This is a genomic window from candidate division KSB1 bacterium (assembly GCA_022566355.1).
Classification (GTDB): domain Bacteria; phylum Zhuqueibacterota; class JdFR-76; order JdFR-76; family DREG01; genus JADFJB01.
On sequence record JADFJB010000025.1, the window covers coordinates 1 to 40,593 of the forward strand.

30 protein-coding genes are annotated in these 40,593 nt (G+C 41.6%); 9 read left to right on the top strand and 21 right to left on the bottom strand.

What is annotated here, in order from left to right:
• Nucleotides 1–407 precede the first annotated feature (407 nt).
• The gene (locus IIC38_06515) at nt 408–2,114 is read left to right on the top strand and encodes a D-aminoacylase (GenBank protein MCH8125597.1); all 1,707 of its coding nucleotides are present in this window, start codon (nt 408–410) and stop codon (nt 2,112–2,114) included.
• An 87-nt stretch (nt 2,115–2,201) separates the two neighbouring features.
• Here IIC38_06515 and IIC38_06520 read toward each other — a convergent pair whose 3' ends face one another.
• From IIC38_06520 to IIC38_06530, 3 genes are all read right to left on the bottom strand, one after another.
• The gene (locus tag IIC38_06520) at nt 2,202–4,310 is read right to left on the bottom strand and encodes a TonB-dependent receptor (protein MCH8125598.1); all 2,109 of its coding nucleotides are present in this window, start codon (nt 4,308–4,310) and stop codon (nt 2,202–2,204) included.
• 47 nt (nt 4,311–4,357) lie between these two features.
• Complete coding sequence (locus IIC38_06525) at nt 4,358–5,197, bottom strand: hypothetical protein (protein MCH8125599.1); 840 nt, start codon at nt 5,195–5,197, stop codon at nt 4,358–4,360.
• Nucleotides 5,198–5,324: 127 nt separating this feature from the next.
• On the bottom strand, nt 5,325–6,986 hold the full coding sequence (locus IIC38_06530; GenBank protein MCH8125600.1) for a T9SS type A sorting domain-containing protein: 1,662 nt from the start codon (nt 6,984–6,986) through the stop codon (nt 5,325–5,327).
• Between the two features lie 217 nt (nt 6,987–7,203).
• Here IIC38_06530 and IIC38_06535 point away from each other — a divergent pair, with 217 nt between their 5' ends.
• Nucleotides 7,204–8,463, top strand: a complete 1,260-nt coding sequence (locus IIC38_06535; GenBank protein MCH8125601.1) for a Glu/Leu/Phe/Val dehydrogenase — start codon at nt 7,204–7,206, stop codon at nt 8,461–8,463.
• 516 nt (nt 8,464–8,979) lie between these two features.
• Here the strand turns inward: IIC38_06535 and IIC38_06540 are convergent.
• From IIC38_06540 to IIC38_06555, 4 genes are all read right to left on the bottom strand, one after another.
• Entirely contained in the window at nt 8,980–10,557 is a 1,578-nt protein-coding gene (locus IIC38_06540; GenBank protein MCH8125602.1) for an NAD(P)/FAD-dependent oxidoreductase, read from the bottom strand.
• A 31-nt stretch (nt 10,558–10,588) separates the two neighbouring features.
• Nucleotides 10,589–12,169, bottom strand: coding sequence for an NAD(P)/FAD-dependent oxidoreductase (locus tag IIC38_06545; protein MCH8125603.1), 1,581 nt, complete (start codon nt 12,167–12,169; stop codon nt 10,589–10,591).
• Between the two features lie 4 nt (nt 12,170–12,173).
• Nucleotides 12,174–13,364 carry an aminomethyl transferase family protein gene (locus tag IIC38_06550; GenBank protein ID MCH8125604.1) on the bottom strand — a complete coding sequence of 397 codons (1,191 nt, stop codon included), beginning with the start codon at nt 13,362–13,364 and terminating at the stop codon, nt 12,174–12,176.
• Nucleotides 13,365–13,526: 162 nt separating this feature from the next.
• A complete protein-coding gene (locus IIC38_06555) occupies nt 13,527–13,973 on the bottom strand; it encodes a CBS domain-containing protein (protein ID MCH8125605.1) in 447 nt (148 codons plus the stop codon).
• 723 nt (nt 13,974–14,696) lie between these two features.
• Between IIC38_06555 and IIC38_06560 the strand changes: the two genes are divergently transcribed.
• Nucleotides 14,697–15,968, top strand: coding sequence for a LysM peptidoglycan-binding domain-containing M23 family metallopeptidase (locus IIC38_06560; protein ID MCH8125606.1), 1,272 nt, complete (start codon nt 14,697–14,699; stop codon nt 15,966–15,968).
• A 61-nt stretch (nt 15,969–16,029) separates the two neighbouring features.
• Here the strand turns inward: IIC38_06560 and IIC38_06565 are convergent, their stop codons facing one another.
• Entirely contained in the window at nt 16,030–16,605 is a 576-nt protein-coding gene (locus IIC38_06565; protein MCH8125607.1) for a YIP1 family protein, read from the bottom strand.
• Between the two features lie 429 nt (nt 16,606–17,034).
• Between IIC38_06565 and IIC38_06570 the strand changes: the two genes are divergently transcribed.
• The 5 genes from IIC38_06570 (at nt 17,035) to IIC38_06590 (ending at nt 24,062) form a co-directional block, all read left to right on the top strand.
• A complete protein-coding gene (locus IIC38_06570) occupies nt 17,035–17,664 on the top strand; it encodes a nucleoside recognition protein (protein MCH8125608.1) in 630 nt (209 codons plus the stop codon).
• Nucleotides 17,661–18,206, top strand: coding sequence for a spore maturation protein (locus tag IIC38_06575; GenBank protein MCH8125609.1), 546 nt, complete (start codon nt 17,661–17,663; stop codon nt 18,204–18,206). Before IIC38_06570 ends, IIC38_06575 begins: the two co-directional genes overlap by 4 nt.
• Before the next feature lie 709 nt (nt 18,207–18,915).
• Complete coding sequence (gene uvrA / locus IIC38_06580; protein ID MCH8125610.1) at nt 18,916–21,798, top strand: excinuclease ABC subunit UvrA; 2,883 nt, start codon at nt 18,916–18,918, stop codon at nt 21,796–21,798.
• A complete protein-coding gene (locus IIC38_06585) occupies nt 21,785–22,588 on the top strand; it encodes a hypothetical protein (protein MCH8125611.1) in 804 nt (267 codons plus the stop codon). The genes uvrA and IIC38_06585 overlap by 14 nt, the downstream gene beginning before the upstream one ends.
• Nucleotides 22,589–22,706: 118 nt before the next feature.
• Nucleotides 22,707–24,062 (top strand): OmpA family protein, encoded by a 1,356-nt coding sequence (locus IIC38_06590; GenBank protein ID MCH8125612.1) that lies wholly within the window; start codon nt 22,707–22,709, stop codon nt 24,060–24,062.
• Between the two features lie 10 nt (nt 24,063–24,072).
• Here the strand turns inward: IIC38_06590 and IIC38_06595 are convergent, their stop codons facing one another.
• From IIC38_06595 to IIC38_06645, 11 genes are all read right to left on the bottom strand, one after another.
• Nucleotides 24,073–25,242: an ABC transporter permease gene (locus IIC38_06595; protein MCH8125613.1), complete on the bottom strand. Its 1,170-nt coding sequence runs from the start codon at nt 25,240–25,242 to the stop codon at nt 24,073–24,075.
• Nucleotides 25,243–25,358: 116 nt separating this feature from the next.
• Nucleotides 25,359–26,051, bottom strand: a complete 693-nt coding sequence (locus tag IIC38_06600; GenBank protein ID MCH8125614.1) for an ABC transporter ATP-binding protein — start codon at nt 26,049–26,051, stop codon at nt 25,359–25,361.
• 46 nt (nt 26,052–26,097) lie between these two features.
• Nucleotides 26,098–27,381: an efflux RND transporter periplasmic adaptor subunit gene (locus IIC38_06605; GenBank protein ID MCH8125615.1), complete on the bottom strand. Its 1,284-nt coding sequence runs from the start codon at nt 27,379–27,381 to the stop codon at nt 26,098–26,100.
• A gap of 110 nt (nt 27,382–27,491) precedes the next feature.
• The gene (locus tag IIC38_06610) at nt 27,492–28,880 is read right to left on the bottom strand and encodes a TolC family protein (protein ID MCH8125616.1); all 1,389 of its coding nucleotides are present in this window, start codon (nt 28,878–28,880) and stop codon (nt 27,492–27,494) included.
• A gap of 25 nt (nt 28,881–28,905) precedes the next feature.
• On the bottom strand, nt 28,906–29,631 hold the full coding sequence (locus IIC38_06615; GenBank protein ID MCH8125617.1) for a YIP1 family protein: 726 nt from the start codon (nt 29,629–29,631) through the stop codon (nt 28,906–28,908).
• Nucleotides 29,632–29,842: 211 nt separating this feature from the next.
• Nucleotides 29,843–31,285, bottom strand: coding sequence for an HD domain-containing protein (locus IIC38_06620; protein MCH8125618.1), 1,443 nt, complete (start codon nt 31,283–31,285; stop codon nt 29,843–29,845).
• Between the two features lie 147 nt (nt 31,286–31,432).
• Nucleotides 31,433–32,362, bottom strand: coding sequence for a DUF2845 domain-containing protein (locus IIC38_06625; GenBank protein ID MCH8125619.1), 930 nt, complete (start codon nt 32,360–32,362; stop codon nt 31,433–31,435).
• A 28-nt stretch (nt 32,363–32,390) separates the two neighbouring features.
• Nucleotides 32,391–32,798 (bottom strand): hypothetical protein, encoded by a 408-nt coding sequence (locus IIC38_06630; protein ID MCH8125620.1) that lies wholly within the window; start codon nt 32,796–32,798, stop codon nt 32,391–32,393.
• Between the two features lie 54 nt (nt 32,799–32,852).
• Nucleotides 32,853–34,295 (bottom strand): PQQ-binding-like beta-propeller repeat protein, encoded by a 1,443-nt coding sequence (locus tag IIC38_06635; protein MCH8125621.1) that lies wholly within the window; start codon nt 34,293–34,295, stop codon nt 32,853–32,855.
• A 514-nt stretch (nt 34,296–34,809) separates the two neighbouring features.
• Complete coding sequence (locus IIC38_06640; GenBank protein MCH8125622.1) at nt 34,810–35,757, bottom strand: hypothetical protein; 948 nt, start codon at nt 35,755–35,757, stop codon at nt 34,810–34,812.
• Nucleotides 35,758–35,879: 122 nt separating this feature from the next.
• Entirely contained in the window at nt 35,880–37,922 is a 2,043-nt protein-coding gene (locus IIC38_06645) for a M1 family metallopeptidase (protein ID MCH8125623.1), read from the bottom strand.
• A gap of 463 nt (nt 37,923–38,385) precedes the next feature.
• Between IIC38_06645 and pdxH the strand changes: the two genes are divergently transcribed.
• A complete protein-coding gene (gene pdxH, locus IIC38_06650; protein ID MCH8125624.1) occupies nt 38,386–39,024 on the top strand; it encodes a pyridoxamine 5'-phosphate oxidase in 639 nt (212 codons plus the stop codon).
• Nucleotides 39,025–39,856: 832 nt separating this feature from the next.
• Here pdxH and IIC38_06655 read toward each other — a convergent pair.
• Both IIC38_06655 and IIC38_06660 read right to left on the bottom strand, forming a co-directional pair.
• Nucleotides 39,857–40,069 carry a hypothetical protein gene (locus IIC38_06655; protein ID MCH8125625.1) on the bottom strand — a complete coding sequence of 71 codons (213 nt, stop codon included), beginning with the start codon at nt 40,067–40,069 and terminating at the stop codon, nt 39,857–39,859.
• 11 nt (nt 40,070–40,080) lie between these two features.
• Nucleotides 40,081–40,593 (bottom strand): APC family permease (locus IIC38_06660; GenBank protein ID MCH8125626.1); only part of this gene is annotated, 513 nt, incomplete at its 5' end.

A 40,593-nucleotide genomic window follows, 5' to 3' on the forward strand; every position in this document is an offset into this window, starting at 1 on the left:
ACAAGGAGGGGAAATTCCTCCCCTTGATAAGGGGAGGTTAGGAGGGGTAATTGAGATAAACAAATTACTACAGCTTATAGCTCCGTTTAAAAATACGTCACCTAATTTATGAAACAGACCACTAAGTGGAATGATTGCAAAATAACGTGTCAAATTCTGATCATAAAACCCAGGGACAAGCTTGAGCCGGAATCTAATCGTTTCAAGCAGGTAGATTCCCGCTAAACTTGTGCCGTACGTTTTTAACGGGTAAGCATGCGGGAATGACAGAATGGGTGCTTTTCGTTCAGACACTAATTAATGACAAAGTGACTTAGAATTCTTCTTCCATCGTTAATATTTTTTCATCCTATTCGCAGCCAAAGTGACATTGACTTTAGCTAATCATTTTATTTCTTTAAATTATAATGAATATTCAAAACAATACTTCCCGCCGTGAGTTTATCAAAAAATCCGGTATGGGTATTGGTGGTTTGACAATAGGATTTGGTTTTTTCCACATCGGGGGATGTAACTCAAAAAAAGAATTCGATACTATTATCAAAGACGCTTTTGTTTTTGATGGATTAGGGAATCCTTCGATCGAAATGGATATCGGCATCAAGAATGGCAAGATTTCGGCAATGGGACAATTGTCAGGACGAAGCGCTGCAACTCTTCTGTCTGCAAGCGGTTATGCCCTGGCTCCCGGGTTTATCGATATTCATTCTCATACGGATAACGAATTACTCATCGATCCCAAAGCTCAAAGCAAAATTCGGCAAGGCGTTACCACGGAAATGGTAGGTCAAGATGGCAGTTCAGTGGCGCCGTTAAAAGAGGAGGATCGGCAGAAACAACATGAAAGGTCCATATCTGATTATGGTGTTCCCATCACCTGGACCGATTTTAACGGCTTTTACAAGCAATTGCAGCAAGGCGGAACAGCAGTAAACTGGATGACAATGTTGGGCCAGGGTACCCTGCGTGGTTATGTCGTTGGTTTGAATGACAGACCCGCTACTGAAGATGAAGTTAAAGAGATGCGGCGGATCGCCCTGGAATGCATCGATCAGGGTATCTGGGGTATCTCATCCGGGTTGGAATACACACCAGGAAGCTTCGCTAACGCAGATGAAATCGCCCGGGTTTGTGCGGTGTTCAAAAAAAAGGCGCCTTTGTATGCCACACACATGCGCAACGAAGACGATGAAGTCGAAGAGGCTTTGCAGGAAGCCATAACCATTGCCAGGTCCGCCGGAACCGGATTGCAGGTCTCTCATCTAAAAGCACAGGGTCAGCGGAATTGGCATCGGGCAGACAAAATACTGCAGATGCTGGAAGATGCCCGAAATTCCGGCATGAGAATCGCAGCGGATCGCTACCCCTATGAAGCTTACAGCACAGGTTTATCTTCGTTGTTTCCGTTGTGGAGCAGGGAGGGCGGTACAAAAAAATTTCTCGAACGCTTGCAGGATGAGGAACAATTCAAAAAAATTCGGGTGGATATACAGAATAAAATCGACCGGCTTGGAAATTGGCAAGCGGTGATGATCAGCAGTGTGCAATTGGAAAAGAATCTTTGGATGCTGGGCAAACGCATGACCGAGATCGCGCAAAAGATGGGTGAAAACATCTTCGAATGCACGCGAGATTTAATAGTAGAAGAAGAAAATCGTGTTGGAATGTGTGGATTTGGCATGAGTGAAGAGAACACACAAAAGATCCTTAAACATCCTTTGGTTGCAATCGCTTCCGATGGCAGCGCCAGATCGATCGAAGGTCCTTTGAGCTCCGGACATCCACATCCGAGGAATTTTGGTGCTTTCCCGAGAATTCTCGGCAAATACGCACGCGACGAAAAGCTTTTCCCTCTTGAAGAAGCCATTCGTAAAATGACTTCGTTTCCCGCTTCAATGTTAGGAATAATAGATCGCGGTTTTCTGAAAGTAGGCGCCTTTGCTGATTTAGTCATTTTCGATCCGGACACTGTCGCAGACCAGGCGACATTCGAAAATCCTAAGCAATATCCAATCGGCATTCCTTATGTAATGGTGAATGGCGAGTTTGTGATTTTTGAGGGAGAGCATACAGGGAGGTTACCGGGGAGAGTGTTGGTGAAAAATAGAGTCTAAACTACTGATTCACCGGATTTTAAGATTACGCTGATTTTATTATTTGGGAATCAGAAAATAAAAGGCCTTTTTTTGATTATTTACATATCACAACTCAAGCTGAAATCCCAACCTCACATTCCGAATCGGTTCTAAAAAGCGCTCACGGGTTGTATAATTGTAGTTGAACAGGTTATGAATCCCGCCGGTAAAGCGAATGAAATCCCATTGATAATTCATTTTCATATTCCATAGACGCATGGGAACACGATCATCCAGGGGAAAGACCTGTACCCGGTCGGATCGACTCATGTATTGGTACTCGAGCTGAACATCGAAATTACCCCACTTAAATGAAGGGATGAACTTCAGGATTTTCCGCGGCCGATAGAATAAATATTTTCCTGTTGTCAAATCTTCATGGTCCATGATGGTTGCACTTGCATCTAAACCAATGTGGTTATTCCAAAATGACAGTTTACTGGATAGTTCTATACCTTGGATCCGCGGCCTGGCGATATTCAGAAACTGCACCGAGTTTGAGGTAATATCGATTGTTGGCTCGATCAAATCCCAATAATCATTTTGAAAAACTGCAATATCACCAACCCAAGTATTGGTTAGATGGAAGCGGCTGCCAAGTTCAAATGACCAGGCACGCTCTGACTTTAGTTCCGGGTTGGGGAGCAATTCGAAACCGGCATAACTCAGATTGAGAAAACGCTCAATAATGGCCGGTGGCCTGAATCCTTTACCAGCTGAAGCGCGCAACGACCAGTCGGGATTGACCAAATAATTAAGTCCAATCCTTGGTGAAAATGTTTTTTCGGCCGGACGATCGTCGAGTTGATAATAATCATAGCGGAAGCCTGAAGTAACAGTCAGTGCGGTGATTGGTATGAATTCGTGTTGAATGTAAGGTCCTATGGTGTAAGCTTCGTGTTTTCCGATATGGATGATATGTGCTTTATCCGCTTTGTATTCCAACCCCGCCGTAATCGTGTGGTTCTTCGACGGGATCCAAATTCCCGACCATTCCATTCCGGGTCCAATCGCCGGGAAGAATTCGTCCGGTTTGTCGAATTTATTACCCAGTAATAATTCATTCAGGGAAAATCGAATTTTGCTGGAGAGTTTTGCTGAGTGGGTATGTTGAAAGATTACATAAAACTGCCCCTGGTTAATTTTAGCCAGTTCTGTCGCGGCATCTTCATTTGGTGTCAATAAAACGTTTGCTTGATCTTTCCACATGATAAATTCACCGCGGCGATCACGCATTAGCGAACCATAAATTGTTAGATTGGAATTCGAATTAAATGCATAGTGGATTTTCGCCGAGCCGATCACACGATGGTGGTATCCGTTTTCTTTGTAGCCGGTATTTTCATCTCGCCTTAGTGAGACCTGCAAGCCAATTTTCCCGAATTGCTTCGAATAGCTGATATCCTGCCTGTTAAAGTGCCGGGTGCGGTCCGTCCATCGCCATTCTTTATGATAGGGATCATCATAAATTCCTGCCGACGTTTGAATGATTAGTTTTCCTTTTTGACTTGGTTTTTTCGTAATGATATTAATGACGCCGCCCAGGGCATTAGCGCCATAAAGAAACGATCCTGCGCCTTTAATCACTTCGATGTGATCAACATCGATTAAGGGAATTAAATCCCAATTGATTTCACCGGTATCGCTGGCGTTGATGGGAATGCCGTCTATCAGTGCCAGGATTCGGGTGCCGGCGCCATACATAAAACCGGATGAATTGCGAATATTGACCTGGTTGCCAATGAAGACGGTTCCAGGCACATAGGTTAACGCATCATTAATCGAGTAAATCGCTTTTTGTGCGATTTCCCTGGCTGTAATCACACCAACACTCACAGGTGCTAGAAGGAGATCCTGTTCCTTTTTGCTCGCGATGACAACCACCGGGTTCATTTCCAGGATATCTTCTTGTAATACAAATTCTACAGAAATGACCTGATCCTGTTCTACTTCAATGGCACTCTGTCCACTTTGAAAACCAATGAACGAAGCCTTCAAACTCCAGACGCCCGCAGGAACATTAAAAATCGTAAACAATCCTTTGCCATCTGTTGTCACTCCTAGTGTACTGTTTTCGATAAAAACATTCACTGAGGCTAATGGTTTTCCATCCTTATTGGAGATCACTTTACCCTGGATGGTACCTTGGGCAAAAGCAAAGGTGGTAGCCAGCATTAAAAAACAGCAAGAGAAAACGATTGTTTTTAGATTTAATTTTTCCATCAAAATTCTATGGTGTTAAAATTGATATTCATATCAATATTGCGAAGCGTATCTCCTTTGGCGACAGTAATTGTTCCAGGCAAATCCGGGGAACCCGGATCTGCATAAAAACCCAGGTAACGGAGGTCGGTGAACGGTTTATTCTTTGCTTTCCAAAATAACCCGATGTATTTATAAACACCGGCGCCAATGGGTAAATTGTAATTGTAAGATGAAACGAAAATCGGGATGCCAATTTTTGCTGATGAGACGCTTAGAAGCGAAAAAATGTTGTTTGGATTTGGCGGTTCTTTAAAGGCGCCTATTCCGGTAATTTCCGTCTCTTCAGGCCAGTCGCCTTCATAAAAAATCGTTCCTGTAACCAGGGCTTCCCGAATAACGAGTTTGAAATCAGCATAAAGATCGATTGGTTCAACGGTTGGCTTTTCCTTTGTCACTTCAATGGGAGTCGGCAGCAAATCCAAACCTTCACGGTAATAACCCAGGATATCGGAAAGATTCCAGGGAGCCGATTTACCCTTCCAAACAACGCCAAGAATATTGTATGTGCCAAATGGAACAACCAGCTCGTAATGGATGGTATCCCCTTCCCATTTGGGCAAGGGACCGGTTGTTATTAATTCCGTAAATTCAGTCGGTGGAAAAGATTTGGCCACAGCAACTCGAATTTCATCGGTTTTGTTGAGCACATCGTTAGTACGGTTTTGAAATATGATCTTGCCTTTGATCCTCCCTTGTAAGGGATTTAGGCCGTGATCGACACTGCACTGAATATTTAGCACAAAGGACACGAAGAGGAAAATAAAAATTGAAAAATAGGTTTTCCGGGATTGTGTCAATTTATCTCCTTCGTGTTAATAACGGGATTTCGGTTTAGATTTTGAAAAAGAAACTCTCGTTATAAGTAAACAGTTCCTGATAAGCTTTATCAAATTCAAAAAATGGTTTTAGATTTTGAAAGAAAACTCACCGCAAAAGGAGTATCTTTTGAGTCTGCCTGGAAGATTGTCCCTGGGCCACAATCCAATATAAACCTGTTGGAAGACTAATTTCAGTGAGTTGCCGAAGATCCCAATCTATTTGGTGCTTGCCGATAGAAAGAGACTTGGATTCCTTTTGTGCGATGATCTGTCCTAAGGCATTCACCAATGATAGAGTTATTTCATCTCTTTCGATCAAACTGAATTGCAGCGTTAGCGCGGTGCTGTCCCGCAATAAATAAGGATTGGGGTAGACCTTCAATAAAAAAAACCGAACCGGAATAGGCTCATTTGTTACATCGGTTGTTTGGGTTTCATAAACGGTTTGTGTAAGCTGAAGTGGATTTTGTTCCCAGGCAAAAAGTTGCTCAGCTTGCATTCTGGTTTGATTTGCGGGCAGAAAATATGAAGTTGAAAATAAATCGAATGAACCAGAAGTAATAGACCCCCGAGCCATAAAACCTGCATCTCCATAAGAAACGCCATCCCCGCTATCATCAGTTTCGTCAGCACTGCCGCCATTTTTATCATCGTGGTAATAGAGAAGCTGTTCATCACCTAAAGCAGGAACAAAGATATTCGTAAAAATGCTACCCGGATTACCGGTTGCCATATTCCAGTTAAATCCAGGCACAGAAAGAGATAAATCAACGTTACTATCCACATTGCCGTCAATGGTTAATGTATTGGATGCATTCAAAAAAGTCATACCGGTAGCATGGATATTATGATCGAATGAAACGCGGATTGAATTTAACTGTCCGTTTAAATCGGATAAAATACTGAAATCCAGGTTTTCTAATTTGATCACCATTGAATAGGGGAAAAATTGCATTCTGAATCCAAAAATCCCTGGCAAGGGAATATTGCCAAATCCTCCTAATGGGATTTGCAATGTGATGAAAAGATCGCGAATGACGCGAACCGGTCCGTCCAAATACCTGGGATTTTCGAAACCTGAACTATCAAATTTCACAATCCCGGATTCCTCATCAAGATTAATGGGAATATTTCCAAACCCAGCAAGATTGACTTGGCCGGCGATATGTATTTTAAGTCGATCCAGAAAATCCAGGTTGTCTCCGCCATTATCCTGGGTGATCTGCAAATCCTCAGGCAAGCCGTTGTCTTGGTTGAATCCCATTTCAAAAAACCGTGAGACGATTCTGTCATTGGTCTGGTCAGGCGATACGAAATCCTGGATTGAGAGTGAAAGGGGATCCAATACTAAAACTAAATATATCACCCCTTTTTCTTCATTACTATTTGTTAATGGATCTTCCATCTCGATTTTATAACGTCCGGCTATCGTCGTATTATTTAAATTTGGCCAGCTGGAATCCGGCGCTTCATCCGCTAAATCTTTTGCTAAAAAAACCAATTCATCCGGCTCCGAGAGAATACCTGAATGAAACCCAAAATAAGATCCGTCTGTGATTTGATCAATTTGAAACGGAATACCATGCCAACTGTTTGAAGCGCTTTTGTAATTCATTAGTACCAGGTTGTCAATGGGTATCCCGATCATTTCAACAAAATGGTTTCCGGTTAGAATTACCGGTTGGTATTTGCGTTCAAGGCCGAAAACTGAACTAGCCAAAAGAGCGCTGCAGAAAAACGAAAGAGACCTTAAAAGCAATCTACCCACCAGGGTTCTCCAATCAATACTCATTAGTTTTTTGAAAATTGAACTTAAAAAAAAGTATCATGAATTCAGCCTTAAATCCAATAATTCAAAGGTATAATATATTATAATTACAACACAAATCGTAGTATGTTGAATTTTCTTGAACCTGGGTTCAAAGGATATAGATTCATTATGTAGTCAATAAAAAGTAGGGTCTCTTTACGAAAGGATAAAGAAAATGTCAAGTGGAGAAACTTTAAATCCCTTTGCAATTGCTCAAAAACAACTAGATGAAGCAGCAGAAAGATTGGGGTTGGACAAGGGCACGCAAGAATTTTTACGATGGCCGATGAGAGAATTCAAAGTAACATTGCCGGTAAGGATGGATGATGGCACTGTTAAGGTATTTCATGGATATAGGGTACAATATAACAATTCAAGAGGACCAACGAAAGGTGGTTTACGCTGGCATCCTGACGAGACGATTGATACGGTTCGTGCACTCGCTGCGTGGATGACCTGGAAAACAGCCGTTGTGGATATTCCTCTTGGCGGCGCTAAAGGCGGAGTGACTTGTAATCCTAAAGAAATGTCGGAAACGGAAAAAGAAAAACTTGCCAGGGCTTACATTCGCCAGGTTGGCCGGATCCTAGGCGTTACCAAAGACGTTCCGGCGCCGGATGTATATACCACACCTCAGATCATGGCATGGATGATGGATGAGTATGAAACCATCGAAAAAGAGAATCACCCTGGTGTGATTACCGGCAAACCGATTTCGGTGGGCGGCTCCCAGGGCCGTATGGATGCAACTGCTCGCGGCGGAGTATATATCGTTAGAGAAGCCAGTAAGATTAAAGGTATCGATCCGGCAAAGGCGAAATACGCTGTTCAAGGTTTTGGCAATGCCGGTCAATTTGCCGCAACACTGCATAAAGAAATTCTTGGCGGCGGGAAATTGGTCGCGGTTTCGGATTCAACCGGCGGTGTCTTTAATCCCGAGGGCTTCGATCCTCAGGAAATGGTTGACTATAAGTTAAACAATGGCAAAGTATCCGGATTCCCAGGTTCCGAGCCTATTTCAAATGATGACCTCCTTGAGTTGAATGTCGATATTCTCTATCCAGCGGCACTGGAAAACGTAATCACTTCTGCAAACGCGGAACGCATTAAAGCAAAAATTACTTGCGAACTTGCAAATGGACCAACAACCCCGGAAGCGGATGAAATTCTCTTTAAAAATGACGTATTTGTCTTGCCTGATTTACTAGCAAACGCTGGCGGTGTTACTGTTTCTTATTTTGAGCAGGTTCAAAACAGCTATAATTTTTATTGGGAACTGGAAGACATCCACAAGATGTTGGATACCAAAATAACCAAAGCCTTTAATGCTGTATACGACATGTATAAAAAGCACAAAGTCAATATGCGAGTTGCCGCTTATATGGTTGCTGTTTCAAGGGTAGCTGAAGCTTGCAAGGTGAGAGGGTGGGTTTAGTAAACGTGAGACGGCAAACGGCAAACGGCAAACGGCAAACGGCAAACGTGAAAAATATAAATATTAAATCCAAAGAAAAATGTGGAAGTTCATTAAATGTCTGAACCATGATTAACCTGATCTATTCATAAATTTTTGTCACTTATTTATAAAACTGTCATTCCCGTCCCGCCTGCTGGGCGGGATTATCGGGAATCTTGTTACATTTCTTTATTGAGTTAAACAGACTGCTCGAGGAGGAGTTGTACTCCGCCGCGAAATAGGAATTAACGAATTCATTAAATGGAAACTTTTCAAAAGGAGGATCCTGAATAGCGATTTAATGAAGCTTAAACTTTGCATATCGTTTAGTTATCGCGTATCGAAAAGATGCTCGACTCCCAAAATATCCAAATGCAGCTATCTATTTATAAAAGCTGTTTCTCCGATTCACCCCATCTCCCTTTCACCGTTTCTGTTTCTTCACGTTTTGATGTTTCACCCTTCAACTCTATCTCAGGATGATACATCCTTTAGTTATTTATCCTTAAGAACTTCCCTGGCAGCGTTAAACCCGGGAATTCCAGTAACGCCACCACCGGGATGAGTCCCGGATCCGCATAAGTAAAGGTTTTTTATCGGGGTGCGGTATTGGCCGAAACCGGCAACCGGCCGCATAAAGAGCAGTTGATCCAGTCCCATTTGACCGTGGTAAATACTGCCTTCCGTTAAGCCGTACTCAGTTTCCAAATCTAGCGGAGTGATCATTTGTTTGTGTAAAATGATGTCTTTTAATTTGGGGGCATATTCGGAGATGACTTCGATGATTCTGTCGGTGAGTTTATCGCCCATTTCAGCCCAATTGGTTTCCCTGAGATTATAAGGCGCATACTGCATCGTGATGGACATAATATGTTTACTCTCCGGAGCCAGGGATGAATCCAATACAGTTGGAATTACAATATCTAAAACCGGGTTGTGGGAAAAACTTCCGTACTTGGCATCATCGTAACCTTTTTCCAGGTATTCCAGACTGGGATTTAACAAGATATGTCCACGAAGATATTCCGGGTTGTCCTCCATCCCTTTGAATTGGGGTAAGTCATTCAGGGCAAGATTTAGTTTTGCGGTTGAACCGCGAAAACGGATATTGCGAACTTTTCTGACAAACTGCGGGCCAAAATTCGGCGCCCCAACCAAATTTATGAAGGTTCGATAGGGATCTGCACTCGAAACTATTTTTTTCGACCGAACTTCGATTCCATCCGATAGAACGATTCCATGCGCCTGACTATCATCCGTTAAGATAACCTCAACCTCTGCGTCGGTTCGTATTTCCACTCCATACGATTCGGCAGCTTTAGCCAGCGCCGAGGATAATATCCCGATACCGCCGCGAACGAATTTGTTGGGCTGCAGGCAGCCATTTTGTGTTTGCAGCCAGTGATACAACATCATAAAAGAAGTGCCGGATGCCTGTGGTCCTTGCATGCTTCCTTTTACTGCGGAACTGGCAAGCGCTCCCTTTAGTGCATCGCTTTCGAACCATTCATCCAGAAACTGCTGCGCCGTCATGGGAAGAACGCGCAGGAATTCCATCATTTCAGATTTTCCCAGGCGTTTTAAGCGCAGAGAAGTTTTTAGCCACGGCAGCAGTTCCGTAAAGCTACTATTGACTACATCCGGAGGCGTCATGAAATTGATACCATTTAGAATCCGGGTAAATTTTGAAATGAGTTCGATGAATCCCGGGAATTTCTCAGCATCCTTTTTGGAAAAATTAGCGATTTCGGTGAGGCTCCTTTCGATCTCATGCCAGAGTACCAGGTGTGCGCCATTTTTTTGTAAAGAGATCAAATTGATGGGTGTTTCAATAAACTCAAATCCAAAGCGCTTTAAATCTAAATCCTCAATGATTTTAGGGTGAAACAAACCGGCATCGACAGCGCCGGTATTTACTTTAAACCCTGGCCAAACCTCCTCTGTTGCTGCAGAGCCGCCTAAAGTATAACGTCGTTCCACGACCAGCACTTTTTGTCCCGCTTTTGCCAGGGTGGCCGCAGCTACCAGGCCATTGTGTCCGCCGCCGATTATAATTACATCATAATTACTCATTAACTAGTCTGCACTAAATTCACAAGGTATCCTATTTCATATCCTTCAAGATGATTTCCGCTGCAAGCTTGCCCGGCGCCCCGGTAATACCACCGCCTGGGTGCGTTCCGGAACCGCACTGGTAATAATTTTTTATGGGTGTTTTATACTGGGCCAATCCATGAGCAGGACGTAAGAAAAAAAGCTGGGACAGTGAAAGTTCACCGGCAAATATGTTTCCCTGGGACAGCCCAATAATTTGCTCGATATCCCAGGGTGTTATTACCTGGCGATGTAAGATGATTTTTCTTAAATTGGGCATATATTCGGAAAGTGTATTCACAACGGCATCGCCAAAATCTTCTCTTTTTTCTTGCCAGGTTCCTTCGGCAAGTTGGTAGGGTGCATATTGAACGAAGCAAGACATCACATGTTTTCCAGGAGGCGCCATACCGGGATCGATCATCGAGGGAATGATTATGTCGATATAAGGCTTCTTCGAAAAATTGCCGTATTTTGCATCGTCGTAAGCGCGTTCAAGATAATCGACACTTGGACTGATGGAGATGGCTCCTTTGAGGTGCAAGCCGTTTCCCGGCATACAGGATAAATCAGGCAAAGCATCCAGCGCCAAATTGACCTTTCCTGATGAACCGCGGTATGTAAATTTTCGGATTGAAGCAGCCATGTCGTCCGGTAAATAGGAGGAGTCGATCAATTTCAAGAATGTCCGGTTTGGATCGAGACTGGATACAACTACACCCGCAGAAAATTCGTCGCCATTTCTTAAAATGACACCTTTTGCATTTCCGCTTTTAATAACGACTTCGGCTACCTCTGCTTCGGTATGAATTTCCACCCCGAACGCTTGAGCAGAGCTTGCAATGGCCTCCGCGATACTACCCGTACCACCTTTTGCAAAACCCCACGCCCTGAAATTGCCATCGATCTCGCCCATGTAGTGATGGAGAAGCACATAAGCGGTTCCGGGCGATCTAGGCCCAAGGAATGTTCCAATAATTCCACTTGCCGCCATTGTAGCGATCAACGCATCGGTTTCGAACCATTCTTCCAGGAAATCCGCAGAGCTCATGGTCATTAATTTAACAAGTGTGTAAAAATGTTCTTCGCTTAGATTCAGAAAATGTTTGCCGAAACGAAGTAAGCCCATTAAATCAACTGGTTTTAGCGACGTCGGATCCGGTGGTGTAATTCCTAAAATAAATTTAACTGCTTTAGCCATAAAATACATGGCACGACTGTAATCATCATAAGCTTCGGCGTCCCGCTTTGAAAATCGTGCAATATCCCGCATGGTGCGAAAATGATCGGCATCTCGATAGATATAGTCGCCATTGGGCAGAGGCGTTAGCGTGCTTTCCAGGGGTAGAATTGTCAATCCATGTTCCGGAAGTTTTAAATCCCGGATAATCTCCGGCCGCATCAAACTCACCACATAGGAGAAGACGCTGAATTTAAATCCGGGATAGATTTCTTCCGTGACGGTTGCACCCCCAACCAAATGCCGCTTTTCCAAGACTAATACTTTCTTCCCGGCCCGCGCCAGGTAAGCTGCATTCACCAGGCCATTGTGACCGCCACCAATGATAATGGCATCGTATTTCTTCTTCAATTGTCTAAGCTTTTTTCCGTGGTGGATCAAAAAACGGTGTCTTAACAATCGTAGCCGTCGTTAGCTTCCGGTGAAATTCGATCGTAATTTCCATTTCGACCTGGGAACCCGGGATAGCATATTTACTTTCAATGGATCCCATAGCGATATATTTTTTTAATAATGGAGAAAAAGTACTGCTGGTCATTTGACCGATTTGCTTGCCATTTTTAAATACCGGGAGCGGATCACGGGAAGCCCTGCCGGCAACCAGGGGCGGAAGATCGGCCTCGGCATAAAGCTGTTCTAATTTTTCCCAATGAATTTCTAGACCGACAAAACTCCATCCCGAACCCTGTTTGCTTTCTTTCACAAGAGGCGTTTTCCCGATAAAATCTTTCTTTTTCAATTTCACGGTCCAGCCAAGTCCCAATTCAAATGGCGAGGATTTGCGAAATTCGGTCAATGCTTTCATGCTTGAGATATAATCGACTTCGATCAATAAAAGTCCGGCTTCAATCCTGACAATATCCAGTGCAACCATACCAGCCGGGAATATGCCATAGTCTGCGCCTTTGTCCATCAAAATATCCCACATTTCTTCAGCGTACTTGGGAGAAACCCACAATTCATAACCAAGGTCGCCGGTATAACCTGTTCTGGATATAGTAACCGGAAAATTATCGAAGTTTACCTGGGTGAGATGAAAAAACTTCAGTCCATCCAAATCCACATTTTTAACAATCTGTTTTAAAATTTCTCTTGAGTTCGGACCTTGCAGGGCCAACGCGGCCAGCTCCTCCGTTACATCATTAACCTGTATATCCATGCCAAATCCACAGTCTTCAAACCATCTCAAACTAGGATCTGCAGATGTAATTCGGAAATGATTTTCGGCTAACCGGGAAACGGTGCCGTCGTCGATGACTTTGCCTTCTTCGTCGCACCATGGGGTGTACATGACCTGCCCGATTTTGCATTTTATTGCATTTCGTGTAATAATTCGATCCACGAGTCTGGCAGCATCCGATCCGGTGATTTCATATTTAAATAATGGTGAAACATCAATCAGGCCTGCAGCATTTCGGATGGCAAAATATTCCCGGTCATGGGTGGGTTCATAGGCGCTTACTGCAATATAGCCCGACCAATTGCGCCATTCATGTGTTTTGCAAAGCGGAGAAGTCCGGGAGTGAAACGGGGAAGGTACTGGCATATCTGTATTCTAAAGCAACTATTCTGAGTCCATATTAAAAAACCACTTCAATTATTCTAGGCTGCATTGATATCTTCGTATCGCATTTTCACAGAAATTGTGCAGCTGATTGACGTTAATAAAACGTAGATTAAATGTCAAGCTTAGAGAAGTTAAAAACGGCTAGGCAGGATATTTTCCCATTATGTAATCTTTTAAATACCGGTTTTCATTATTTACATGGGTTAATACGGCTTTAACAAGATCGCCGATCGAGATGATCCCTTTAATCTCTTCTCCAACCATGATTGGAATGTGACGGATTTTATTGCTGGTCATAATTCCCATTAAGTATTCCACATCATCTTCCGGAAGGCCAATAATTAAATCCGTAGTCATCGCAGATTCTACTTTGGTGTTTTTTATCTGGTCACTCCGCCGTGAGCTTTCTTTTAAAATATCCCGTTCCGTAAAAATCCCAACAAGCTTATCGTCATCATCCACAACCAGCAAAGCGCCAATATTGTGAGTGACCAACTTCTTAATGGCTTCATGAATAGTTTCCGAAGAATGAATTGAAATTATATCTGAGCTTTTTCCCGCGAGAAGATCTAATGCTTTAGTTTTCATGATGCTCTCCTACATTGGTTTGAACATCCGATTATGACTATAGAAAGGGAACTTAATGTAATACATCCAAAAAACTTTAGCAATGGAAAACGAATAACAATGGAATTTTTTTTGGTTAGACAGGATACGTGTGATGAATAAGATTATTCTAACCCACCTGAATTGGGCTGTATGAAAACAATTTTAGCCACGGATTTACACTGATTGACACGGATAAAATCCGTTTAGAATAAAAAAATAAAAATCATACCATTCAATTTGAAATTGGTGGAAATGTTTTAAGTTCAAATAGTGAAATTTAAAGCTCCCTTTATTAAAACTTGTGCGCCTACTGGCGTATCCGTGTTTTATCCGCGCGAATCCGTGGCTAAATTATTGTTTTTATTTAAAAGCCGTATTTGTTTGTTGATCTGTGTGTATTATCTTGGCCAACCAAAACTTTGCAAAAAAACAATAGAATTGCTACAAATATAGTGTCCCTACAGGATTGAAATCGAAATAAAAACAGTAAGAATTAAAACAGCGATATGGTACGAACTTATTTTAAAAATCATAATTATTTTCTGGATTTTGTAAAAATAGCTAATAGCAGATGTTGAAAAAGTACGCATTATTAGGATGAACCATATTTTAGTTTAGTTGATATTAAAGTATTGACAAATATATTAACAATCCGTAAATTAATAAAACTATGGAAATTGCAACGATAATGGTTATTGCATAATGAAGAAAAAATTGATTATTGTCCTGGTTCACATTTTGGTTTTAGCAGCTGTCGGATATTCCATATATCCTATTAACCAGCCTGAAGAAAATCCGCAACAGGAAGTACTCAAAGCCGGATTGATCATTCCTATCCCTAAAAAGTTATTGGAAATTGAAACTGTATCGGGCAAGATTCACCGCGGTGAAAGTTTATGGGATGTATTTCTTAAGAATAAAATTGCCAGGGAAGATATTCAACCGGCGATTGATGCCTTCAACAAATTATCTAATTCGAGAAAAATTCAACCAGGCCAGAAATATGAAATAGAACAGGACCTGAACCGGAATCTAATTTCGTACCGTTTCTACCCGGATTTGTTAACTGTTTTTCATATCGAAAAAGACAGTCTTGGGAATTTCATCAGCAGGGTTGTTCATCGACCCATGGAAAAACGAACCGAATCGATCAGTGGAACGGTTAATTCCACTTTGTATGAATCCGTTATCGAGCAAGGCGGATCAGTTGAATTAATCTATAAATTTACGGATATATTTCAATGGGACATTGATTTTTTCACCGACCCGCAGCCCGGGGATTCTTATAAAATTGTCGTCGAGTCTTTTTACCTGGATGATCAATTTATTCAGTATGGCGATATAATGGCTGCACAGTATAGCCTGGACGGTAAACCGTTAACATCCTTCTTAAGAACAGATGCTTTTGGTATAATGGGGTATTATAACTGGGAAGGAAAGTCTTTTCAAAAGGCTTTTTTGAAGTCCCCCCTCAATTATAGGAGAATATCATCCTATTTTTCACTGCGAAGATACCATCCGATCTTGAAAAGAAGGCGCCCCCACCTTGGAGTTGATTATGCGGCATCTTATGGCACTCCGGTTGAAGCATCCGCAGATGGTGTTGTCATTGAAACAGGATTTAAAAAGTATGGTGTCGGAAGATATATAAAGATCAAACATCCCTATTCACAATTTTCGACATTGTATGGCCACCTCAGTAAATATGCCAAAAAAATCAAGAAAGGGGTAAAAGTAACCCAGGGCCAGGTGATAGGTTACGTTGGTTCTACAGGTTTGGCAACGGGACCGCATTTACATTATTCTTTTTATGAAAACGGCCGGCCTGTAAATCCATTTCGAATAAAGAACTATTCCACGAAGCCGATACCCGCAGATCGTTTGGAAACCTTTCGCACTCAATCCCTTTCAATGCTCGGGGAACTTGCCGGTCTGCCTGATGGCAATTCAACCTATTGTCAATTTCAATTCTAAAAAAAATCCCGGCATAAAATCGTCTTCCATACCGGGATTCTAAGAAAGCTAATTAGAAAGTTTAATAGCCGTAACGACCTGCCACCATCGACACACCTACGATTGAAGCAGCAAAAGCTGCAATAATCATATTCACAATCACACCGACGATCACAATTGCAACTGTATAGACCAATGTTTTTTCTGCGGGGCATTCCATCAAATAAGGTAATCCAAGATATAATAAATATATACTATACAGTCCTAAAATGCTGAGAATGGATAAACCCGGAATAAGGTGAACCACGCCAATCACCCAGAATGCAGTCATAGAATAGGCAACTAACTTTAAAGAATTAAGGCTATTTTTCTTACCATCAAATGTTGGGGCCAAAGCATCAACAATTTTTGAGGTTATAAAAACACCTGCAATGGATAATAAATAAACAACAATCATCCAGAAAATCCCTCTAAAAAATCCCATGCCCAAGCCAGAAAATAAGCGACCCAAGAATTGTGCTATTACTGGAATGGCAGCCAGGATCATTACATAATCCGTATAAATCTCCTTTTCACTTTTGGCTTCGCTCTTAATGATTGGCCATGTGTCCACAGGGCTGATAAGAATTGCTTTAACTCGATCTACTAATTCTTGCATGATTCCTCCACAGTTGAAAAAATAATAAGCTGTTGTTGAAGTAAGAAAGTTAAAATGATACAAAAAATTCATTCTTTGTGCAACTACTTTTTAGTGTGAGACATCGAAACTCATTTAAAATTTGAAGGTTTGGTATACCAAAAATCTAATTGGATAATTTCACATCGTACTAAATTTTTTTATTAATTTTTTTTCTAATGTGTCGATGATTAATAAATTTCGGGGATAGAGCGGGCAACTTCTCATGATGTTGCCCGTTTTTTTTATGCCTAAAATCCCTTTTAAACTACCTTTAAATCCATATCATTTCACATCATTAATCACCCCTTCTTAAAAATAATCCATGAAATGCTTGCTATAAAACCGAAAAATAATAACTTGATCTGAATAGCTATTTTATTCATTTTACAACTCTAAACGGAGGCATTCATGCTGAATTATGTCTGGATATTTTTGATGGTTACATCGCTTGTCGTTGGTGCTATCAACGGAAAGTTAAAAGAGGTGACTATAGCCGCATTCGAGATGGCTGGGGTTGCGGTGGATATTGCCTTAGGTTTAATCGGTGTTATGGCATTTTGGCTTGGGATTATGAGGATCGGAGAAAAAGCCGGCCTTATTCAATTGCTGGCAAAGGCCATTCGGCCCGTTACCAATAGGTTGTTTCCCGAAATACCTCCAGAGCATCCGGCTATGGGTGCTATGATTTTGAATATTGCTGCCAATTGGCTGGGATTGGGGAATGCCGCAACGCCATTCGGAATCAAGGCGATGGAAGAACTGCAAAAACTGAATCCCCTTAAAGATACGGCTTCAAATACCATGGTAATTTTTCTTGGTTTGAATACCGCAAGTATTACATTAATCCCGACGAGTATCATTGCCATCCGGGTTCAGATGGGATCGGTAGCGCCGTGGGATATTATCGGAACAGCCATATTTGCCTCAACGATTGCAACCATAACCGCTGTTATTATGGCGAAACTTTTTCAGCGTTTTCCCATTTTCAAAATTAAGGATAATGGCAATATTGCAACCGGAAAGGAGAGCCAGGCATGAGTGAACTATTCCGTAATATTATAAATAACGTATCTCTATATGCGATTCCGCTTCTTCTTTTTTTAATTCCGCTTCTTGCATTTATTAAGAAAGTAAAAGTCTATGAAGAATTTGTTGAAGGTGCAAAAGAGGGCTTTAAAGTAGCGGTTACTATTATTCCCTACCTGGTGGCTATCTTGGTTGCAATAGGGATGTTTCGTGCTTCTGGGGCTATGGATATTTTTGCAAATTTGATTTCTCCTTTGACAGATTTGGTTGGATTCCCGGCCGAAACACTTCCGGCAGCATTCATGCGGCCTCTTTCCGGAAGCGGGACACTTGGAATTGTTACGGAGTTGATGAATACGCATGGTCCGGATTCATTTGTGGGCCGGTTGGCATCGACGATTTACGGTTCAACCGAAACTACGTTCTATGTCTTAGCTGTTTATTTCGGGGCGGTAAACATCAAAAAAACACGCCATGCCGTTCCAATAGGATTAATTGCCGATTTTGCAGGTATAGCTGCTGCTTTATTTATTTGTAAGTTGGTTTTTGTCTAGGACAAGAATTTTGGTTTTACTCTAAGAATTTGAAATTGATTGTAATTTTATTTATGAGTGTAAAGCATAAGTCCCTTGTAATTAATGGGATGTCCGATAATGTTTAGATGCAAAGGAACCACTTAGTTCATTAATTCAATGGGTAAATCATTATTAAACATACCCCGATTCTCTGCCTAGGGGTTAGGTTTCTGGTCAATTCTAAATGTTTTTTGATTAAAGATATTAATGGCGACGATGTCCAAAATCCATATTATCCAAATAAAATTTTAACTCATCCCCGTAGCAATGAAACTATTTACTTAACTTGGATTATTCATGAATCAGCTTTTAAGCTTAAAGTTTCCTAATTGTCATCCCTTTCGCGACGGGATCTATTTCCATAAAAAGGGAATAGTGAAATCGTAAATATAACTTAAACTTAGTTGCAAAATAGATCTCTCTTGGATGACAGTGATAAGGTTTATGAATAGATCAGGTTAAGCAATTTATTAGTAATTTAGTAAGAAAGGAGTTGTCTAGAAATTAATGGCAATCCTGATTTATTTAGGTGAAACTTTTTACAATTAGTATCATTATTTGAATCACCTGAAATATTATGATTTTTTTGATTTTAGTATCGATTTCGATTGGATAATATTCAAGTCAATATTTATATTAATAGTTCTGTAAATAAAAATTTACTTCTCATTTTTTTAACATTTAAAATATGCCAAATCAAAACAAAATCGTCATTAAAGGAGCAAGGGAGAATAACTTAAAAAATATAGACCTCGAAATCCCTCGAGATAAATTAGTTGTAATTACAGGCCTATCCGGTTCAGGGAAATCTTCCCTGGCCTTTGATACCATCTACGCGGAGGGGCATCGCAGGTACGTAGAATCTCTTTCTTCTTATGCAAGACAATTCCTTGGCTTGATGGAAAAACCTGATGTGGACAATATAGAGGGACTCTCTCCGGCTATATCAATCGAACAAAAAACTACCAGTAAAAATCCTCGCTCAACAGTTGGCACAGTTACTGAAATTTATGATTATCTCCGTTTGTTGTTCGCACGTATCGGGATCCCTTATTGCTATAATTGCGGGAAACAGATCCAGCGTCAAACCGTTCAGCAGATAGTAGATATCGTAATGAACATGCCCGAAGGAACCAAATTTCAAATATTAGCTCCTAGTGTAAGAGGGCGTAAGGGAGAGTATAAAGAGGTGTTCGAGGAAGCTCGCCGCGAAGGATATGTACGAGTCAGGGTTGATGGGAAAATTCGGGAATTATCAGAAACCATAACCTTAGATAAAAAGAAAAAACACAATATTGAAATCGTGGTTGACCGGTTAATTGCAGACTCAAAAATCAAAAATCGACTTACTGATTCAATTGAAACCGCACTGAATCTTTCCAGCGGATTATTAATCATCAGCGAAGTGAACGGTAAAGATCATCTTTACAGTGAGCAGTTCTCTTGTATCGATTGTGAAATTTCTTACGAGGAAATTGCACCACGTATGTTTTCGTTTAACAGCCCCTATGGCGCTTGCCCAACCTGTAATGGACTCGGCACAGTTCGTGAAATCGATCCACAACTTGTAATCCCAAACGATGAATTATCGGTTAGGGATGGTGCAATCGAACCTTGGGGCGGAGGCCAAGACGGATGGTATTTCTCTCAACTTCAATCTTTAGCGCATCACAATAAATTCGATTTAGGGTCGCCCTGGAAAGATTTGGACCCCAAAATTCATCAAGTTATTCTTTATGGCTCGAACAAGGAAATTGAAATTGACTACAGAAATAAAAAAGGAACGGTTAGCGCTACGATCTTGCACAAATATGAAGGAGTTATTCCCAGTTTACATCGTCGCTACCGGCAAACCGGATCATATGGAGTGCGAGACTGGATCGAAAATTATATGAACTCATGCGCTTGTGAAGCCTGCGGTGGCTCACGATTAAAACCGGAAAGCCTGGCGGTAAAAATTCACGAAAAATCCATCGCCGACGTTACACGTTTTTCAATTAAACAGGCTAAACAATTCTTTGCAGAGCTCAAATTAACGAACCGGGAACAGATCATCGCCCACCAGGTGTTGAATGAAGTTAACCAAAGGTTATCATTTTTATTAAATGTCGGTCTGGATTACCTCACACTAGATCGCACCGCAGGAACACTCGCAGGCGGCGAATCGCAAAGAATTCGATTGGCGACTCAAATCGGTTCGCAGTTGGTTGGCGTGTTGTACATTTTAGATGAACCTAGCATAGGCCTACATCAACGCGATAACAAACGTCTGATCGAAACCCTTACACGTCTTCGCGATTTGGGGAATACCGTTTTGGTAGTTGAACACGACCGCGAGACCATGGAACATGCAGACCACATTATCGATCTTGGACCTGGCGCAGGTGAAGATGGCGGCCATATTGTAGCACAGGGTAAAGTACATGAAATTAAATGTGCTAATGGCTCTATCACCGGAGATTACTTGAGCGGGAAAAAATCTATACCAATCCCGGAAACCAGGAGGGAAGGAAACCGACTCAATTTAATCCTTAAAGGGGCTGCCGGTAATAATTTAAAGTCCATCGATGTAATTTTTCCATTGGGAAAATTGATTTGCGTAACCGGGGTTTCCGGTTCCGGCAAGAGTACTTTAATTAACCAAACACTCTACCCTGCTCTTAAGCGAGCGATTTACCGCTCAAAGGAAATCCCTTTACAGTATAAGTCAATAGAGGGATTGGAACTAATTGACAAAGTAGTTGACATCAATCAATCTCCCATTGGCCGTACACCACGTTCAAATCCGGCTACCTACACCGGATTATTCACTCCAATTCGTGATCTTTTCTCGCAATTACCCGAGTCTAAGGTTAGAGGTTACAAACCTGGTCGCTTCAGTTTTAATGTGAAGGGTGGAAGATGCGAAGCCTGCGAGGGTGATGGAATTCTTAAAATCGAAATGCACTTTTTACCTGATGTCTATATAACTTGCGAAGCTTGTAAAGGACTTCGTTATAATCGTGAAACATTGGAAATCAAGTATAAAGGCAAAAGAATTTCTGACGTCTTGAATATGACAGTCAAGGAAGCTTTAATTTTTTTTGAGAATATTCCCGTCATTCACCGAAAATTACAAACTCTGTTCGATGTGGGATTGCGCTATATCAAATTAGGCCAGCAGGCTACAACTCTATCGGGAGGAGAAGCTCAGAGAGTAAAACTTGCAACCGAGTTATCGAAGGTTGCAACCGGTAAGACACTATATTTGCTGGATGAGCCAACAACGGGACTTCATTTTGCAGATATCCAACACCTGCTGGATGTATTAAATCGTTTGGTTAGCAAAGGCAATACAGTTATTGTGATTGAGCACAACATGGACGTCATCAAATCAGCCGATCATATCATTGACCTGGGACCGGAAGGAGGTGATTTTGGCGGTCAAGTAGTTGCCACAGGCACCCCGGAATCAATTTTGGATATACCCCAATCATACACCGGTCAATTTTTAAAGAAAGAAATGCAATTCAAACCGGTTATTGAAAGACCCATTGCTTCAACTGCAGAGGCTACGCTTGAGGCTTCCTGAACCGCTCAACCAACTGTTTCAAATAGTAATCCGTTGCAATTTCACTTCATATAATCTCCATGTTTACTGGGATGAAAATTCTGAATCCTGTTCAGAGAAACAGGTTAAGCTTGAAAATGGTTTTTGGCAAAAACTGCTTCAGGAAAATTCCGGATCAAATCTATTTAATGGAAAACTGTGCCGTCTTCGAGATTTTGAATCCAATTTAAATTCAATGACACTAACACTATCGCCTATAGAGTATAAAACCCATGTATATGCGATTCTTAAAAAAAGTGAAATTTCTAAATCTCGTACTAAATCAGCCAATTTGGCGTTAGGAGTCAGTGCGGTTGTTGTTGCCAATGATGCCAAAGTATTGTTTATAAAACGAAGCAAAAAAGTACTCATTGAAGCTGGAAAATTTGATGTGTTTGGCGGACATATCGATCCACATCAACATTTTAAATTGGATCAGATTGAAAAAATACCCGATCCGTTTATTTCGATAAAAACCGAATTACACGAAGAATTAAATCTTTCTGGTTCACAAATTAATAATCTTACAGGAATCGGTTTAATCAAAAACCTGTTAACCGGACAACCAGAGCTCATTTTTCGATGCAAGACAAATTTGGATTCAAACACTTTAATTGAACAATCAAAGCTTGCAGAAGACAAAGCTGAATATTCGGATATACTTACAATGTCTAATGAGCCTGATGTATTACAAAAATTTTGTTTAGATAATGCCTTGGACTTCAGTCCATCAGGATTAGGCAATATTTGGGTACACTCTTTGCACGTTTAGATTATTAATAGTCTAAATGACAAATAATTAATCTTAATTCTAAAGTGGTTTCAATGTCCTTATATTTTCATCAAATGCGTGACTCATTTGGAATCAAAAATCCGGGTTGGAGTGTATATTGATACGAAGGTTTTATTTAATTTTGATTCTAATCCTGGTAGGCTGCTCATTATCACAAGCCCAGGAAATTAGAAATCGATTTGGTATAGGGGTTTATAGTTCGGCAATTTCTTTAATAGGAGGAACTACTACTGAAAATCCGGTAGATATTTCCAAAGGACTTTCTATCTTCTATGGATTATCAAACCGATGGCTGGCATCTTTGAATGGCAGCTATAGTCGTATATCCCCGGAACTTCCTTTACAATCTCAATTTAATAAATACTCGCTTTATCCCATATCTCTAGATTTTAGTTATACTCCAAGGCACTGGGAGCGTGTTCATCATTACTTCACCGTAGGCGCAGGAGTTGTAACCTGGGATGCCAACGATGCTTCATCTAATCTAAAATTCTGGCCTAAAATTTTATTAGGCGTTGGATTGGAAGGTTTCATTTCCAGCCGATTGAGTGCTGCTTTTTATCTGCACTACAACCAGGTATTAAAAAAGCCAGAAAATATTGGAGAAGAAATCATAAAAGAGATTACGGATAATCGAATTCTTTTTGAAATGGGATTTTCACTGAAATTTTGGAGTCCTTACAAAGGGGATATTGACAACGACGGCATTCCAAATCATCTGGACAATTGTTTAAATGAGCCGGAAGATTATGACGGTTATTTTGATTTGGATGGATGTCCAGACCCGGATAATGACAATGACGGTATTCTTGATGTGGATGATTATTGCCCCAATATTCCCGAGGATATTGATGGCTTCGAGGATTTAGACGGCTGTCCGGACCTGGATAACGACGGCGATAACATACCGGATGTATTGGATAGTTGTATGAATCTAGCGGAAGATTTTGATGGATTTCGAGACCTGGATGGTTGCCCTGATTTTGACAACGATCTCGATGGAATTATCGATATTAAGGATAAATGTCCAAATCGACCTGAAACCTTTAATGGCTATTTAGACGATGACGGCTGCCCGGATAAAATAGTTGAAGAGATATTAAAAGGTAAAAAAGTAGTTCTTAGTAATATTAATTTTGAATACGATAGTTCGATTCTCATATCAGAAGCCTTTGCGATTTTGAATGAGGTTCTGGCTGCACTCAGGAGAAATCATGAAATCGAATTAATTATTAGAGGGTATACCGATTCAAAAGGAGATTTTGGTTATAATTTGGAGCTATCGCAAAGAAGAGCACAGGCTGTGGTGCAATATTTATTGAATCAAGGAATCGATAGAAATAGGCTAAAATCTGTTGGCTATGGTGCGACCAGTCCCATTGCTGATAACTCGACTGAAGAAGGCCGATTAAAAAACCGAAGAGTTGAATTTGTTCCTCGAACAAAGGAATAGTTTTAACTAGCTATTCGTATCTCAAAGCTTCAATTGGACTCAGCTTGGCTGCTTTTGAAGCAGGATAAAGGCCAAAGAAAATCCCCACTGATGATGTGAATACTAATCCTAATATGACGGAACCTACCGATATGGTAGCCGGCAGCGGAGTATAAGCATCGATTATTTTAGCGATTCCAAACCCGAGCAGTATACCAAGTGTCCCTCCAATCATACAAATTGTAACTGCCTCTACCAGGAACTGCGACATAATATCAAACCTTTTGGCTCCAATGGCTTTACGAATGCCGATCTCCCGAGTCCTTTCCACGACCGATACCAGCATAATGTTCATGATACCAATTCCTCCCACCAGGAGCGCAATAGAACCAATCCCTATCGCCACAATGTATAAAGTTGCAGTCAATTGATTATACATCGAAGTAAATGTATCTTGCTGGTTGATGGCAAAATCATCCTCCTCCATTGGGGTCAATCCTCTTATTCTTCTCATGATACCGGTAAGCTCATCTTTGGCAGCTTCAATGCGTTCCTGGCCGCCAGCCTTTACTTGAATTGTGATCGAACGCCGGAAGCCAAAAATCTTATAAAAGGCGCCAATTGGAATGACAACTCGTTGGTCTAAGCTAAATCCAAAGATACTGCCTCTTTTCTCCAATATGCCTACAACCAAAAAGTAATGACCCCCGATTTTAACACGCTTACCGATTGGATTTACGTTTTCGAAAAGTTTATCTGCAACTTCCCAACCCAACACACAAATATTGCGTCTATGTTTAATGTCCGAATCGATTAAAAAACGACCGTATTCGGGAAGTGCGTTTGAAGTTTTCTGATATCCACCGGCAGTACCCACAACGCGAACTCCGCTTACCGTCTTACTGCCATATTTTACATTCCTGGACGTACCCACCTCATAAGATATTGCTGTTGCAACAGTATTCAATTTAACTACCTGTTTTGCCTGCGCTTCGGTAATGTCCTTTCTGTTGCGATATTTAAAAAAATCCATTCCGGCAAACCAGGGCATTTTTTGAATATATAAAACATCAGAACCCAGAGCAGATATTTGGGAGCTAAACGCTTTGTCAAGTCCCTTGATAACAGTGTTAATGGCAATAATCGTCAAAATGCCAATCATAATTCCCAAAGTGGAAAGGATTGCTCTCAGCTTATGCATTCTAAGCGCTTGAAAGGCCATGGCCACATTTTCTAGGAGGGAAATAAATATTCGCATTGTTTTAATTATAATCTAATTTTTACCTGGTCTTAATGATTTCTTTTGAAATAGTATTTTTATTGATTTGGTTCACTTGCCACGATCTCATCTTTTTCAATGAATCCATCCCGTAGTCGAATTATCCGCTTTGCATGATCCGCTATATATGGTTCATGAGTTACCAAAATAATCGTATTCCCAAGGTTATATAATTCCTCCAGGATTTCCATAATTTCTTCACCTGTTTTGGTGTCCAGGTTACCGGTTGGCTCATCAGCAAAAATGATCGATGGATTATTCACCAACGCCCTGGCAATTGCCACACGTTGGCGCTGGCCGCCGGATAACTCACTGGGTCGGTGATCCATTCTGTCTGCCAGTCCCACTCGTTCTAATGCATCCTTTGCTTTAGCTTTTCTTTCTTTTCTAGGAATCCCACTGTAAATCAACGGCAATTCAACATTGTGTAACGCATCAGCCCGGGGCAGTAAATTAAAAGTCTGAAAGACAAAGCCAATTTTTCGATTTCTTATGCTTGCCAGGGAGTCATCATCTAATTTGCTTACATCGACGCCTTCAAAAAAATAGGTGCCCTCCGTCGGCGTATCCAGGCAGCCCATGATATTCATCAAGGTGGATTTGCCAGAGCCAGATGGCCCCATGATCGCGACATATTCATTTTTATTAATCGAAACATTAATATTTTGAAGTGCGGGAACAATTACCGTTCCTAGTTGGTAATCTTTTTTTAAATTTTGAATTTCGATTATTTTATTGTTTGTATTCATTGAGTCAGACATTGCTACCCCATATAAATTAATTCGATTTTGATTGAAAACGGCGGGATTTCTTATCAATCTTCACCTTTGCATCATGGCGTAGATCTTTAGAGAGCACGCGATAACTTCCTGTGACAACTGTTTCACCTTCTTCAACGCCTGAAAAAATCTCAATATGTGTATCGCTGCTGATGCCGGTTTTAACAACCCTGGCTTTTGCCATCTCGTTTTCAATCACAAACACAATTTCTTCTAAATCATCTTCACCATTGTCAGCATAGCTTCCAGCTGAATCATCATCGTTTGTTCCCTTAGAATCTTTTTCCGCTAACCACCCCTCTATTTCCTTTTTTTGTCGAACAGTAACAGACTGTATTGGAAGCTTTAACGCATTGTCTTTGACGTTGGTAATGATGTCTACAGTGGCGGACATTCCTGGTCGGACTTTTATAATATCATCGAGTACCAGGATTTTTACTTCAAAATTAGTTACTTCTTCTTGCGTCCCCATTCCCCGGGTATTTGCAGTATGTGCAATTTCACTAACTTTTCCGATGAAAGATGTGTCCGGGAAGGCGTCTACCTGAATTCTGGCTGAATCGCCCAGGCAGATGTTTACGACATCATTCTCATCGATCTCGGTGACAGCCTCCATTTGCGATAGATCGGATACGACCATGATCACGTCTTCCTGAAATTGCGAGCCCAGGGCAATTTCACCCTCTTCTTTGTTCAATTGTGTAACGACGCCATCTATGGGAGAATTCAAAGTAGTCTTAGACAGGTCGTCTCGTGCCTGATCCAATACTGCACTGGATTGAGTTACCTGATCGAACGCTGCATCTAGATTTGCCTTATCGATCTCATAAGCAGCGGCATAGGTATCAAGCTCGCCCTGGGAAGCCAGTCCTTGCTTAAATAGTTTCTCAGAACGCTCATGCTCGGATTTACTTTTCGCCAGGTTTGCTTTCTGCCGTCTTGCTGAAGCTTGGGTCGAGCTCATATTCGCTTGTGCTTGAACCACTGCCGCTTCATAACGGGTACGGTCCAGTTCTACCAAAATTTGGTTTTTTTTAACAACATCCCCTTCCATAACATGGAGCGCAATAATCTTAGCGCTGACATTGGCACTGATCTTCACTCCAAGTTTTGGCTGGATCCTGCCACTACCACTTACTATTTGAACCAATCTACCACGTTCGGCTTTTTCTACTTGTACGTTAAATGTTTTTCCGGATGATTTTTTCAGGTTAACGATAACAAAAACAGCAAGTACTGCAATAGCAGCAATCGCAATAATGGCTTTTTTCTTATTAGACATTTTTCCCTACCCAATGTTTATTTATTATTGATGAATACTACCATCAAATTTATGGAGGTAATTAAACTATTGCACGGATAATTTTAGTTTAATCCGTGCTTGAGGTTATATTAATTCAGATCAGTGGATAATTTTTCTTCTAAATTTCCAATTTTACTGTACAATTCAGCCAGGTAAATCAATTTATTATATTTTGTTGAAATTAAAGTTGCCCTGGCTCGTGTCAACGAAACCCTTGAAATGACTATTTCCAACAGGGTTCCCGCTCCAACCCGGTAGCGCTCTTCATTTAAGCGCAGGTCTTCTTCCGCAGATTGAATGTTATCCAGGTTAATCAACTCAATCTCTTTGTTTGCCTGTAAATTCAGAAAAGCTTGTTCGATCTCGTTTCTTAGGGTTAGTTTGCGGTTAATTAGATTTTCTCTATCGATGTAGTAATTAAGATTAGCTCGATCGATACTGGCTGCATCGGAAAAGCCATTGAATATATTCCATGAGAGACTGATTGACCCTCTAATCTGATAATTCTTATCAATAGGACTATATAGTTGGTCAAATTTCGAATTAGACCGACCATAATTTGCACTGAATGTAATTCTTGGCAAAAAATTGGCTTTCGACATTTTTACGCCATAATCTGAAGCGCTCATCCTCTCTTCTAAACTTTTTAATTCCGGATTCATCTGTTCTGCCATGGACCAGGTTTCCTCTAATGTACGATCCAAAGGTTCTATCTCCAGGTTTGTCTCAACAATCTCAATTGGAGTTCCTGGGTTTCGTGCCATCGCAATATTGAGATTATTTCGATTCAGGTTAACAATATTTTGCTGTGAAATCAGGTTTGTCATATCTTGCCCCAAGTTCACTTTTCCCCGAAAAACATCTGCCTGGGCTACAGCGCCCAATTCGTACATAACTTCAGTTTTTTTCAGCTGCTCTCTGGAGGATTCGACAGCTTGCTGGAAAACTTCTAACAGTTTCATGCTTTTGATATATTCATAATAACGTTGTACAAGCGTTGCTATCGTTTGTTTACGAGTATTCTCATAGCTATATTCTTCACTACTATAGTTGCGGTTCGCTTGCTTGATCTGGTTCCACCAGCGCCCACCGTCATAAATAGTTTGGGAAATGGATAGGGAGCTAGTAAAAAATGAAGTCGTCGATTCCTGTGTGATACTTTGCTGTTGAACAAAAGTAATCTCGCCGGTCTCCGGATTTTGTACTGGCACATCTCTCGTGTAAAGAGCCGCTGATTGAAAAGTACGTGAAGGATTCAAACTTGCGCTTAAAGAGGGCAAAATATTAGAGCGTGCTGAAGTAACGTTCGTACCTGCGATATCCACACGTCTTTGAGCATTTTTTAAATTCGAATTGTTCTTAATCGCTATTTGAATACAATCGTTGATTGTCAACGCATTTGTTTGGGAATATACCCATTGCGGGACGAATCCGATAATGATGATAATGACTGCTATATTAATTATTTTACGCCACATTTTGAACCTCTCTATTTTTGTTAACTTAACTGCCAAACATACCCCCGAATACACTACTTAACGCTATTGAAACAAATATCCAAATTACCCACAATCCAACAACTGCCGTAGCAGCTTTTCCTTGGGTAAATTTATAAATTACCCCAAATCCGATTATTAACAATACTACCATCCAGATCGTAAATAGATCAAATTTTGCTAAGAATTTATAAATAAAATCTTCTTTCATATCCGAGGATAAAAATGCCGCGGGGCTGAATGGTACGTCAAAGGAATTTTTTGCCAGCATAACCGGGACGGCAATTATGGTTCCTACAGTTTGTATACCCAAGGTTGTATAGCTATATACGGCGAGTACTTTTTTGTACGTGCTGTCACCACCAAGTAGATGGTTATTGACAAGGAAAAATATCCCGGCTACAATAAATGCCATTACAAACGTGGATATAATCGCCCCAATCGGGCCAAGATATTTTATAAACACTTCGGTTTGTTGGACTTGTTGCTGGGCATCTTCATAAGACATACCTTGCTTATCCACTAATTGATCTATTTGAGTTTGTACAATAACAGGAAATAATACAAAAGCTGCAATGGCAGCAATAATGGCAACAACTAATAGTGGTACGATCCAATCCGGTTTTCGATCAATGCTTTCGTAAGCAGCTTGCGGCGAAAAATAAATATCAATCCATCTCTGGATGAATCCCTTTTCAGTTTCTGCAGCGGATGTTGTAGTCTGATCGTCCATGGTTTTTCCTTTCAACATAACTGATTAAAAACGAATACTGTTAATTATTGTTTCAAAGTTTCAGGTAATACAAGAACACCCTGGAAATATTCAGAAAATACTAAAATGAATCGAAAATGAGAGTTTATTTAAAAAACCCTTATTACTAGAATGTAATAAATCAAATTATTGAAGCAATAAGATAAATGACAAAAACAACTTTTATGAATTTTTATCTATTTGAATTTTCCAGAGAGCCCGGGTGTAATAATTCCACCTTTAGTTCCTCCAAATAGCTCAGCGCCGCATCGTACTCGTTGGGGATTTTCCCATCGAGTATGGCGTCCTCAATGGCTTTCTTAAACTTACCAACAAGTGGACTTGGAGAGATTCCGCAGACTTCCATGATTTTTTCTCCACGGACAGGAGACTGAAATCCCCTGAGTTGGTCTTTCTCCATAACTTCACCGACCCGGCTCATCACATAATCAAAATTTTTCAAATGTTCTTTAACCCGTTTGGGATTGCCGGAAGTGATATCCGCCCGGCACAGTTTTAACAAATCATCCAATTCCTCACCGGCCTGTACGATAAACCGGCGAATTGCAGAATCCGTTACATCCTCGGAAACCAAAAAAATTGGCCGGAGATGTAGGCGAATCAGCTTCTGTACAAACTCCTTTACATCATTAGAGATTCGCATGCGCTTAGAGATCCCTTCCATCATTCTTGCGCCAATTTCATCGTGGCCATGGAAAGTCCAGCCAACCTTCTCATCAAATCTTTTGGTTTGGGGTTTTGCCACATCATGGAAAAGGGCAGCAAGCCGAAGATTCAATTTATCCGAAACCTTTGCAATGTTGTCAACAACGATCAGGGTATGGTAAAAAACATCCTTGTGATGAAATCCTTTTCTTTGCTCAACGCCTTTCATATCAATCAATTCCGGCAGTACATGGGCCAATACATCTAATTTATCCATCAATAAAAGCCCGGTTGAAGGCTTTGGTGCTGAAAGAATTTTGAAGAATTCATCCGTAATTCGTTCCTTGGAGACAATCTCCAAACGCGACGCCATTTTTGTAATTGATCTTTCAGTCCCTAAGTCGATCTCAAAATTCAACAGGGTTGCAAAACGGATAGCGCGCAGGATTCGCAAAGGGTCATCTTTGAAGGTTATGCTCGGTTCCAGTGGAGTTCGTATGATTTTTTGATCCAAATCGCTCATCCCGTTAAATGGATCATACATCTTTCCCCAATTATTGTTGTTGAGTCCAACGGCGAGCGTATTTATGGTGAAATCACGGCGGGCAAGGTCGGATTTAAGGTCCGCTTTTTTTACCATAGGCTTGCGTGAATTTTCCAGGTAACTCTCTTCCCTTGCGGTGACAAACTCCAGTTTGTATCCATTCAGCTCGAGCATGGTCGTTCCGAACCGTTCAAAAACAACTACGTTTTTGGCGTTGTATTCCTTTTGCAGCAATTTGGTAAATTCCAATGCATCGCCAACTATTGTAAAATCCAGATCCATTCGCACATCACTGTATGGATCATCAGAAAGGAGTAAATCACGTATGAAACCGCCTACAACATAGACTGAAAAACCATGATTGTCCGCGATCTGTCCGATCTCATTTAGAATATTTGGGAAATATTTTACGCACTGGGCTAACATCTGAAAATACACTCATCAAATTAAATATTTGATAATATAAAACCAGGCATGTCAAATGCAATGAATTTCATACAAGTTAGAGGTGTTATTTAATATGGATATTCTGAAAAATTAACTGCCCTAAGGATATTGATCACTGGTTATGGATCATTGATCCTCATCCTCCCATCGTACAGTTTTTAGCCGGTTATTGCGAAAATGGAGAAAGTAAGTTCGATCTTTAACCCCTTTGTAAGTCCAAATTTCAGTGTCAACATTGTCCTTTTTACCCTGGATTTCTTTTTTTACCGGTTCACCCCAACTAATCAACACCATATCTTCATTCATCCCTTTCCGTAATTGACGATCTTCGATCAACTTCCAATCACGTATTCGCCAATATGGAAATTTCCTTCTCGGATCGCTTAAGTACCAATCTTTGGTAAATTCATCAAAATTTTTATACAAAAGATAACCTTGCCGTTTTGCCCTGGTCGAAAAAATAAACCTGATTGGGAAAAACCCATATTCATCCCATGCGACCGAATCTAGACGAACCGGTTGTATATTCTTTAAAGGAATGGTTCCATTGTCTTCAAAATTATACAGAGCATCCCATTTTTTGCTCCAAAATGTCCTGCCAACTTCATTTTTGGCATTGTCAAAATCATCTACAAATCCGAAATTAACTACCTTGGATTCATTATCGTCCCAATAATAAACTTCCCGCATATTATGAAGCAATCTTACTTTCCAAAAATAACCCAGGCGCCAATAAGGGCTTCTGTTGGGTTTTGTAATCAAAATTTGGCCATGCCAAACCTCCTCAATCTTTCCGTATTTGTACAACAAATCTTCCCGTTTTGGTTTGGGTCGATCAAAATTATATGGATTGTAGTACCAGTCGAAATAAGGATTTTTCACCTTAACATGATTGCAACGAAGATAGAAAATGACTTTTCCGATCCAATCCTGCCTTTCATCACCAAAAAACTCGTGAGGATTTTCAATTTTTGAGACAGGACCTTCTTTTTGCCCCAATAGTAAATTGGGGCTGAAGATCAACAAAAAGAATGAGATTGTGAAACTCTTTTTCATTCCCAAAATCCGAAAAAGGGGAATTAAATTATACTCTTAACCGAGAAAACAGCTCATGTTTTGAAGGTATTCGCCCGGAGAATAATAATTCTCCATCGAATATAATTGCCGGTAATCTGTATAGCATGAATAAACTTTGAAACGAGGCCCGGGAATATTTCTTTTTCCGCCAAATATCCAATAATATTTTGGGGGTTAGAAATAGCTGGTTGCGAGGGTCAACTTGTGAAATATCGATATCATCTGAAAATTTATTTTTTACTTCGAGAAATAACGGGGCAATACCTGAAAGAATAGTGCGTTGTTGGTCAAAAATCGGCTGACCGTTTTGAACCAGCCAATCTCCTTCCAGTTTTCCACAGCAATCGCTTCCGGTTAACTGGCCTTCATTTTCCCGTATAAAAATCAATGAATGATTTGAAGTTGCTTTAGACATTGTTTAGGAAGATTAACATTTGCCGTTTCACATGTGCCGTCTGCCGTTTTACATCTATAATTTTCCAAAGCAATACAATGCACCTACTGTTCGAATATAAATCCGGTTGTTGGAAATGGCCGGGGTTGCATAACATTTGTCACCAAGATCATTTACTGCCATGATTTCCAGGCTGCCATCTGGTTTGAGGACAGAAACTTTACCGGATCGGGCGATCATAAAAATTTTATCATCTGCAGCCACTGGCGATGAGTAATACGCATCTACCGCACCTAGCAGCCGGACCTGCTTGATAACCTCACCATTAGATGGATTGAATGAAGTTACAATACCGCCATCATTGACCATGTAAAGGATATTTTTATATATCAGCGGTGACGGTAATTGAGGTACCGATTTATGATATTGCCACAAAAGATTGGTTTCGGTCATATCACCATGGCCACCAAGCCGGATTCCTAACATGCCGTTCTTGGACCCCAAAGCAGCCTTATAATATTCCCATTCATCCGGACTCATGTTTTTGTCATGATTCAAATCCATAAACGAAAACCAGGCTTGGATTTTACCCTCCGGCAGTTCCTCTTTGGATAATAAGCCATTGCCGTCCTTATCCTGCTCTTTCCATACTTCCTGGTAATGCGGAACTGTAACAATTTTATCCGGTTGGTTCATAGGCGACCCATAGCCATTTACAAAAATGATATCATCACTCATTACTGGAGTTGATTTCATTTCGAAGGAGAGGCCGCTTACCCACCAGTTTTTGCTGCCGGAATCGATCGCGTAAGAAGTCAGAAAAAAAGATCCCGGCACGATTAGCTCTGCTTTTCCATTTTTTGGATAATACAGGATAGGAGTCGAGTGCCCACTTTTTGCTTCCGGCCGTTTAATATTCCAAATAACTTTACCGCTGTTTTTATCCAAAGCCAGCAGAAAGGAATTCGTGCTTTGATCGCAGTTTAAAATAACTTTGTTATCCGCAAGAATCGGGGAAGCCCCCATTCCGTAAATATTATTGAAAGGACTTAAGGGATAGCGCCAACGTTCATTGCCGGTGAAATCGTAAGAGATGAGTCCGTAATCGGCGAAAAAAACATAGACATTTTCCTCATCTACCACCGGGCTGGGAGATGCCGGGTTATTACGAGCATCGATCTTATCCTGGCGATCTCTTGGGGACTGCTTTCGCCACAGGATTTTTCCATCCTTGCGATCAAGACAAAAGGTGAAAAGGGTATCTCCGGAGAAAGCTGTGAGGAAAATATATTTTTCAGAAAGGATTGGCGATGAGTGGCCTTTGGGCAGCTCGGTCTTCCAGATCATGTTTTTATCCGGACCGAATTCCAGCGGAAGGCCAACGGCTGTTACCACTCCGGAACCATTGGGTCCGCGGAAACGAGACCACTTTTCTCCAGGCTTATCCGAAGATATGGCCTGAGAATAGAATACGAAAATGAATAGCAGGTACAATAAGAATTTTGTAATTGTTTTCATGAATGTCGCCTTTCAGTTTGGTTGAGAAGACAGATATTTCGATAAGTACACTAATTCATAAATTTATGACATATTTTTAATAAAGTCGAAGTACTTGTTTAATTTCAACGACCCCTCCTAACCTCCCCTTATCAAGGGGAGGAATTTCCCCTCCTTGTTTTAAGGAGGGGTCAGGGGAGGTTATTTTGATGTTGATAAATCTAATTTATTTACCTCACCGTATTTATTGTTTTTATGTACTTGTACTAAATACTAAATAAATAAACTTACTATCAATTTTTGAAAAAAACAGCTTATTTTTTTGAGCTTGAATTATTGGTTTGGCCCCCTAATTTGTGAGCTTTCAATTCTAACTAACTATAACTAAATAACTTTTAAGAAAATAACCCGCAACTTTATTTATGGGAAACAAATTGAATTAATTAACTTCTTAAAACCATTTCTTTCTAAATAACAGACACTGTCTTTTTTTGATTTCCTTTAGCAATGTTTCTTCTATCATAGTTAACAAAAGCTAATCAACATTCTCAATCAAAGCTCCACCCATTGTTGTCTGCCCACCATAAAAAAGACAACGTGTCCAGATCCGGCTGAGTATGTAAAGTTGGCCCAAAATAAAAGGTACGAAAACAGCCAGCCAACTGGAGCTGCTGCTTGGATCGAAAGCGAGGAGCCAATAGATGCCAAAAAAGAGCAGCCACACAATGCCAATTGATAGGTACAATCCAAACGTTTTGCCAAGATTTCGAACGATCATTTTAAACGCTTTGATTGGGGCAGTTAAGGCATTTTTATGATCTTGAAGAACGGTTAAGATTTTGCTGTAATCGAATAACATATTCACAAGCCAGACAAGAACCCAAAGGATAAAGTATTTGATCACGGTGTAAAAAAAGTGAACCCGCTCATCGAGTGTCTCTCGCGTTAACGAACTGACAATGTCGGAAAGCCAGCTCATCACAAAACCAAAAAGAATAAAATACAAAATCGTAGCCATCAACCATAGAACGATAAACCTTGGAAAAAATTCGGCAGCCTTTTGAAAGAATGTGCTTTGTTCATCCTGGTTTGCATACAATGAAATAAAACCGCCGGAGAAAAAGGTCCAAAAAAGCATCATTACCACGCCCATAAAAACAATTCCCGCAAATCCCTCAGTTAGATTTCCTGAGATAAACGCGTCCAAACTTTTTAGAATGGCGCCAATCCCGACTACACCAGGCTCAAAGGTGGCCGCCAACCCACCAGCCTCGGCCCTGTAACTATTGTACCAAAGCCCGTCAAATCCGGTAGACATGTTTTCCGCCGCCTGGCTGGAGCCCAGTGAATCCTGAATCGTCCCGGCAAGAATGGCGGCAAATACCATCGCGACAACCAGGTTCAAAAAGTAGACTAACAGAATATAACGTTTGGATCGTCCTACGTTTTTTATTCCTGTTCGAATCGCTTCTGTAATCTTCATTTTTCTTTATCTCCAATTAAATCTTAGCTTTCCAAAAATTCCATTTGCCCGCCACCCTGAGCGGAGTCGAAGGGTGGTATAAATTTGAAATAAACACCATGCTTCGACATATAAATCCAGGATCACGAAAAGAATGCAAAAAATTCAAGTATACTCTGCATCCAGATCATCCATTTAACGGCCCACCGGCGCGCTGCATCTTCGGCAGGGGCATTGCGCAGCCAGGAATTATTGGCATGATTCACATCAAGTACCAGCTTATTCTCCGGATCAACTTCGACCTTTACCACTTTTGCTGATTTGACATAATCGAATTGATGCCACCGCGCGAGTCCATCCCATTGCTCCATTATCTCTTCTTCGTTATCGAAAGTGATCTTCACTTCAATTGGGAATACCGCTTCTCCCCAACGCCTGATGACAACGGTAGAGTGATATTGCTTTTCGGAATCGCTGCTGTCAGTTTCGCTTTTACTTTTCTGAAATACCAATTCGCCGTCCTGTTCTTCGTATCCATAAAGTTCATTAATCGAATTGGAAGTGACCTCATCCACGGCGTAATCAAACACACTTGAGCTGTTATATGTTTGTTCGAAAAACCAACCCATATCCTGGCCACTGATTTCATTCACTATATCAAAAAAATCCTGCGGTTTAGGATGTTTGAATTTCCATCGTTCAAAATAAGTCGAAATGGCTATTTGAAAAGTTTCCCAGCCAAGGTAATTTTCCAAAGTTCGCAGCATCATTCCAGGCTTACCGTATGAATTCAAGCCATACGCGGCGGTGCTGATTTTCCAGGAAATCGTAGACATGGGATCTCGTTTTAAGGTTGAGTTGAAGCCATAGTATTGGTCGGCGCCATCGGTTCTCTCTGATAATTTCACGGATGGGTAAACCACCGGGATAAAACCATCAAAATATCGCCTGCTTAGTACCGGCGGGTCATAAGCTGCCGACATTGTCCGCGTAGTGGAATAGGTGTTGAATCCTTCATCCAGCCAGGCATATTCGAATTCATTGTTGCCGACAATGCCGTACCAGAATTGGTGGCCGGCCTCATGAACGGTTACACCTTCAGGTGATCTCGTTGCTAAAGGAGAAAGCCAGCGGGTGCCGCCGGTAAAGAAAGTCGGGTATTCCATGCCACCCGTTCGGGAGCCATATGCAGGATCGACGACAGTTACATGATCATATGGATATGCGCCAAACCAGTTGCCATAATATTTTAGCGCTGCTGCGGTTGCAACAAAATAGCGGTCTTTTTTACTGGCATGATCCGGCATTAGCAACAGCCGCATATCGACCTGCGGTAATCCCGGTTCCTCAAATCGTTGGACATGTGCAGTAAAATGAGGGCTCGTTACCCAGGTGAAATCATGCACATCCGCCTGGGTATAACGATGGGTCGTTGTACCATCGCCATTGTCTGTTTTCTCCATCTCTTTGCCCGTGGCGCCCAACACCCACCCGCTCGGTACCGTCATTTTAACGTCATAGACACCGTAATCCGCATAAAATTCCGTTTGAATAAACTGGTGGCAGTTCCAGTTGCCATCGGCTTCCAGGACGCCTATTTTGGGGAACCACTGTGCGAGGAAATAATATTTACCTCGCCTTCCTGTCCGGCGGAATGTACGCGGAACGCGGGTCTCCCACTTAATTTCCAGACTAATGGATTCACCTGCGCCAACGGCTCGTGGCAGGCTTGCCCGCAATACCGTTCTATCATGTTCGTTGCCATCGTCCAGCTGAATAAATTCCAGTGTTCCGGTAATTTCTGTTTCCTGAAAACCATACTCAGGTAAAATTTTCATGGCGCGAACATCGTTATATGCCCATTCATCATCTTTATAATCGGAACGACGGAAAGAATTACGGCCGTTATTAAGGAATGAACTTTTATCATTTCTCCAGGCATTGTAATACAGGTGAAATTGCAATTCATCGGTAGGAAAATCCGTGATATTACGCCAGTTTAAAATTGTAATTCCGGTGATTATATTTGCTTCGATATCCAGGACTACATCCATGGTGTAATTGGCGTTTCGGGGGCTTAAGACTTCATCTTGTGCGGTGGAAGTTTGGGGGGTTAATCCCAACACAAAACCAAAATAAACCAGGATTCCAGACCAAAGCCCTTTTCGGAATAGGATTTTTGCCATTTGGATTTCCTCTGTTTTGTTAAGTATTTAAGTATTTAGTTATGGATTGATAATCATTTGCAGTATATGGATTGGTCATTTGAGATGCAAGAACTTTTTCCGGATTTTTGATGGATGGTTAGATTTTTAGTTTAAGGTGAATAACAATATAAGGTTTTGCTTTAAGTTAGCCAGCCTGAGCCATTAGCTTTTAGCTGTTGGCCTTTAGCTTGCCGATGAGATTGTTTATTATTTTTTGTTCTAAGTTAAGCCGATCCATAATCAGGTCGGGACACCAATAGCTAACAGCCAAATGCCAATAGCTAAACAGTTATCAAAAATAATAACGTCAACTCACACTCCAATAACCTTGAAAACCATAATCTCATTTTGTATATAATAACCTAACCATTAGTACCTGTTGGATTTTTAGTTTGTAATTCACAAAAGCTTTCTCAATGTCTGCAAACAAAAAGAGACAATAATGGAAATTGAAGGTTCGTCAAAAGACTATAAAAACAAAGCCTTAACCCGGAAAGATCTTGATCCCGATCCGGTTAAACAGTTTGAGAAATGGTTTAAAGAAGCGGGTGAAACTGAAATCGAGTTTCCCAATGCAATGAGTCTTGCTACGGCTTCTATTCAGGGAGTGCCGACCATAAGAACGGTATTATTGAAGATGTTCGATGCAAACGGCTTCGTCTTTTTTACCAATTATGAAAGCAAAAAAGCCAAACAGATCCGTGAGAATCCCAATGTTGCCATTCTCTTTTTATGGGAAGCTCTCGGGCGGCAAGTGACCATAACCGGTAGCGCTGCAAAGATATCTACAGCCGAATCATTCAAGTATTTTTCATCCCGCGACAAGGGAAGCCAACTTGGGGCGTGGATTTCTCAGCAAAGTTCGGTCATTTCATCGCGGCAATTCCTTGAGATGAAATTTCAAGAAATAAAGCGAAAGTTTTCTGACGGTGTGATTCCTCTCCCCAGCTTTTGGGGTGGTTATCGAATTGTTCCAAAGACATTTGAATTCTGGCAAGGTCGTTCGGATCGCCTGCACGATCGATTTCTTTACAGTGCGTTGGACGAAAATAACTGGAAGATCGAACGGCTTTCGCCCTGAACCGATTTGAACGCACTTTCGGTTCAGGCTGCTGAGGCCTGAGTTGGAATCGGCAATCTGGCGTGTGTCTTCTTCCATCTGGCGTTTTTCCAGGCGCCTGTCCAGCAATGGCGCCGGTCCTTTCACAAAATAAATAACAAGGACACCTAAAAAAGGGACCGGATATCTTACGAACAGCAAAAGTAGCAACGTTGCTGGAATAGCACCCACCTGATACAGGCCCAAGGCCAGAAAGGTGAGAAGCGCAAGATCAGCCAGCGTGTCAAGCATGCGGCCCAATCGCGTACAGAGTTGTTGACGTCGTGCTAGCCACCCGTCGAGTAAATCGGTCGAGGACAGGCCAACGATAAAAATTGCGAACACTGGTCCGATTACCGGATTTACCGGGATTTGCAGGCACGGCCAGACGACCAGCGGTGCAAGACTGAGGCGCAGGAAACTCATCCCATTCGGCAGCAACAGATTTGAGTGTGGACGCACCTGAGCGTCGTCGAGCATGCCGAGGTGGGTCAACAGAAAAACCACGGCACTGGCATACCATGGAATCCAGTACATTAATGCCGTGAGTGTTCGATCAGGCGATTGAAACAACAGCGTCAGCGAAATGATGCCGATCCCCGTGGCGGCGACACCGGCAATCCATGACCAGCAGGATCTTGCGCGAGCCGGCGACTCTCTAATGTCGTCGAGCGAGCGGGCCCAGGACCGCGACAGAAGAATGCGCCACGCATGCATACTGAAATGACTGCGGGCGACCTCGCTAATCAGTTCCCGAGTAAATGCCGAAGTTTCGTAAAGCGATTTTTCGCTGGAGTCGGGATCTTTAGAGAAGTTAATCATCGTTGCCAGCCAGGTTTGACGGGTATCCCGCAAAAATGGAATCAGGCAGACCGGCCGTGTCTTCACCGAAGCCGAGATAGTCGATGCAGGAGCCTGCGAGGATGGGGAGAATCATTAGCGCGGATAAACCGACAGCGCCGACAAAACTGATCAGGCACAGGCTTAAGCCACCGTTAGGGTCCAGTTTCTCCAGCCGCAATTTCATGCGTCGTTATGTCAGCCCGATCGAACCTGTTTTCGCTTTTCAGCCCATCTTATGAGCGCCTCCCCTATCGCGATTATGACCAAGGCGCCGAAAAGCACCGGCAGTTGTATCCCTTCGCCTGGCGTATAGACAAACAACACAACCGACAATGCCAGTACCAGGATGCAAAGGCAGGCGAGTGTCTTTGCGACCGCATCGCCACCGGGCACTTTGTACGGTCGGGTTATGTCGATATCGACATTACGCGACTTTATAAAAGCGAACAGCATACCGATGTATGGCAGCAGGAATATGATGGCGCTAAACGCGAACAGGGACCAGAACAGGTCCGCATTGGAATGCGACAAAAAACCGTACAACAGCAGTGTGAGGGTGCCGAAAATACCCATGGCAACTGCGGCGCCGATGGGAGTCCCGAGTGTCTTGTGTTCGATGCCGAAAAAATCAGGAAGCTCCCCTTCCTGAGCGGCTTCAGCGGCCGCTCGATTGCAGCCCAGTGCCCAGGTAACCCCATTGGAGAAGAA

Bases quoted from the DNA above. Each gene is read 5' to 3' on its own strand.
- IIC38_06515 (MCH8125597.1), top strand. From the start codon at position 408: ATGAATATTCAAAACAATACTTCCCGCCGTGAGTTTATCAAAAAATCC.
- IIC38_06520 (MCH8125598.1), bottom strand. From the start codon at position 4,310: ATGCTGGCTACCACCTTTGCTTTTGCCCAAGGTACCATCCAGGGTAAA.
- IIC38_06535 (MCH8125601.1), top strand. From the start codon at position 7,204: ATGTCAAGTGGAGAAACTTTAAATCCCTTTGCAATTGCTCAAAAACAA.
- IIC38_06540 (MCH8125602.1), bottom strand. From the start codon at position 10,557: ATGAGTAATTATGATGTAATTATAATCGGCGGCGGACACAATGGCCTG.
- IIC38_06550 (MCH8125604.1), bottom strand. From the start codon at position 13,364: ATGCCAGTACCTTCCCCGTTTCACTCCCGGACTTCTCCGCTTTGCAAA.
- IIC38_06555 (MCH8125605.1), bottom strand. From the start codon at position 13,973: ATGAAAACTAAAGCATTAGATCTTCTCGCGGGAAAAAGCTCAGATATA.
- IIC38_06560 (MCH8125606.1), top strand. From the start codon at position 14,697: ATGAAGAAAAAATTGATTATTGTCCTGGTTCACATTTTGGTTTTAGCA.
- IIC38_06565 (MCH8125607.1), bottom strand. From the start codon at position 16,605: ATGCAAGAATTAGTAGATCGAGTTAAAGCAATTCTTATCAGCCCTGTG.
- IIC38_06570 (MCH8125608.1), top strand. From the start codon at position 17,035: ATGCTGAATTATGTCTGGATATTTTTGATGGTTACATCGCTTGTCGTT.
- IIC38_06575 (MCH8125609.1), top strand. From the start codon at position 17,661: ATGAGTGAACTATTCCGTAATATTATAAATAACGTATCTCTATATGCG.
- uvrA (MCH8125610.1), top strand. From the start codon at position 18,916: ATGCCAAATCAAAACAAAATCGTCATTAAAGGAGCAAGGGAGAATAAC.
- IIC38_06595 (MCH8125613.1), bottom strand. From the start codon at position 25,242: ATGCATAAGCTGAGAGCAATCCTTTCCACTTTGGGAATTATGATTGGC.
- IIC38_06605 (MCH8125615.1), bottom strand. From the start codon at position 27,381: ATGTCTAATAAGAAAAAAGCCATTATTGCGATTGCTGCTATTGCAGTA.
- IIC38_06610 (MCH8125616.1), bottom strand. From the start codon at position 28,880: ATGTGGCGTAAAATAATTAATATAGCAGTCATTATCATCATTATCGGA.
- IIC38_06615 (MCH8125617.1), bottom strand. From the start codon at position 29,631: ATGGACGATCAGACTACAACATCCGCTGCAGAAACTGAAAAGGGATTC.
- IIC38_06620 (MCH8125618.1), bottom strand. From the start codon at position 31,285: ATGTTAGCCCAGTGCGTAAAATATTTCCCAAATATTCTAAATGAGATC.
- IIC38_06625 (MCH8125619.1), bottom strand. From the start codon at position 32,362: ATGAAAAAGAGTTTCACAATCTCATTCTTTTTGTTGATCTTCAGCCCC.
- IIC38_06630 (MCH8125620.1), bottom strand. From the start codon at position 32,798: ATGTCTAAAGCAACTTCAAATCATTCATTGATTTTTATACGGGAAAAT.
- IIC38_06635 (MCH8125621.1), bottom strand. From the start codon at position 34,295: ATGAAAACAATTACAAAATTCTTATTGTACCTGCTATTCATTTTCGTA.
- IIC38_06640 (MCH8125622.1), bottom strand. From the start codon at position 35,757: ATGAAGATTACAGAAGCGATTCGAACAGGAATAAAAAACGTAGGACGA.
- IIC38_06645 (MCH8125623.1), bottom strand. From the start codon at position 37,922: ATGGCAAAAATCCTATTCCGAAAAGGGCTTTGGTCTGGAATCCTGGTT.
- pdxH (MCH8125624.1), top strand. From the start codon at position 38,386: ATGGAAATTGAAGGTTCGTCAAAAGACTATAAAAACAAAGCCTTAACC.
- IIC38_06655 (MCH8125625.1), bottom strand. From the start codon at position 40,069: ATGAAATTGCGGCTGGAGAAACTGGACCCTAACGGTGGCTTAAGCCTG.